Source organism: Streptomyces sp. NPDC126497 (genome assembly GCF_040302425.1).
Taxonomy (GTDB): Bacteria; Actinomycetota; Actinomycetes; order Streptomycetales; family Streptomycetaceae; genus Streptomyces.
Map to the genome: position 1 here is coordinate 1 of NZ_JBEORT010000042.1, position 52,431 is coordinate 52,431.

General features: G+C 70.5%; 78 protein-coding genes and 1 tRNA gene (1 of these 79 only partly in view). 52 read left to right on the forward strand and 27 right to left on the reverse strand.

Annotated elements, in window-relative coordinates; translation table 11 throughout:
* From ABTY20_RS18825 to ABTY20_RS18950, 26 genes are all read right to left on the reverse strand, one after another.
* The coding region (locus tag ABTY20_RS18825; protein ID WP_351998124.1) for a transglycosylase family protein at positions 1–376 on the reverse strand (376 nt) is incomplete at its 3' end.
* 56 nt (positions 377–432) lie between these two features.
* Complete coding sequence (locus tag ABTY20_RS18830; RefSeq protein WP_351998125.1) at positions 433–1,251, reverse strand: LuxR C-terminal-related transcriptional regulator; 819 nt, start codon at positions 1,249–1,251, stop codon at positions 433–435.
* 143 nt (positions 1,252–1,394) lie between these two features.
* Positions 1,395–1,685 (reverse strand): hypothetical protein, encoded by a 291-nt coding sequence (locus tag ABTY20_RS18835; protein ID WP_351998126.1) that lies wholly within the window; start codon positions 1,683–1,685, stop codon positions 1,395–1,397.
* Positions 1,670–2,752 (reverse strand): dTDP-glucose 4,6-dehydratase, encoded by a 1,083-nt coding sequence (locus ABTY20_RS18840; protein ID WP_351998127.1) that lies wholly within the window; start codon positions 2,750–2,752, stop codon positions 1,670–1,672. Before ABTY20_RS18840 ends, ABTY20_RS18835 begins: the two co-directional genes overlap by 16 nt.
* Positions 2,753–2,929: 177 nt before the next feature.
* Entirely contained in the window at positions 2,930–3,175 is a 246-nt protein-coding gene (locus ABTY20_RS18845; RefSeq protein ID WP_351998128.1) for a hypothetical protein, read from the reverse strand.
* A 69-nt stretch (positions 3,176–3,244) separates the two neighbouring features.
* Positions 3,245–3,877, reverse strand: a complete 633-nt coding sequence (locus ABTY20_RS18850) for a hypothetical protein (RefSeq protein ID WP_351998129.1) — start codon at positions 3,875–3,877, stop codon at positions 3,245–3,247.
* A gap of 31 nt (positions 3,878–3,908) precedes the next feature.
* Positions 3,909–4,505, reverse strand: a complete 597-nt coding sequence (folE, locus tag ABTY20_RS18855; RefSeq protein ID WP_351998130.1) for a GTP cyclohydrolase I — start codon at positions 4,503–4,505, stop codon at positions 3,909–3,911.
* Positions 4,502–5,215 carry a 7-carboxy-7-deazaguanine synthase QueE gene (locus tag ABTY20_RS18860; protein WP_351998131.1) on the reverse strand — a complete coding sequence of 238 codons (714 nt, stop codon included), beginning with the start codon at positions 5,213–5,215 and terminating at the stop codon, positions 4,502–4,504. The genes folE and ABTY20_RS18860 overlap by 4 nt, the downstream gene beginning before the upstream one ends.
* Positions 5,212–5,649, reverse strand: coding sequence for a 6-pyruvoyl trahydropterin synthase family protein (locus ABTY20_RS18865; RefSeq protein ID WP_351998132.1), 438 nt, complete (start codon positions 5,647–5,649; stop codon positions 5,212–5,214). Before ABTY20_RS18865 ends, ABTY20_RS18860 begins: the two co-directional genes overlap by 4 nt.
* Positions 5,646–6,320 (reverse strand): 7-cyano-7-deazaguanine synthase QueC, encoded by a 675-nt coding sequence (gene queC, locus ABTY20_RS18870; RefSeq protein WP_351998133.1) that lies wholly within the window; start codon positions 6,318–6,320, stop codon positions 5,646–5,648. Before queC ends, ABTY20_RS18865 begins: the two co-directional genes overlap by 4 nt.
* Positions 6,317–7,225, reverse strand: a complete 909-nt coding sequence (locus ABTY20_RS18875) for a hypothetical protein (RefSeq protein ID WP_351998134.1) — start codon at positions 7,223–7,225, stop codon at positions 6,317–6,319. Before ABTY20_RS18875 ends, queC begins: the two co-directional genes overlap by 4 nt.
* Positions 7,222–8,127: a hypothetical protein gene (locus tag ABTY20_RS18880; protein ID WP_351998135.1), complete on the reverse strand. Its 906-nt coding sequence runs from the start codon at positions 8,125–8,127 to the stop codon at positions 7,222–7,224. The genes ABTY20_RS18875 and ABTY20_RS18880 overlap by 4 nt, the downstream gene beginning before the upstream one ends.
* The gene (locus tag ABTY20_RS18885) at positions 8,124–8,810 is read right to left on the reverse strand and encodes a ParB/RepB/Spo0J family partition protein (RefSeq protein WP_351998136.1); all 687 of its coding nucleotides are present in this window, start codon (positions 8,808–8,810) and stop codon (positions 8,124–8,126) included. The genes ABTY20_RS18880 and ABTY20_RS18885 overlap by 4 nt, the downstream gene beginning before the upstream one ends.
* A gap of 71 nt (positions 8,811–8,881) precedes the next feature.
* Positions 8,882–9,259, reverse strand: coding sequence for a preQ(1) synthase (gene queF, locus ABTY20_RS18890; protein ID WP_351998137.1), 378 nt, complete (start codon positions 9,257–9,259; stop codon positions 8,882–8,884).
* The gene (locus ABTY20_RS18895) at positions 9,256–10,539 is read right to left on the reverse strand and encodes a DUF6610 family protein (protein WP_351998138.1); all 1,284 of its coding nucleotides are present in this window, start codon (positions 10,537–10,539) and stop codon (positions 9,256–9,258) included. Before ABTY20_RS18895 ends, queF begins: the two co-directional genes overlap by 4 nt.
* A gap of 121 nt (positions 10,540–10,660) precedes the next feature.
* Positions 10,661–10,816: a hypothetical protein gene (locus tag ABTY20_RS18900; protein WP_351998139.1), complete on the reverse strand. Its 156-nt coding sequence runs from the start codon at positions 10,814–10,816 to the stop codon at positions 10,661–10,663.
* An 82-nt stretch (positions 10,817–10,898) separates the two neighbouring features.
* Positions 10,899–11,159, reverse strand: a complete 261-nt coding sequence (locus ABTY20_RS18905) for a hypothetical protein (protein ID WP_351998140.1) — start codon at positions 11,157–11,159, stop codon at positions 10,899–10,901.
* Positions 11,156–11,779: a hypothetical protein gene (locus ABTY20_RS18910; RefSeq protein WP_351998141.1), complete on the reverse strand. Its 624-nt coding sequence runs from the start codon at positions 11,777–11,779 to the stop codon at positions 11,156–11,158. The genes ABTY20_RS18905 and ABTY20_RS18910 overlap by 4 nt, the downstream gene beginning before the upstream one ends.
* Positions 11,776–12,177 (reverse strand): hypothetical protein, encoded by a 402-nt coding sequence (locus ABTY20_RS18915; RefSeq protein ID WP_351998142.1) that lies wholly within the window; start codon positions 12,175–12,177, stop codon positions 11,776–11,778. The genes ABTY20_RS18910 and ABTY20_RS18915 overlap by 4 nt, the downstream gene beginning before the upstream one ends.
* 135 nt (positions 12,178–12,312) lie before the next feature.
* Positions 12,313–12,498 carry a hypothetical protein gene (locus ABTY20_RS18920; RefSeq protein WP_351998143.1) on the reverse strand — a complete coding sequence of 62 codons (186 nt, stop codon included), beginning with the start codon at positions 12,496–12,498 and terminating at the stop codon, positions 12,313–12,315.
* Positions 12,495–13,253: a hypothetical protein gene (locus tag ABTY20_RS18925; RefSeq protein ID WP_351998144.1), complete on the reverse strand. Its 759-nt coding sequence runs from the start codon at positions 13,251–13,253 to the stop codon at positions 12,495–12,497. The genes ABTY20_RS18920 and ABTY20_RS18925 overlap by 4 nt, the downstream gene beginning before the upstream one ends.
* An 84-nt stretch (positions 13,254–13,337) precedes the next feature.
* Positions 13,338–13,532 carry a hypothetical protein gene (locus ABTY20_RS18930; protein ID WP_351998145.1) on the reverse strand — a complete coding sequence of 65 codons (195 nt, stop codon included), beginning with the start codon at positions 13,530–13,532 and terminating at the stop codon, positions 13,338–13,340.
* A gap of 92 nt (positions 13,533–13,624) precedes the next feature.
* Positions 13,625–13,831 carry a hypothetical protein gene (locus ABTY20_RS18935; protein ID WP_351998146.1) on the reverse strand — a complete coding sequence of 69 codons (207 nt, stop codon included), beginning with the start codon at positions 13,829–13,831 and terminating at the stop codon, positions 13,625–13,627.
* 5 nt (positions 13,832–13,836) lie between these two features.
* A complete protein-coding gene (locus tag ABTY20_RS18940; protein ID WP_351998147.1) occupies positions 13,837–18,159 on the reverse strand; it encodes a phage/plasmid primase, P4 family in 4,323 nt (1,440 codons plus the stop codon).
* 56 nt (positions 18,160–18,215) lie between these two features.
* Positions 18,216–18,701: a PDDEXK family nuclease gene (locus ABTY20_RS18945; protein ID WP_351998148.1), complete on the reverse strand. Its 486-nt coding sequence runs from the start codon at positions 18,699–18,701 to the stop codon at positions 18,216–18,218.
* Complete coding sequence (locus ABTY20_RS18950; protein ID WP_351998149.1) at positions 18,698–18,928, reverse strand: helix-turn-helix domain-containing protein; 231 nt, start codon at positions 18,926–18,928, stop codon at positions 18,698–18,700. Before ABTY20_RS18950 ends, ABTY20_RS18945 begins: the two co-directional genes overlap by 4 nt.
* Positions 18,929–19,146: 218 nt before the next feature.
* On the opposite strand from ABTY20_RS18950, the gene ABTY20_RS18955 reads away from it, so the two are divergent.
* The 7 genes from ABTY20_RS18955 (at position 19,147) to ABTY20_RS18985 (ending at position 27,051) form a co-directional block, all read left to right on the forward strand.
* Positions 19,147–19,482, forward strand: coding sequence for a hypothetical protein (locus ABTY20_RS18955; RefSeq protein ID WP_351998150.1), 336 nt, complete (start codon positions 19,147–19,149; stop codon positions 19,480–19,482).
* Positions 19,479–19,904: a hypothetical protein gene (locus ABTY20_RS18960; protein ID WP_351998151.1), complete on the forward strand. Its 426-nt coding sequence runs from the start codon at positions 19,479–19,481 to the stop codon at positions 19,902–19,904. Before ABTY20_RS18955 ends, ABTY20_RS18960 begins: the two co-directional genes overlap by 4 nt.
* Positions 19,901–22,594: a DEAD/DEAH box helicase family protein gene (locus ABTY20_RS18965; RefSeq protein WP_351998152.1), complete on the forward strand. Its 2,694-nt coding sequence runs from the start codon at positions 19,901–19,903 to the stop codon at positions 22,592–22,594. Before ABTY20_RS18960 ends, ABTY20_RS18965 begins: the two co-directional genes overlap by 4 nt.
* A 33-nt stretch (positions 22,595–22,627) precedes the next feature.
* The gene (locus ABTY20_RS18970; protein WP_351998153.1) at positions 22,628–23,113 is read left to right on the forward strand and encodes a hypothetical protein; all 486 of its coding nucleotides are present in this window, start codon (positions 22,628–22,630) and stop codon (positions 23,111–23,113) included.
* A gap of 76 nt (positions 23,114–23,189) precedes the next feature.
* On the forward strand, positions 23,190–25,982 hold the full coding sequence (locus tag ABTY20_RS18975; protein WP_351998154.1) for a hypothetical protein: 2,793 nt from the start codon (positions 23,190–23,192) through the stop codon (positions 25,980–25,982).
* A 281-nt stretch (positions 25,983–26,263) separates the two neighbouring features.
* Positions 26,264–26,357: transfer RNA gene (locus ABTY20_RS18980), tRNA-OTHER, on the forward strand.
* A 79-nt stretch (positions 26,358–26,436) separates the two neighbouring features.
* Complete coding sequence (locus ABTY20_RS18985) at positions 26,437–27,051, forward strand: hypothetical protein (RefSeq protein ID WP_351998155.1); 615 nt, start codon at positions 26,437–26,439, stop codon at positions 27,049–27,051.
* Between the two features lie 91 nt (positions 27,052–27,142).
* Here the strand turns inward: ABTY20_RS18985 and ABTY20_RS18990 are convergent, their stop codons facing one another.
* Entirely contained in the window at positions 27,143–27,709 is a 567-nt protein-coding gene (locus ABTY20_RS18990) for a hypothetical protein (protein ID WP_351998156.1), read from the reverse strand.
* Positions 27,710–27,886: 177 nt separating this feature from the next.
* Between ABTY20_RS18990 and ABTY20_RS18995 the strand changes: the two genes are divergently transcribed.
* The 45 genes from ABTY20_RS18995 to ABTY20_RS19215 all read left to right on the forward strand — a co-directional run.
* Positions 27,887–28,357, forward strand: coding sequence for a hypothetical protein (locus ABTY20_RS18995; protein WP_351998157.1), 471 nt, complete (start codon positions 27,887–27,889; stop codon positions 28,355–28,357).
* Between the two features lie 229 nt (positions 28,358–28,586).
* Entirely contained in the window at positions 28,587–28,850 is a 264-nt protein-coding gene (locus ABTY20_RS19000; protein WP_351998158.1) for a helix-turn-helix domain-containing protein, read from the forward strand.
* Between the two features lie 68 nt (positions 28,851–28,918).
* Entirely contained in the window at positions 28,919–29,206 is a 288-nt protein-coding gene (locus ABTY20_RS19005; protein WP_351998159.1) for a hypothetical protein, read from the forward strand.
* Entirely contained in the window at positions 29,194–29,841 is a 648-nt protein-coding gene (locus ABTY20_RS19010; RefSeq protein ID WP_351998160.1) for a glycosyltransferase family 2 protein, read from the forward strand. The genes ABTY20_RS19005 and ABTY20_RS19010 overlap by 13 nt, the downstream gene beginning before the upstream one ends.
* A 19-nt stretch (positions 29,842–29,860) precedes the next feature.
* Entirely contained in the window at positions 29,861–30,121 is a 261-nt protein-coding gene (locus ABTY20_RS19015; protein ID WP_351998161.1) for a hypothetical protein, read from the forward strand.
* The gene (locus ABTY20_RS19020) at positions 30,118–30,465 is read left to right on the forward strand and encodes a hypothetical protein (RefSeq protein WP_351998162.1); all 348 of its coding nucleotides are present in this window, start codon (positions 30,118–30,120) and stop codon (positions 30,463–30,465) included. Before ABTY20_RS19015 ends, ABTY20_RS19020 begins: the two co-directional genes overlap by 4 nt.
* Before the next feature lie 284 nt (positions 30,466–30,749).
* Positions 30,750–31,946 (forward strand): hypothetical protein, encoded by a 1,197-nt coding sequence (locus ABTY20_RS19025; RefSeq protein ID WP_351998163.1) that lies wholly within the window; start codon positions 30,750–30,752, stop codon positions 31,944–31,946.
* A 102-nt stretch (positions 31,947–32,048) separates the two neighbouring features.
* Positions 32,049–32,615: a hypothetical protein gene (locus ABTY20_RS19030; RefSeq protein WP_351998164.1), complete on the forward strand. Its 567-nt coding sequence runs from the start codon at positions 32,049–32,051 to the stop codon at positions 32,613–32,615.
* A 14-nt stretch (positions 32,616–32,629) separates the two neighbouring features.
* Entirely contained in the window at positions 32,630–34,624 is a 1,995-nt protein-coding gene (locus ABTY20_RS19035) for a hypothetical protein (protein WP_351998165.1), read from the forward strand.
* A 248-nt stretch (positions 34,625–34,872) separates the two neighbouring features.
* The gene (locus ABTY20_RS19040; protein WP_351998166.1) at positions 34,873–35,265 is read left to right on the forward strand and encodes a hypothetical protein; all 393 of its coding nucleotides are present in this window, start codon (positions 34,873–34,875) and stop codon (positions 35,263–35,265) included.
* 87 nt (positions 35,266–35,352) lie between these two features.
* A complete protein-coding gene (locus ABTY20_RS19045) occupies positions 35,353–35,547 on the forward strand; it encodes a hypothetical protein (RefSeq protein ID WP_351998167.1) in 195 nt (64 codons plus the stop codon).
* A 115-nt stretch (positions 35,548–35,662) separates the two neighbouring features.
* Positions 35,663–35,788, forward strand: a complete 126-nt coding sequence (locus tag ABTY20_RS19050; RefSeq protein WP_351998168.1) for a hypothetical protein — start codon at positions 35,663–35,665, stop codon at positions 35,786–35,788.
* Positions 35,789–35,928: 140 nt separating this feature from the next.
* Positions 35,929–36,339: a hypothetical protein gene (locus ABTY20_RS19055; RefSeq protein WP_351998169.1), complete on the forward strand. Its 411-nt coding sequence runs from the start codon at positions 35,929–35,931 to the stop codon at positions 36,337–36,339.
* A 136-nt stretch (positions 36,340–36,475) separates the two neighbouring features.
* Positions 36,476–36,706 (forward strand): hypothetical protein, encoded by a 231-nt coding sequence (locus ABTY20_RS19060; protein WP_351998170.1) that lies wholly within the window; start codon positions 36,476–36,478, stop codon positions 36,704–36,706.
* A gap of 2 nt (positions 36,707–36,708) precedes the next feature.
* Positions 36,709–37,104, forward strand: a complete 396-nt coding sequence (locus tag ABTY20_RS19065) for a RapZ C-terminal domain-containing protein (RefSeq protein WP_351998171.1) — start codon at positions 36,709–36,711, stop codon at positions 37,102–37,104.
* 43 nt (positions 37,105–37,147) lie between these two features.
* Entirely contained in the window at positions 37,148–37,450 is a 303-nt protein-coding gene (locus tag ABTY20_RS19070; protein WP_351998172.1) for a hypothetical protein, read from the forward strand.
* Positions 37,451–37,531: 81 nt separating this feature from the next.
* Positions 37,532–38,008, forward strand: coding sequence for a transcriptional regulator (locus ABTY20_RS19075; RefSeq protein ID WP_351998173.1), 477 nt, complete (start codon positions 37,532–37,534; stop codon positions 38,006–38,008).
* A gap of 125 nt (positions 38,009–38,133) precedes the next feature.
* Positions 38,134–38,859 carry a hypothetical protein gene (locus ABTY20_RS19080; protein WP_351998174.1) on the forward strand — a complete coding sequence of 242 codons (726 nt, stop codon included), beginning with the start codon at positions 38,134–38,136 and terminating at the stop codon, positions 38,857–38,859.
* 27 nt (positions 38,860–38,886) lie between these two features.
* Entirely contained in the window at positions 38,887–39,129 is a 243-nt protein-coding gene (locus tag ABTY20_RS19085; RefSeq protein ID WP_351998175.1) for a hypothetical protein, read from the forward strand.
* Positions 39,130–39,238: 109 nt separating this feature from the next.
* On the forward strand, positions 39,239–39,958 hold the full coding sequence (locus ABTY20_RS19090; RefSeq protein WP_351998176.1) for a glycosyltransferase family 2 protein: 720 nt from the start codon (positions 39,239–39,241) through the stop codon (positions 39,956–39,958).
* Positions 39,955–40,857 (forward strand): NAD-dependent epimerase/dehydratase family protein, encoded by a 903-nt coding sequence (locus ABTY20_RS19095; protein ID WP_351998177.1) that lies wholly within the window; start codon positions 39,955–39,957, stop codon positions 40,855–40,857. The genes ABTY20_RS19090 and ABTY20_RS19095 overlap by 4 nt, the downstream gene beginning before the upstream one ends.
* Positions 40,858–40,934: 77 nt before the next feature.
* On the forward strand, positions 40,935–41,381 hold the full coding sequence (locus ABTY20_RS19100; protein WP_351998178.1) for a hypothetical protein: 447 nt from the start codon (positions 40,935–40,937) through the stop codon (positions 41,379–41,381).
* A gap of 57 nt (positions 41,382–41,438) precedes the next feature.
* The gene (locus tag ABTY20_RS19105; protein ID WP_351998179.1) at positions 41,439–41,894 is read left to right on the forward strand and encodes a hypothetical protein; all 456 of its coding nucleotides are present in this window, start codon (positions 41,439–41,441) and stop codon (positions 41,892–41,894) included.
* A 125-nt stretch (positions 41,895–42,019) separates the two neighbouring features.
* On the forward strand, positions 42,020–42,352 hold the full coding sequence (locus tag ABTY20_RS19110; RefSeq protein WP_351998180.1) for a hypothetical protein: 333 nt from the start codon (positions 42,020–42,022) through the stop codon (positions 42,350–42,352).
* A gap of 60 nt (positions 42,353–42,412) precedes the next feature.
* Positions 42,413–42,760 (forward strand): hypothetical protein, encoded by a 348-nt coding sequence (locus ABTY20_RS19115; protein WP_351998181.1) that lies wholly within the window; start codon positions 42,413–42,415, stop codon positions 42,758–42,760.
* The gene (locus ABTY20_RS19120) at positions 42,757–43,089 is read left to right on the forward strand and encodes a hypothetical protein (protein ID WP_351998182.1); all 333 of its coding nucleotides are present in this window, start codon (positions 42,757–42,759) and stop codon (positions 43,087–43,089) included. The genes ABTY20_RS19115 and ABTY20_RS19120 overlap by 4 nt, the downstream gene beginning before the upstream one ends.
* Before the next feature lie 4 nt (positions 43,090–43,093).
* Positions 43,094–43,300 (forward strand): hypothetical protein, encoded by a 207-nt coding sequence (locus ABTY20_RS19125; protein ID WP_351998183.1) that lies wholly within the window; start codon positions 43,094–43,096, stop codon positions 43,298–43,300.
* 27 nt (positions 43,301–43,327) lie between these two features.
* Entirely contained in the window at positions 43,328–43,561 is a 234-nt protein-coding gene (locus ABTY20_RS19130) for a hypothetical protein (protein WP_351998184.1), read from the forward strand.
* A 148-nt stretch (positions 43,562–43,709) separates the two neighbouring features.
* Positions 43,710–44,321 carry a hypothetical protein gene (locus tag ABTY20_RS19135; RefSeq protein ID WP_351998185.1) on the forward strand — a complete coding sequence of 204 codons (612 nt, stop codon included), beginning with the start codon at positions 43,710–43,712 and terminating at the stop codon, positions 44,319–44,321.
* 83 nt (positions 44,322–44,404) lie between these two features.
* Complete coding sequence (locus ABTY20_RS19140) at positions 44,405–45,010, forward strand: DUF6919 domain-containing protein (protein ID WP_351998186.1); 606 nt, start codon at positions 44,405–44,407, stop codon at positions 45,008–45,010.
* Positions 45,007–45,408 (forward strand): hypothetical protein, encoded by a 402-nt coding sequence (locus ABTY20_RS19145; RefSeq protein WP_351998187.1) that lies wholly within the window; start codon positions 45,007–45,009, stop codon positions 45,406–45,408. The genes ABTY20_RS19140 and ABTY20_RS19145 overlap by 4 nt, the downstream gene beginning before the upstream one ends.
* Positions 45,409–45,811: 403 nt before the next feature.
* Complete coding sequence (locus tag ABTY20_RS19150; protein ID WP_351998188.1) at positions 45,812–46,228, forward strand: hypothetical protein; 417 nt, start codon at positions 45,812–45,814, stop codon at positions 46,226–46,228.
* A 64-nt stretch (positions 46,229–46,292) separates the two neighbouring features.
* Positions 46,293–46,574 carry a hypothetical protein gene (locus ABTY20_RS19155; RefSeq protein WP_351998189.1) on the forward strand — a complete coding sequence of 94 codons (282 nt, stop codon included), beginning with the start codon at positions 46,293–46,295 and terminating at the stop codon, positions 46,572–46,574.
* A 95-nt stretch (positions 46,575–46,669) separates the two neighbouring features.
* Positions 46,670–46,825: a DUF8839 family protein gene (locus ABTY20_RS19160; RefSeq protein WP_351998190.1), complete on the forward strand. Its 156-nt coding sequence runs from the start codon at positions 46,670–46,672 to the stop codon at positions 46,823–46,825.
* Between the two features lie 10 nt (positions 46,826–46,835).
* Positions 46,836–47,054: a hypothetical protein gene (locus ABTY20_RS19165; protein ID WP_351998191.1), complete on the forward strand. Its 219-nt coding sequence runs from the start codon at positions 46,836–46,838 to the stop codon at positions 47,052–47,054.
* 110 nt (positions 47,055–47,164) lie between these two features.
* A complete protein-coding gene (locus ABTY20_RS19170; protein ID WP_351998192.1) occupies positions 47,165–47,662 on the forward strand; it encodes a hypothetical protein in 498 nt (165 codons plus the stop codon).
* Positions 47,663–47,771: 109 nt separating this feature from the next.
* A complete protein-coding gene (locus tag ABTY20_RS19175; protein ID WP_351998193.1) occupies positions 47,772–48,305 on the forward strand; it encodes a hypothetical protein in 534 nt (177 codons plus the stop codon).
* The gene (locus tag ABTY20_RS19180; RefSeq protein WP_351998194.1) at positions 48,302–48,559 is read left to right on the forward strand and encodes a hypothetical protein; all 258 of its coding nucleotides are present in this window, start codon (positions 48,302–48,304) and stop codon (positions 48,557–48,559) included. Before ABTY20_RS19175 ends, ABTY20_RS19180 begins: the two co-directional genes overlap by 4 nt.
* On the forward strand, positions 48,556–49,581 hold the full coding sequence (locus tag ABTY20_RS19185; RefSeq protein WP_351998195.1) for a DNA cytosine methyltransferase: 1,026 nt from the start codon (positions 48,556–48,558) through the stop codon (positions 49,579–49,581). The genes ABTY20_RS19180 and ABTY20_RS19185 overlap by 4 nt, the downstream gene beginning before the upstream one ends.
* A 23-nt stretch (positions 49,582–49,604) precedes the next feature.
* Entirely contained in the window at positions 49,605–49,952 is a 348-nt protein-coding gene (locus tag ABTY20_RS19190; protein WP_351998196.1) for a hypothetical protein, read from the forward strand.
* A gap of 42 nt (positions 49,953–49,994) precedes the next feature.
* Positions 49,995–50,243, forward strand: a complete 249-nt coding sequence (locus tag ABTY20_RS19195; RefSeq protein ID WP_351998197.1) for a hypothetical protein — start codon at positions 49,995–49,997, stop codon at positions 50,241–50,243.
* Between the two features lie 145 nt (positions 50,244–50,388).
* Positions 50,389–50,628 carry a hypothetical protein gene (locus ABTY20_RS19200; protein WP_351998198.1) on the forward strand — a complete coding sequence of 80 codons (240 nt, stop codon included), beginning with the start codon at positions 50,389–50,391 and terminating at the stop codon, positions 50,626–50,628.
* A gap of 92 nt (positions 50,629–50,720) precedes the next feature.
* Entirely contained in the window at positions 50,721–50,927 is a 207-nt protein-coding gene (locus ABTY20_RS19205; protein ID WP_351998199.1) for a hypothetical protein, read from the forward strand.
* A 32-nt stretch (positions 50,928–50,959) separates the two neighbouring features.
* Positions 50,960–51,841: a hypothetical protein gene (locus tag ABTY20_RS19210; RefSeq protein WP_351998200.1), complete on the forward strand. Its 882-nt coding sequence runs from the start codon at positions 50,960–50,962 to the stop codon at positions 51,839–51,841.
* A 116-nt stretch (positions 51,842–51,957) separates the two neighbouring features.
* Positions 51,958–52,431, forward strand: the 5' portion of a protein-coding gene (locus ABTY20_RS19215; RefSeq protein WP_351998201.1) for a DUF262 domain-containing protein. Its footprint extends 120 nt past the window's final position; 474 of the gene's 594 nt are visible here — the first part of the coding sequence; the start codon lies at positions 51,958–51,960; its stop codon lies beyond the right edge, outside the window.

Below are 52,431 nucleotides of genomic sequence, written 5' to 3' on the forward strand. Positions count from 1 at the left end.
CCTGCGCGGCGACGTCCGGCGACGGGCCGCCCCGGGAGAGTCCCGCGCGGGCGCCGCACACCGGCCAGGCGCCGGGGCCCTGGACGGAGAGCACCTTCTCCGCCACGGCGATCTGCTGCGCCTTGGTGGCGAGGTCGGCTCGCGCGGCGTAGCGCGTGCCGCCGAAGCCGGCCCACGTGGACGGACTGAACTGGAGCCCGCCGTAGTAGCCGTTCCCGGTGCTGATGGACCAGTTGCCTCCGGACTCGCACTGTGCGACCCGGTCCCACGTCGATGTGCCCGCCGCCGAGGCGGGGGCGCCGGACAGTAACGAGACGACCGCGCCGGCCGCTACCGCCACCACGGCGCCGACAGACATGCTGCGGTGCTTGGTCATAGGTGACCACCTCCGGCCGGGCACGGTACGGCCGGGTCCCGAAACGGCCAAACGGCTCAGGCGGTGGCGGGTTCGGGGAGCAGGCCGTGCTCACGGGCTTTGCGCAGGGCTGCGGTCCGGCGGTCGCCCTTGTCCATCCACGCCACGTCCAGGCGCCGGTATGCCTCGGACAGACGCGTGGAAAGGGTGCCCGGGTGCATACCCAACTCCCGGGACGCCTCGGACAGGGTCGCCCCGCCCTCCAGCGCCGCGAGGATCTTCACCTGCGTGTCCGTGAGGGTGACCGGGTTGGAACGGGCGGGGCGCTGTTCCGGCAGTCTCATGCGGAGCAAGCCCCGGACGGCTGCCTCGCGCAGCGCGGCCTCGCGGCGCACCGACTGCGGCAGGTGGCTCACGCCGAGGGCCGCATAGGCGGACGCGGTGAGTTCCTTGACGACCTTCTGGGGGACGTTCCAGCGGGCGCAGATCTGCGCCACGGTGCGGCCGGCATCGAACGCCCGCAGCAGCCGCGTCTCGGCCTCGGACAGGGTCACTCGTCGATTGCGCAGCGCGGCCTCCGTCTCGGCCCGCTCACGGTTGCCGCGCTTGCACGCCGCGCATATGGGCTCGTCCCGCTTGATGTGGCGGCGGTAGGCGGCGAGGGACCCGCAGTCCTCATACGGGCCGATGTGTCCGGCCAGCAGTCCGTTGCGTACGGCCTGCGCGGCCGTGGCAGCCCCGAGCTGGCGGTAGATGCGGTTACAGGAACTCTTGACCCCGACGGTTGTCACACCCGTCTCCCGGGCGATCTCCTCGCGGGGGCGGCCCACAGACAACAGCCACAGCACCCGGCGCTGGCGCTCTGTCAGGACGACGGGCTGAAGTGCGGCATCCATCCGGGCTGTCCTTTCCGTAGATTTGGGTGGACCCCGGGTCACGTCCACTGACCCGGGGTCCTTGTCGACCGGCGACGGCCCGGGATCGCTCCGCCGGGTCTGCCGGGACACTCATTTAGTTAAATCCCCGATCCATGGTTTTGCTAAACCATCCGGCGGGCCAGGGCGCGCAACCGTTGGACCAGCGACGGCGGTTTTGAAGGCAGCCGCAGCTCTGCGACCGAGGGCGGCTCCACAGCACGGCACGCGGCCACGGCGATGCCCCGGGCCTCGGCCGAAGGCCACGACCGTGTGCCCCCGTCGACCGCCGCCACGGTGGCGTCGAAGATGCAGGCCTGGACGGACACGCCCCCGGCCCTGGCCTCGGCCACGACTCGCCGGACCTCGGCGAGCAGACGTTCGGTCTCCGGAGCCCGCATCACACCCCCAGCCATTCGGGGTGCTCCAGCGTCCAGCGCACCGTGGTCTCCAGCGACTTCTCCAGCGACACCGGCGGCGTCCAGCCGAGACCGGCGAGCCGCGCCCCGTCCAGGGCGTACCGCAGATCGTGGCCGGGCCGTGAGGCGTGGAAGGACACTGGCTCAATCAGGTCGTCCACGGCCGACGCGTCCAGGCCCATGACGGAGCCGACGAGATGCACCAGCTCGGCGTTGTCCACCTCGCGCTCGCCGACGACGTGATACCGCTCGGGCCGGGTGAACGCGCCGTCGCGGTACTGCGCCGGACCGGCGGCGATACGGTAGACCTCGCCGCTCAGCGTGGTCACGTCCGGGGTGTCCTCGGTGTACCGCCGCGTCAGGTACAGCCAGGCGTCGGCGAGGTTGCGCGCGTGCAGGTAGAACCGGCTCCCCGGCGTGCCGTCGGGCGCGGTGTGCACGAGGACCCGCCGGCCCCGGTGCAGCCGGCCGATGACGGTGGGCAGGAATTTCTCGGCGTCCTGCATCTCGCCGACAATGTTCATCGCGTTGGTGATGACGACCGGCACGCCGTAGGTGCGCCAGTAGCTGACCGCGATGGCCTCCTGCGCCGCCTTGGACGCCGAGTACGGATTGGACGGCACGGCCGGTTCCCACTCGGTGTGCCGGTGCTCGCCGTAGGCGGGCCCGTAGACCTCGTCGGTGGACATCTGGAGGAACAGCCGGGGCGCGACCGCCCGCGCGACCTCCAGGATGTTGCACATCAGCGCCACGTTGTTCTGCACGAAGTCGACGGGGTGCGCGATGGAACGGTCCACGTGGCTCTCGGAGGCGACGTTCATCACGACGTCGCAGCCCTCGAACCGGTACAGGGTCAGCGGGTCGGCCGGGGCACGCATGTCCCAGTGCACGACGTCCACGCGCTCGGACCAGTCGGTGTCGCACACCGCTGAGGCGATGCGGGCGGGTAGGCCCTTGTGCCGGAAGGACACCGGGCAGACGACGTCCCAGTCCGTCATGGTGAGCAGGTGGCGCAGAACGTGGCTTCCGACGAAGCCGGACGCACCGGTGAGCAGGACGCGCATGGACGCCTCATTCCGTGGTCTGTGATCGTGGCGGCAGGGTAGCCACGGACCCGGGAATCACCGAACGGCCTGGAAAACGAGGGAACCGCCCGGTGCGGCGCCGGGCGGTTCCAGGGACGGGGACGGCGTGAAGCTCGCCGTCCGCTGTGTCGTACCCGACGGCGGGCGTGGCTACTCCTAGATGCTGCCGCGCATGTCGCCGCTGTAGGTGCGCTCGATGTAGAGCACCGTCTGCTGCGTGCCGTTCTGGTAGTCGTCCCGGAGGGCGGCCAGGGCGGTCTCCAGGTACGGCAGGAACTCCTCGGCGGCCTCGCGCTGTGTCGCGGTGTTCGCGCCGACCGTCACCGTCACCGTCAGGTTGTTGCCGGTGCCGATCATGTAGGTGACGGACGTGGGGGCGTAGCCGTCGGTGGGCAGGGCCATGTGGTTTCCTCCTGGTCGTCGTGGGCCCCGGATGATGCCACCGAACTGCCCCCGCGCCTACGACGCAGGTCAGCCGGGCTCCTCGTCCTCGCCGACGACCTCGCCCTCCAGCACGCGCAGGTGTGCGCCGGCCGCCTCCAGCATCCGTTGCCGCTGCGCCGGCTCCATCTCCACAGCGTTGGCGCCGGCCAGGATCGCCTCCACGACCACGGTCGTCTCCTCCTCCACCCGGCGGTCGAGCGCGATGGTCAGCTTCTCGGACGCGTCCGTGCCGTCGATTTTCGCCTGGCGTTCCTCGATGCGCTGGAGCCGGTCGATGCACGCGAGGATCACGCCGTCGTCCCGTAGAGGCTGGCCGTCGTCGTCACGGACGATCTGCCCCGCGTGCAGCACGTAGTGGGGGCGGGCGAGGACCGCGTGGACCTGGCGGCGCAGGCCGTCCAGCCGCATCCGCGCCGCCTCGCGGTACTCCTCCAGCCCCATGGCCAGGTCCTTGTTGGCCTGCTTCAGCGCGCGGGAGACGTCCACGCACGCCGCCGCCGCCGATGGTTGGCCGTCGCCGTCCAGGTAGTGCGGGGCCATCTGTTCGGCGACCTGCTGCCAGGACAGGCCACGGTTCTTCAGCTCGATGGCCCGGGCCCGGCGCTGAGCCACCATCGCCCGATGGCTCGGCTGGTGGCTCGGCGGATCACCCTTCGCCATATTCCTTAGCCTCCCTAACGGTTAACGCCGCTCACCAGCCGCGCCGGGCACCCCGCGACGGCGTCCCGATGAGGTCGAACAGGTCCGCTCGTGCCTGCGGGTCTTCTAGGTACACCCCGGTATACGACGCGGTGACCATCACGGCGCCTGGCTTCCTCGCGCCCCGGTGGGCCAGGCACCCGTGCTCGGAGCGGATGACACAGGCGGAGCCGAGGACGTCCAGATGCTTGGTCAGCGCGTCGGTGACCTGCCGTGTGAGCTGTTCCTGCGTCTGGAGCCGCCGGGCGTACACGTCCAGGACGCGGGGCAGTTTGGACAGGCCCGCCACCCGCGCGCCCGGAGCGGGCAGGTAGGCGATGTCCGCCGTGCCAGTGAACGGCAACAGGTGATGCTCGCAGACGGATGTGAACTCCACCCCGGTCACCGCGATGGGGCCTGGGCCTCGGTCCACGTCGAACGTCCGCTCCAGTAGTGCGCCGGCGTCCTGCGCGTACCCGCCGGTGAACTCCTCCAGCGCCCGCAGCATCCGGTCCGGCGTGCCGGTCAACGCCTCGGAATCGGGGTCCAGGCCCCGGCCGGCGAACCAGGTCCGCAGACCGCTGACGAACATCTCATGTGCGGTACTCATCGGCCCCTCGCATCTCCCCACGCGTGCACGTGCAGACGCGTGGTCACGTTGAATCCGGCCGCCACCGCCGGGTCGGCGATGACGGACAGCCGGCCGGCCAGGGTGGCGGAGTCGGTGCCCTCGGGCATGACCCACACCCGGCGGGCCGGGATGCCGTGCGCGGCGGTCAGGGCCGCGACCTCGGCGACGTCGTCCGCGTCCCGGCAGACGAACTTGAACGCCGCCTTCCCCGTGGCGGCGAGTGCCTTGAGCGCAGGACCGTTGATCCTGCGGTCCTCAGCGACCCCGGAGTGCGCGAGCTTCGGCGAGACGACGAACCGGCTCAGCAGCCGCGCCGTCTCCTCGGTCGGCTCCACCGTGCCGTTCGTCTCCGCCTCCACCCGCACCCCGGCGCCGGTCAGGCCGCGCAGGACGGCGCCCCAGCCGTCGTAGCGTTGCTGGAGCAGGGGTTCGCCCCCGGAGACGATGACGAACCGCACGCCGGTGGCCAGCAGCCGGTCCACGACGTCATCCGCGTCCATGCGGTGCAGCTCCGCCCGCAGGTCGAACCGCGAGGCGTCCCACGTCCAGGCCGAGTCGCACCACGTGCACGTCAGATTGCAGCCGCCCAGGCGCAGGAAGGAACACCGCTGGCCCAGCGTCGGGCCCTCCCCTGACACCGTCGGACCGAAGATCTCCGAGACGACCAGGGACGGCGCCGGGCCGTTCACACCGGCTCCCCGGTCCACGACGCCTCGTTGACGGCCGTCTCCCGCACGCCCACGCTCACCACGCGGGCCCCCTCGGCGTGCTCCACCGTGGCGAGGATCCCCGAAGCAACGGACGCCAGCAGTTCCGCCGTCGCCTCCACGGTGGGCCAGGCGTCCTCGAACTCGAACGTCTTGGAGCCTGCCGAGCGCAGCACCGGCAGCAGCGGGTCGCGGGTGCCGAGCATCGCGCCATGGTCCAGGTGGTGGTCGATCCACTCGCGCACGGCGCGCTTGAACGCACCGAACTCCACGACAATGCCCGCGTCGTTGAGCGCAGGCGCCGCCACGGTGATCTCAGCCCACCAGGAGTGGCCGTGCAGGTTGAAGCACTTGCCGCCCAGCTCGGGCAGCCGGTGCGCCGTCTCGAAGTTGTGCCGTACTGTCACACTGTTCACGCCGCGTACTCCGTCGGGTCGGTGAGTTGGGCGTCCGCGAACGCCTCTTTCCTTTCGGTGCACGTCCCGCAAGTGCCGCAGTGCACGGCTCCGCCCTTGTAGCAGGACCAGGACATGGCCACCGGGGCGCCGATGCGGTCCGCGAGGGCCGCTATCTCCATCTTCGTCATGCCGACGAACGGGGTGCCGATCTGCGGGACGTGCATCCCCTTGAGCGCGACGGCCGCCAGCTCCCGCAGCGCGTCCACGAACTCGGGACGGCAGTCCGGGTAGACGGCGTGGTCGCCGGCATGGACGCCGAGGCCGACCAGCTCCGCGCCCCGGGCCGAGGCGGCGCCGAGGGCGATGGACGCCATAATCGCGTTGCGGTTGGGCACGACGGTCGACTTCATTGACTCCTCGGCGTAGTGCCCGTCCGGCACGTCCACGTCCGGGTCGGTCAGAGCGGTGCCGGGCAGCAGCGGAGCGACGGACGACAGGTCCACGACGTGGTGCTCCGCACCCAGGTACCCGGCGATCCCTGCCGCCGCTTCCAGCTCGCGCCGCCGGTGGCGCTGACCGTAGTCGAACGACAACAGCAGCAGGTCGTAGCCCTTGGCCGCGTAGTGTGCGGCGAGGGTGGTCGAGTCCATGCCTCCGGAGAACGAGAGCACGGCGAGAGGTTTGGTCACGGAGTGTCCTTCCGTAGGTCGGTGGCGATGGCCTCGGCCGCCGGGGTGAAGTTGGCCGTGGACGTATCGGCGAGGAACAGGCAGGTGCCCCGGGAGGTCCAGCCGGGCGGCGGGGCGACGTCGTGCCGGTGCTGGAGCCACTGCCCGAGCCGGTGGAAGGTGACGGCGGGAGTGCCACGCAACGTTCGATCCTCGCGGTAGAACTGCTCGGACGTCTTGCCCGCCTTGAGCGCGAAGCCTGGTCGGGCGATGTCGTCCGGGTCTACGCCGTATGCGCGCAGCAGCCGAGCGTTCTTGCGAGCCTCGGATGGTCGGCCCACATAGAGCTGCCGGATACAGGCTGACCGCTCGTCCCACAGACGCAGGGACCCGAACCGGGCACCTAGGGACCAGGTGGACGAGTCGACGGAGTAGAACGGTAGCGACGCCATGGCGGTGACATTGGTCTGTCCGAACCCGTGGAAGACGGTCCCGTGCTCGGCCCCGATGCGGAAGCACCGCACCAGCCACCTCATGACCTCTCCGTACATCCGGGCATACGGCACCATGCCACCCAGGGCGACGTACGGGTACCGAGCGCACAGCTTCTCCAGCCGGTCCCACGGGGACCCGGTGTGAAAGACCGGCAGGACCCGCAGGCCCATATCCTCCAGCGCGAGCGTGTTGCGGTGTGTGGCGTCCGGGTCGCCGATGACGTCCAGGGTGGCCGCCGTGGTGATGAGCCCCTGCCAGTCTTTGAGCCAGGCCGCGTAGTCGGCGAGACGGATCGTCGTGCCGAGGGTGGCGGCGGAGAAGGCACCCGAGTCGGCGAACACCTCCACCGGCAACCCGCTGGCCGCGTCCGCGATGGTCTGGAGATCCTTGCCCCGGCCGTAGTGGAACGACATCAGGAAGCGGAACGTCACGCGGCACCCCCAAGGGTCCGGGCGGCAAGGTCCAACTGATTCCGTGTCGCGTAGGCCAGGTACAGGCAGGTACCGGTGGACGCCCAGCCAGGCGGGGCCGGTACGGCGTGACGCTGCCCCAGCCACGCACCGAGCCGATGGAAGGCGCGCATGGACGTCGCACGCATCATGGCGTACTCGCGCTCATGCTCCTCAGCAGTGCGGTGACTGGTGTGGGCGAAGCCTGGACGACCGACGACGGCGGGGTCCGCGCCGTGCTCGCGCAGCAAGGCCGCGAACCTACGAGCCTCCACGGGCACGCCTGTCTGAAGGCGCATCATGACGACGCGCCGGGGATCCCACAGAGCCATTGATCCGTACCGGCCACCTACGATCCAGGTGGATGAGTCGGCGCTGTAGAACGGCAGGGACGCGAGGGTCGCCGCCCGGGTCTGCCCGAAGCCGTGGAAGACGGTTCCGTGTTCGCCCCCGATGCGGAACGCCTTGACCAGCCACCGCATGACCTCGTCCGGATATTTCGTGTGCGGGACCATGCCGCCGAGGGCGAGGTACGGATACGCCTTGCACAGACGCTCCAGCACCGGCCACGGGGTGCCGACGTGGAACGCGGGCAGGACGCGCAGGCCGGCACCCAGCAGCGCCTCCGTGTTGCGGTGCGTGGCGTCCGGGTCGCCGATGACGTCCAGGGTCGCCGCCGTGGTGATGACCGGGGACCACTCCTCCAGCCATGCAGCGTAGTCCTTCAGCCGCACCGTGGCTCCGGTGCTGGCGACGGAGAAGGCGCCCGAGTCAGCGAAAATCTCCACCGGCCCGCCGTACAGGGTGTGCAGCTCTGCCACCAGTTCCGCAAGATCCGCATTGCGAAAGAAGGCGTAGGACAGCAGGCAGCGCAACGGGGTCACGCGGCACCCTTCGCCCGCTGCACGAGGAACATGAAGCGGACGGAGTCGTCGCGCGGGTCCTCGCAGTCCTCGGTGAGCTGCATGAAGTCGTCCCGGACCGCAGGTGGGACCCGTACCCGGATGACCGGCCACAGGTCTGTCTCCTGCGGTTCGCCGTACTCCTCGGCGAGGTCGTCCAGGGACGGCGGAGGTTCGACGGCCTGGGGCAGTCCGGTGAACAGCTCGGCGTCGCTCAGCGTGTAGCCGGTGCCCACGAGGTCGCCGTCCAGAGAGGCGACCAATGCGTCCACAGCCTCCTGGTCATAGTCGCCGTCGTCGGCCGACTTGTTGTCCACCAGGTTGATGCGCGTGGCGGTGGCGTCGTCGCACTCGATGAGATGGGCGAGCGCCGTCGGGTCGTCTGCCTCCACGTCCACGCAGATCTGGCACGGACGGTCGTTGGCCAGCTCCCAGTCCCGGCAGTCCTCGCGCCCGGACTCCTCGTGCCGCAGCAGCGCCAGGTACGTGTGGTTCCCGGCGAGGATGGTCAGCGTCTCGCCCTGGCGCCGGACGGTGAGCGGCCGGTACTGGCCGTTCGCGCGCAGGGACTCCAGGATCGTCTCCACGTTGCCGCGCCGGGCGTTGCCGGGGAACGGGGTGAGGTCTTCCAGTGGGACCCGCTCGGTCCCGACGGTCGTGGTCATCGCAGCCCCTTCGCCTGGTCGTCGGACGCGGCGATGTTAAGACCGGATCACACCATGATCGTTCCGGAGTGTCAGGCAGGTGGGTTGATCAGAGCGGATGCGGTGAGGGTCAAGCCGCCGCGCGGACGCTGCACGGCGCGCACCTGCACGGCCCGGTCGAGGACGGCTGCGAGATCCCGGGCGACGGTGGCCGCGATGTCTTCGGCGTACATGCCTCGGTCCCTGAACGACCAGAGGTAGAGCTTCAGCGATTTGGACTCCAGGGACCGGCCGTCGGGGACGAACCGGATCGTCAGGTCGTAGACGTCCGGCTGCCCGGTTACCGGGCACACGGCCTGAAACTCCTTAGTGGTGAACTCCACCTCGCCGGTCTCCGGGGCGACGTCCACGACGTCCACGTCTGCGGCGGCGATGGGGGTGTTGTGGGTCCGACCCAGGTACGTGGTCATGCGGCAGACTCCTCGGGGCGCTGCGGTGTGGGTTCGGGTGCTCCGTCGCCGACCAGGGGTTCCAGGCGGGTGGCGAAGGTGGCGTTCAGATCGTCACGCATCGACGCGAGCGACAGAATGGATGCGGCTTCCCAGGTGCGGGGCATGTCCGGGTGCAGGTCCGGCAGACGTGCCACCTGGCCACTGGGCAGGTAGAACGACCCGAACTCGGCGATGCGGCCCAGATGGTTGTTGTCCAGAGACACCACATCGTCGCCGAGGAGTGCGAGGTACCTGCGCTGGTTGGCCCACGACCCGCCCAGTAGGTGCACGCGCCGGCCGGCCAAGGCTTCCGCAGGCATCGGTGTGCCCCCGTAGGACGTGGGCACGGAGAACCCGATCACGTACTCATCGGGGATCTTGTCCAGGCAGTCGTACTTGGGGATGACGATGACGTGGTCCGCGTGCTCGGCAACCTCGGCCGCCATGTCCAGGATCTGCTCCAGCGGGTAGAACTCGATGCCTGCGGTCTCGCACTGCGCCTTCGTCATCACGTCGCGCACGGTCGCGTATTTCGGCTTCGTCTCCGCCACGGCCTTCACGTGCTTGGCATGGTTGTAGTCGTGCCACTCGTTGTCCATGAATCCCAGACGTAGCTCAGGCATCCTCCGGAGGATTTTTTGTGCGGCGCCCAGGGCGGTGGAGATGACGCCAGGCTGGAACCCCATTTCATAGCCTGCCATCGTCACGGAGAAGAACCGGGAGTTCGAGAAGATGGCGTCCAGCGGGACGTGCCGGGCGAGGGTACGTCCGGACGGCGCCTCCTGTGGATCGGCGGACAGCGTCTCTTTCGCCCGCTCCAGCTCCTGCGTCTGGCCCGCTTCCCAGGCCGGGCCGGCCGCGTCGGCGGCCACCGAATCGACGTCGTACGGATCGTACCCGGTGCCAGCCAGGTCGTCGTCGAAGGAAGCGAGCAGGGCTTCGAGGGCTTCGGCGTCATAGTCGCCGTCGTCGGCCGATTTGTTGTCCACCAGGTTGATGCGCGTGGCGGTGGCGTCGTCGCACTCGATGATCTCGCAGCGTGCCTGTCCGTGCCCGAGACGCTGGAGTGCCTGGAGCGTGTGATTCCCGGCGAGGACGACCAGGGCGCCGCCGGTGCGCCGGACGACCAGGGAGCGGTACTGGCCGTTCCGCTCGACGGATTCGGCGATGCGCCCGACGTCGCCCCGTCGCGCGTTGCCGGGAAACGGCGTCAGATCTCCCAGCGGAACATCCCGCGTCTCCAGATAGCTTGCCGCCATGTCGGCCCCTTCACTCGGTCCGAGGTCGCGGTGAGGGTATGGCCAACACCGTCCATGATCGTTCCGGGGACGCAGCGAAGCCCCGGGCCGCGAAGGTCCCGGGGCTTCGTCGGTACGTACGTCAGGCGGTCGCCGTGGGTCCGTTGTGGACCAGCCATGCCGCGTCACGGGCCATCGAGCCACAGGAGCACCACGACTCCTCGCACTCGTCGGCCTGCATCCCGTTCTCGACGCCGTGGGCCGCGTGCTCGCACTCGGGGCATTCGTTCTGCTGCATGGTCTCCTCGTTCCTTGGTCGGTTCCCCAGCCGCCCGGCTGATGACTTAATTAAATCACGTGTCGAGTGGCGGGGCAACCCGTCAGCCGTCGCGCGACGCCACCGGCCGGACGTCGACGACCGGTGCCCCTGTCATGAACCGCAGCAGGTCCGCCTTGCAGCCGGGGCACAGCTCCCGTTCGTCCGCCGATCCGTCCTCGTTGGGCAGCCGGGGGCGGGTCCACCCGTCCGGCAGCTCGGGCCGCACCGTCGGGATACCGGGGCCGGTGAGGCCGGCGAGCAGCATCACACTGGACGTCTGCTCCTGGAACCCGCAGCGGTCGCACTCCAGATGGACGCTCACGCCGCCCTCCCCGCTTCCTGGGCTCGTCGGCCGACCGCGATGTCCGCCTCACGCCGGGCCGGCTGCGAGTCCTCGCCGGTGACGCGCAGCCCGTTGTCGTCCACCGTCACGGTGCTGCCCATGCACAGCGCGACGTCCCCCGGCTTCAGCCGCGTGCGCCCGATGGACGTGATGCCCAGTGCCGTGGCCACGTCGTCGCCGTAGAGCACGACGAACGTCCCGCCCCGCTTCATCGCCCGGTCGTAGTACATGGCCGGCTTGCGTCCCAGCGCACGCTCCAGCCGCTCGGAAGCCCGGTGGGATTTGACCACCAGGACGGTGCCGACCGGCTCGGGCGGGGCGACGACCAGCACCCGGGCGCGCTCGGAGAGTTCCTGCGTCACCTCGATGCCGTCGTGACTGCGAGCCGTGACGAGGCCCCCGTCCCGGGCCGTCACGGTCCACGCGGTGCCCCGGGGACCCTCCCACCCGAACATGCAGAACACCCGGCCGGTGGTCCCGTCCACGCCGTACGCCGAGAACGCCGCCGGGCTCACGAACGTGTCCCCGACGGCCAGGTCCCGAGCGGGTCGCTCGCGCAGGTCGTCCCAGCCGTAGCCGTGGTCCTTGTCCTCGCTCATGTCTCGTCCCCCGCTCCCTCGGTCTCGTCCAGCAGCCGCTTGGCTCGGCCGTGCGGGCACGCGGGGTCCGTTTCGAACCAGCCGTGCGCCTGGCAGTAGCCGTGGTGGTCGAACGTGCACGGGTCCGGGTCGATGAGGTCCCGGACCAGCTTCAGCAGCTCAGCCTCGCGGCACGGGGTGATGGGCGGCGGCTGGGGCTTGCGCCGCGCCGGCTGCGGGGCCGGTGCCGGTTCCGTCGCCCTCCGGTAGGGCGCCAGCACGCAGACCTCGGTCCGCCCGTACCGGCCGTGCCAGCTACGCGACATGCTGATCCGCTCAGCCCGGAAGGACCCGCCCAGGTAGTGCTTCAACCGGTCCAGTGCCGCGCGGTCCTCGCCGGGCGGCACCGAATCATCCATGGTGCCGTGCACGTAGGCGGTCCCGTCGTCCCGGACGGTGACTCTCCACGTGCACGGTGGCACCCACGGCTGATGCGACAGCGTGTGCGCGGCCTCCCGCGCCTCGTCCTCCGTGGCGCCTCGTCGCCCCACTGCTCATCCCTCCACGGGGTTGGCCGTGATGACGGCCCGGATCGTCTTGAGTGACGGGGTGTCGTGCGGCGCCCGGTGGTCCGGCGTGACGGACAGCCCGAACGACGTCTTCCGTGCGACGCCCATGACGGACTCCAGGATGAGACCAGCCCGGAAGTTGGCCTCCCGCCGGATCTCCCGCTTGTTCACGCCGCTGCCTCCGTCTCGCGGTCGTCGTCCATGGAACGGATCAGCTCGCAGCCGGGGCACTCGCACCGTCCAGACGCACGGCCCGCCCGCTCGCCGTGCTCGTCGTGCAGTCGACGGCCCTGCATGGTGATGGACTCCCGCAGGCGGGAGATCTCGGCGGCCTGCGCGTCGACCAGCTTCACGCCCTCGTCGGTCCGGGCGACCTCGTCCAGCACCGGACGCGTGACCACGCCGTCCAGCATCCACTTCACCCGCTGCGCCGCCGTCTTCAGTTCCTCCACGACCTTCGGGCCGGGGCGCTCGGGCAGTTCCGTGACGCGGTGGACGAGCCCGGTCAACGGCAGGGCCGACCGGCGGACGATGGCCTCCAGGTACATGCCGCCCCGGGCGTCCACGGCCTCACGGGCCTGACGGTGGGCGGCGGCGTACACCGACCGGTCGTGCTTCACCTGGTCCTGGAGCAGCAGCATGAAGGCGCTGCGGTGGTGGTTGGATTCGGCGTTCGCCCGGCTCAGTTCCCGGTTCAGCAGCTCCAGGTCGCTCACATCCGACACGTCCTCACCGGCGCGCTCGTAGTCCTCGCGCAGGGCTGCGACGCGGCCGGACGCGTCCTTGGCGGCCCACGCGGGAACCGTGCGGGCTCCGCGCCCGAGGGCCTGCGCCAGCAGTTCGTCGTCGCTCAAGTGGCGGGTGTCCTGGCCGAGGTTGCCCAGTGCCTCACGCAATGCCTTCAGCCGCTCGTCGGTAGTCGTCATGTCGTCTTCCTGCCTTCCTGAGTTCCTTGGTCAGTGAACCGGGCCGCCGGTGAATCACCGAACGGCCCGGTCCGGGAGGGGGCGTCAGCCCTCGTGGATCTGCACGCTGTCCGGCTCGACCCGGACGCGTCCGCCGCCGAACGTCTTCACGGTCACCGTGCCCGGCGTGGAGCCGAGGGGCGCGGTGTGGCCGGGGTGCACCTGCTCCACCGTGCCCTCCTTCCAGTCCCCGTCGGTGTACACGGAGGCCAGGGCGCCCTCTACGATCCGCTCGTCCATCGGTCTTCCCCCTCATCTCGTGAAGTCGATGATTTGATTAAACCATGCCGGGGGCGCCGGGACAACCCCTTGGGACCGTCCCGACGCCCACCCTACGGATGGGCCGCCAGACGCAGCCGCTCGCCGCCACGCTCCCGGATCCGGCGCACCGCCTCGGCGTCGCCGGCCCGGACGAACGACTCGCCGAGGCACAGGCTGTCCCCGTACGCGCCGTGGAAGTACGCGGGTCCGGCGGGCAGCCGGACCAGCCACACCACCCGGCCGCACGCCGGACAGATCTCCGTCCCGATCGTGGTCACGGCACTCAGTCCTTCGCGTAGCAGGCGTCCCACGACCGGGCCGCCTTGCTCGCGCCGGCCGTGACCGGCACGCCCTTGAACTCGAAGCTGAACGCCTCCAGCACCGTCTCCTTGACGCCCTCCACCATGTGCTCGGGGACGCTCAGGACGACCTCGTCGTGGACGACGCAGCGCAGCCACTCCAGGGCCTCGGGCAGCATGTCGGTGAGCCGCAGCAGGGCCTCACACATGATGTCCCGAGCACCGCCCTGACCCATGAGCGCCGGGGCCTGCGTCCACGCGCGGTCGGGATTGCAGCGCATGAGCCGGCCGAAGCCGTTGTCCAGCAGCTCGCCGGCCTTCGCCCGCTCCCGGACCTCGTTGCGCCAGGCGCACAGCACCGGGTACTGAGCGTTCATCTGGTCGTCGAACTTCTGCGCCAGCTCCAGCTCGACACCGGAGTTGGCGATGCCCTTGACGCTCATGCCGTAGTTCCAGCCGTGGCCGATGCGCTTGGCGTTGTCACGCCACTCGCCGTCGTGCCGGCCGAACACCGCGTCGGCGATGCGCGAGTGGGCGTCCTCGCCGGGGGCGAAGTTGGCCATGTACGCCGGGTCCTGGCAGTGGCCGGCGATGGCGCGCATGTCGACCTGGTCGAGGTCGAACGCGATGAGCAGGTGGCCGTCGTCGGCGATGAGCGGACGGCGCTGATAGACCTTGCCGCCGCGCTTGCCGATGTTGGTCACGCTGGGGCGCACGTACGCCCACCGGCCCGAGCCCTGGAGGTCGCCGACCTGCGGGTGGACCCGGTCGCCAACAAGGTGGTCGGCGATCTCCTGGAACTTCTGCACGGACGAGGTCACGGTGACGATGTGGCCGCACATCTCGCGCAGCGCGTCCACGTCGGCCCCGCGCTCGGCGAAGAACTTCAGCACGTTGGGGTTGAGCATGGCCGGGATCGTCTCGGCCCCGGCGCCCTTACCGCGCATGTAGCTCGCCTCGCCGAGCGCGTCCTTGTTGAGGCTGATCATCCCGGACGCCGTCTTGGGGTACGACGTGGCGCCACGGTCCGCGAAGGCCCTGATGATGGCCTCACGGCCCTCGGTGGTGGACAGCGGGGCCTTGACCGGCTCGTCGGTGAAGACGCGGTTCTTTCCCCGGCCCTTGCCCACCGAGCGGGTCAGCGGGACGCCGCAGTGCTCGTGCAGCCACTCCAGCGACTCTCGCCGCTTGTCGGCTTCCGCCTTCACCATCTCGTGCAGGACGGGGACGTCGACCTTCCAGCCGGTCAGGGTCGGACGGTGCTGGATGTGGGCCACGCGCATCTCGCGCCGCACGTAGTCAGACGGCTCGCCCAGAGCGCGCCGCACGCCCCGGGTGGCCTTCAGGTCGCCGCTGAAGTACGCGCGGTACTCGGGGTCGTCCTCGGGGATCCGGCCGAACCCGATCTCCAGCCGCTCCTCCGTGGTGAGCTTGCGGCCGTCGATCTCCTCCGGGGCATGCTTGAGGGCGAGGCCCTTGAGGTCGTCGGTCTTGCCCTCCATGCCGAGCCGGGCCGCCAGCGCGTCCAGGCCGTAGTACCCCTTGGTCGCCCAGGGCTTCTCGTGCGCGGCGCCGGGCGGGTCGATAGTCTGCGCCCACCGCAGGGTGTCGACCGTCTTGGCGGCCAGAGCGTCGTAGTCGGCGCCGTGGTGGAGGGCGAGAGCCATCAGGTCGTATCCGAGCAGGTTGTGGCCGTACAGCTCGTCGGCGTCCTCCAGGCGCTTGATCAGCTCCTCCGGGGAGTTGACCACCACCTCGGTGCCGTCCTCGGTGATGTAGCCGGACAGGCGGACGTACGGGTCCCCGCCGATGTCCTTGTGGGTGAACAGTCGCTTGACGGAGTGGCCCTCCAGGTCGAACCCGACGGACCCGCCGGCAGCGGGCGCCGGGGACGGGGCGGGGACGACGGCCGCAGGCACGTGATCGGCTTCCGCTTCCGCGAACGGATCACGTCCGAAGGGGTCCACCGGCAGGGGTGGTTCAGAGGCTGTACCGCCTGTACCGTGTGCTCCGGTAACTCCTATAGGAGAGCCAATTTCACCGTCATAGGGAGAAGAGGGTACAGGCGGTACACCCTCGTCGCCCCCCGGGTTGACCTCGTCTTTTCCGTTCGGGTCCTGGAAGCGCACACCCAGCCACGCGTAGTAATTGACTCCCGTGGCGATCTCCGGGGACAGTGTCGACCGTCCGTCCTTCGCCCGGATCTTCTTCCGCTGCACGCCGTTCCGCGTGCACTCGTCGTGGCCTCCGAATCGGGAGACGAACGTGCGGTCCGTCCACTCCCGGTGGCCCTTGTCGGCGAGGTACTTGTTGAAGACCTCGTGCAGTTCCCGGGCGGTGATGTGGGAATTCCAGTCGAACGTCAGCACGTCGCTGATGAAGGACAGGATCAGATCCGATTCCTTGCGCCACTCCCTGGTGTCGTCCTCCACCCGCTTCGGCACGGGCGGCATGATGCGGCCGGCCGCGTACCACTTGCGTGCGCCCTCCACGACCCACGCCAGGACGGCCGCAGGCACCCGCTCGTCCGTGGCCAGGCGCTGCCGCAGCGTCATGTCGGCCGGCTTGTCGTTCGGCCCCGTGCAGGGCTCCCCCGGCTTCCTGAACGTGTACGGGAAGCGCAGCAGGGCGAGCCGGCGCCATGTGCCGTGGTCCGTCTCCTCCACCAGCGGCTTGTGGTTCGTGTTGATGATCAGCGTGTGCGAGGTGGTGAACGTGACGGGGTCCTGCCTCATCCGGCGGGCCTTGATGGCTTTGGTTCCGGCGAGCTGCTTGGCCCGGTTGACGTCCAGCTTCTTCGCCTCGGGGGTCTCCTCCAGCACGGCGAGCCGGGCGCCCATGAAGTCCATCATCTCGGTCGGGTGGTTGTCGGAGGCGTTGCCGAGCAGGGCCCGGTGGGCGACCACCGTGTGATACCCGTCCTTCTCCCCGACCGCCCGCGCGATGGCGTCCATGACCGTGGACTTCGCGTTCGACCCGCCGCCCTGGAGCAACAGGATCAAGTCGTCCGGCGGGATGTGACCGGTGCCGGCCTGGCCGATGCGGAGCTGGAACCAGTCCTGCACGTCCCCGGGTACAGCCTCCAGGGCCTTGTCCCAGTCAGGGTGCCGGGCGCCGGGGACGTAGTCGCATCCGGTGATCTTGGTCATCAGCCGGTCGGGGTCGTGCGGGGTGAGCACGCCGGTGCGCAGGTCCACGATCCCGTTCTGGCAGTTGAGCGCGTCCGGGTCGGCGTCCATCTCGTCCGCATGCGTGACCAGGGTGCCCCGGGACAGCTTGAGCAGGTTGCCCAGCTTGGACGCGGAGAGCGCGCTGCGCCAGCCGTCCATCTCCAGACGGTAGTCCTTGTTCGGCTCGGCGCGCTGCTTGTCGAGCGCCCGCTGGAACCCGGCCAGCGCCCACTGCCGGATCTCCTCCAGCACAACCGGCTCAGGGCATTCACGCCAGACCTTGCCGTCCCAGCGAAGCCACCCCAGTCCGTACGCCCAGCGGTAGGAGCCGTCCAGTGCCTCGGAGCACACCGTGTCGGCGAGGACAGCGTCGCTGAAGGCCGCGTCCCGCGTGTTGTCGGACGGCATCTCGGTGGTGGCCGCGTCGCGCAAGCCCTCCAGCGTGCCGCCGGCGTGGAAGTAGTCGTCCACGCCTTTGACTTCCTGCTCACCCACCTTCTCGGGGACGATCAGGTACCGGATGTCGGCGGCGCCCTTGGACTCCAGCCACATACCGAGCCGGCGCATGGCGCCCAGGACGTTGCGGTTGTGCTTGGCGTCGGCGTCGAAGCAGATGACGACGGTGCGGCCTTTGAGCGGGATGTCCTCCCAGTCGCCGAGGGTGCCCAGCCGGGAGCGCCAGTTGTAGACACCGGACAGGGCGACGACGGCGAGGCCCTTGCTCGCCAGAGAGTCCGCTTTCTTCACACCCTCCGTGATCCACAACGGGGCCACGCCACCGCGTACCGAGGTCGCCACCAGCGGCGGGACGTCCAGTCGCGGCTTGGTGCCGACAGGGGTCGCGTACTTCACTTTCTTCTCACCGCACGGCTGCGGCTGGCCGGGCTTGAATTGCGCGCCGATGCGCTCGCCGGTCACCCGGTACATCGGGATGAGCAGGCCGGGGAACGCGGTCTCCTCGCGCCAGGCCCACACCGGGATGGACTCCTCGCGCAGGCGTGCGCGGTCCTCGTCGGTGCCGTACAGGGTCTCGTAGCCGCGTGCGTCGCGGTGTTCGGGGGCGATCTCGCTGGCGTCCAGCTCCGCCAGGTGGTGCGGTGACACCTGCCCCGGGTTCGTGTCCACGTAGGTGGTCATCGTGGCTTCCTCGATTCCTTGGTCCGTGCTTCCTTGGTCTGCTGGGGCGTGGGCACTTACGTTCTCCTCCCCTTCCGGCCGGCAGGTGCGCGGCGGCGGTCGAACCGGGCGGTGTTGGCCGCCTCCCACGCCGTCCGGAACTCCGGGCCGGTCCACATGCGGTGGACGTCGGCGACCATGCCGCTCGGGTGCCAGACGCGGACGGTGTGGTCCCGCCCGCAGACGTCGCCCAGGCGGTGCAGGCCGCGCACCGTGAACAGCATCCGGCCGGTCAAGGCGACGAGCCCCTTCCAGCGTGGGTCGTCAAAGCTATCCGCAAGCGGCTTTATCTCCATCCACGCCTGGTCAGCGCCCCGGCGGGGCCGGATGCGGAAGTCGGGGAGGTACCCGCGAGAGCCGACGCGGTACGCCTGCGGCTCGTACTCCCACGGGATGCCGGCGCGCTCGAAGAACACGATCCACCGGGCCTCCAGCCGCGAGCGGGTGGTGACCCCGTGCACGGTGGTCGGTATCGGCTTGACGGTCTGGTACAGGCCGGTCATGACGGTGCGCCGGTGAGCACCGGCGAGGCGGCCGACACCTCGACGACGACCGGTGTGCTGCGCGCGGCCAGCCACGCCTCGGACTCGGCCTCGGAGATCCAGACGCGGCCGTTGCGCGTCTTGTGCTTGGTCAGCGGCACCTCCGGGTCGTCCAGCCACCGGTAGACCGAGCCGGTGTGGACCCCGTGCCGGGCGGCCACCTGTGCGACGGTCAGAAACCCTTCCACTGTTCCTCCTTGACGATGTGTAAGCGTGCGGACCGAGGATACCCACGTTTACACACGATTACACGAGGGGTACGATAGCGGACAGCGGGGCCCGACGGGACCCCGGCGACCACAGACCAAGGAACCCCGGGACGCCGGGCGACGATGGGGGCAACGCGGCCCGCCCCGTGAGGTGCGGGTTCGGTGATTGTGCACCCCGCTGGGAGGATCACGGACCCATGACCAAGGAAGAGGCCGCCTACGCGGCAACCCTGAACCTGCTCGGCTCCGACGTGCTCGACCCGCGTCCCGAGGGCCCGGACGCGGAACTGGTCGCCACCCTCGCCGAGGCGCGCCGGCGGGCCGCCCACTCCACCGGCCCGCACGTCGACTGCCCGTACTGCTTCTGGACGGTGCGCTGCGACGGCACGGACGAGGACCAGGGCGAGCACTTCGCCGACCTGTGGGAGCACCTGATCGCACGCCACGGCGCCGACCCCAGGTTCGCCGACGACACGGCCCGCAAGGCGTGGAGCCGCGCCGTGGCCGAACACGAAGGAGCGAAGGCCGCATGAGCGAGACGAAGTACCAGGTGCTGTTCCAGGGCGGCGACGGCCGGGAACAACTGTCGGACCCGGAGTCCAAGGACGACGCCCGGCACACCGCGCGGGAGCTGGAGCGCAAGGGCTACTCCGTCGGCTCTGTCATGGACGTGGACTCCGCCCGGGAGTACGTGGAGTACCGCTACGCGCCGACGTACCGGGGCGTGACGATCCCCGACGACGTGCGCAACGACGGCGTCCCGCGCAGCGTGTACGACGCCTGGCGCCGTGGCGTGGACTCCATGTTGGAAACGGCCGCGCCGCTGCTGACCGCCTTGGCCGACGCCGAGCACTGCGAGTTCGACGCGTCGGGCGCCTGCCTGACCCACGACTACCCGCCGCCGCTGTGCGCGGACGGCGAGGCGCAGAAGCTGCTGAAGGGGATGAACCGGTGAGCCCCGCGAGCGAGACCCTGCAACTCCGCCCGTACCAGCGCGAATGCATCGACGCGATTCAAGCCGCGTGGGCCGACGGGATGCAGCGGCCGGCCGTCGTTCTGGCCACCGGCATGGGCAAGGCGCAGCCGGTGGACGAGCCGGTTCTCACCCCGCACGGGTGGGCCAAGATGGGGGAACTTGCCGTCGGGGATGAGGTGATCGGGTCCGACGGCCGGCCGGTACGGGTGATCGGGGTCTTCCCGCAGGGTGTCCGGCCCACGGTTGTGGTCGGGTTCGCCGACGGGACGTCTGTCCGGTGCGACACCGATCACTTGTGGACCGTGCAGACCCGGTTCATGAAACACGACGCGAAGCGCCGGGGCTCCGCAGCCTGGAAGACGCTCACGGCGTCGGAGCTGGCCGAAGCTCCAGGCGTCTGGTACGTGCCGGTGGTCCACCCCGTGGAATACCGCGCCGGCGGGGAACTGCCGCTCGATCCGTACACCCTTGGCGTGTTGCTCGGCGACGGCGGCCTGAGCGTGCCGACGGACCTGCGCTTGCACACCCGGCACGATGTCGTCCCGTTGCTCACCCTGCCCGCCGGTCACCGGGTCACGCTGTACCGGGACCAAGGTGTCATGGGCAACTACCGCATAGCGTCCGGCGTAGGCCGGTCCGCCAACCTGGTGAAGAACGCGCTCCGGGACCTCGGACTACTCGGCCACACCGCGCCCGGCAAGTTCGTCCCGGAGCTGTACCTGCGCGCCGGGTCGGCTGACCGTCTGGCCATCCTCCAGGGGCTGCTCGACACGGATGGCTGCGCCGCCGGCAACGGCGTGGAGTACACGTCCGTCAGTGAGGCCCTGGCGAACGGTGTCGCAGAGTTGGTGCGCTCCCTCGGCGGGTACTGCCGGATTACGGAGAAGCGGACGTCTTGGACGCACCTGGGCGAGAAGCGGCACGGCACCGCGTACCGGGCGTACATCAAGCTGCCCCGGGACGTTGCTCCGTTTCGCGTCCCACGCAAGGCTGAAGCACTGTCGGGCGGCCAGCAATTCGACCCTGTGAAGAAGATCAAGTCCATTACCCCGGGGCCGGACCTGGAGTGCGTGTGCATCAGCGTGGACGCCCCGGACCGCCTGTACGTGACCACCGGGTACGCGCTCACGCACAACACTGTCGTCTTCTCCCGCATGGCGGCCGAGCACGTCGCGGCCGAGGGCACGCGCGTCGTCGTCCTCGTGCACCGCGACGAGCTGGCCGACCAGACGCTGAACAAGCTGAAGCAGACCGAGCCGGGCCTGTTCACCGGCAAGGTGAAGGCGTCGGCGGACAACGTCGCCGCCGACGTCATGGTCTGCTCCGTGCAGACCCTCGCCCGGGAGAAGCGGCTGCACCGGCTGATCGACAGCCAGGAGAAGTGCGGGAAGATCGGCCTGGTGATCGTTGACGAATGCCACCACGCAGCGAGTGTGAGCTACCGCAACATCCTCGCCGCGCTCGGCTGCTACAGCGGGATGCCCGGCACGCGGGCCGTCGGCTTCACCGCGACGCTGGCGCGCGGTGACGGGCAGGGCCTCGGCGACGTATGGGAGGACGCCGTCTTCACCCGCTCCCCGCTGTGGGCCATGAGCCGGGGTTACCTCACCGACGTGCGCTCCAAGCTCATCGACGTGGACACCCTGCACCTCGGGGACGTCAAGCGGTCCCGAGGCGACTACACGTCCAGTTCCCTCGGCGACGCGATGATGGAGGCCGGCGGTCCGCAGATCATCGCCAAGGTGCTGGAGGAGCACGCCGCAGACAGGCGCAGCCCGATCGTGTTCACGCCGACGGTGGAGGTCGCGCGGGCGACGGCCGAGGCGCTGCCGGACGCGGCGTACGTGCACGGGGGCACGCCCCGGGACGAGCGGCTGAGCATCTACCGCCGGTTCCGTACCGGTGATGTGCGCACGCTGGTCAACTGCATGGTGTTGACCGAGGGCGCGGATTTCCCGTTCTCCGACTGCGCGGTCATCGCCCGGCCGACCAAGTCCGAACCTCTGTTCATTCAGATGGTGGGCCGGGTGTTGCGGCCGTCGCCGGCGACCGGGAAGACGGATGCGCTGGTGCTCATCCTGGCCGGCGAGGGCGGGTCGTTGTGCACGCTGGTCGACCTGGAGCCGGGGGCGCAGATCCGGGAGGTGGCCGACGGCGAGACGCTGGCCGAAGCCTACGAGCGCGGGGAGGCGGAGAAGGACGCGAAGGTGCCGGCCGGTTCGCTGCGGTTCGAGCTGAAGCACCGGGACGTCGACCTGTTCAAGGCGTCGGCCGCCTACTCGTGGCTGCGCACCCACGCCGGGATTCAGTTCATCCCGCTCGGCGACAACGGCGAGATCGTGCTGTGGCCGAACCGGGACGAGGCGGAGAAGTGGGACGTCGCCTACGCGCCGCCGCGCGGGAAGTGGGAGCGGCTGCACGAGGGCCTGGACCTCGGCATCGCCATGGCGTGGGCGGAGACGGAGGCCACCGACCGCAGCGCGCTGAACATGACCAAGTCGGCGGCGTGGAGGAAGAAGCCGGCGTCCCCGAAGCTGATCGGCCTGCTGCGGTACGCCGGACACACCGTGCCCGACGGCATCCGGGCCGGCCTCGCCTCGGACCTGTTCGCCGTCACCGTCGCCTCCCGCAAGCTGGACCCTTTCATGCCGCGCGACAACCAGGTATGATTTAGCTAAATCGACAGGAACGAGGACCACGGAATGAGCGACGAGACGAGGCTGCGGGCGGCCGTCCGCGAGGAGATCGCCCTGGCGTTGAAGACGCTGAGCGAGGCGGCCGAGTGGACCGAGGCCGACGAGGATGCGCTGACGGCGATCCGACGGACGGTGGAGACCTTCGGGCGCCACTACTCCGGAGCCTGCACCGAGGCCGACGGGAAGCAGGCGCAGGAGCCGAAGAACCCGTTCGCCGAGCCCGCCGAGCAGCCGCACATCCACCGATTCGAGTACGCGGACGACGGGATGTTCGGGCACAGCGGGTCGTTCTGCGACTGTGGCGCGGAGGAGCTGGCCGTCGAGAACGAGCGGCGGCGCATCGCCCACGCGGCGGCGTACCTGCCCGCCGTTGACCTGAACGCACTCGACGCCGGGGCGTACAAGCTGCTGGGCAACCTCGCCCGGACCGACGCCTACACCAACGCCGTGATCCGCCTGGTGCAGCACGGCGGCCCGCGCATCGGCCGCTGACCCACCCGGGAGGGCTGCGGCGGCCCTCCCCACCTGGCCGTTAGGCCATTGACCAAGGAACCAGGAAGGTACGCCCATGACTCAGTCGACCCCCGAGCGCGCACCGTGCGCCGTGTGCGGCAAGGAGTGCAGCGTCAACGCGGACGGCACGGTCCGCCACCACACCACCAACAACCCCGACTGGCAGGCCAATCCGGAGCCGCACACGTCCAACAAGTGCAAGGGCGCCGGGGAGAAGCCGGCCGGCGCGGCCGAGGCCCTGACGACCGGAGGGAGTCAGTGCCGCCTGTGCAAGCACCCGGTGGAGCTGACCGGCAACGGACGGGTGCGCAGCCACCTCACCCCCGAGCAGACGCCCCGGCCCTGTCCCGGCGGCAGCGACTTCCCGCTCGGCACGTACCCGGACATGGTCGGTACGACGGACGGCCTCGTCGCCTCGCTGGCCGTCGACTGCGGGCACGTTCCGGCCGGCCAGTGTTACGGCTGTTACGGCGCGGCCGGGAACCCGGTCTCCGACGGCGAGCTGGACGCGATGGCCGAGGCGCAGGGCCGGGGCGAAGCCCCGTGGGGCGTGTCCCCGGAGTCCGTGACGCAGCCGACGATGGCCGACCAGTTCACGGCCGCGCCGCTGACGGAGGCCCTGGCCCGGGAGACGTCCGGCGTCGGAACCGTCCTGGACGTGATGGACGACGACATGCGCGCCGAGGCGGAGCGGTTCATGGCAGCCGCGAAGGGCCCCGACGACACCCCCCGAACCGACCGCCCCAAGGGGTTCGATCCGGCGTGCGGCAAGTGCGGCACCGACGACCACCGGTGCCCCGGCTGCGGTACGGACGTCCGGCACGGTGTCGTCGCGTGTGACGACTGCGAGCGGGAGCTGCTGGCGCGCAAGCTTCCTGCGGGCCGGACCGAGGACGGCCGGCGCTGCGAGCACCACGACGCCGTGTTCGGCGTGGAGGACGACCGGCTGGTGTGCGTCGCCTGCGGGACGCCGTGTACACACCCCGACGGGTTCACTGAGAACGATCCTGTGGAGGACGACGGGGAAGGGCTGGTTTTCCGGTGCGCGCTCTGCGGCGCCGTGGACTCCGGAGGTGACGAGGCGGCCGGCCCCGACCTGGACCCCCGGGACGTGATGGGTCAGGTGCGCCGCGATGCGGCGGCCGTCCGAGCAGCTACCGGCTCCGTGCGCGTCGGCGACCTGGAGCACGGCGACGTCTTCGCCCGGCGCGGCACCGCCATGCGCGTGACCAGCGCGGGCTACGGCGTGGTGGAGGCCATCGTCGTGGACAACGGCCCGCACGCCGGGCGTACAGGTGAGCTGAAGAACCCCGACGAGGTGGTGGAGCGGATCGCCGCCGGACCCAAGGAACAGGAGACCACGGAATGCGCGGACGAGACGATGCCGCAGCAGCGGCCCGCTTCCTCAGCAACGAGTTCGACGAGGACGACTACGCCGACAGCCCTGGCCCCTGGTTCCCCGCAGCGTACGGGGGCGAGTGCACCTGTTTCGCCCCAATCGGAATCGGTGACATCATCCGCGCCGACGGCTCGGGCGGCTGGCAGGGGCGGGAGTGCTGCGGTGGCGACTGACCAGGCAACGGCAGCGGCGGCGTTCCTCAGCGGCGGCAGGCCGGCGACCCCGGCGTCGACCGGGGCGCAGGGCGACCAGGCGGCAGCCGCCGCGCAGTTCCTCGCGGGCGGGTCCGGCGCGCACGGGGAGAAGGAGACCAAGCGCGACCGGTACGGCCGCTACCTGATCCCGCACCCGGACACCGGCAAGGAGCAGGCGTGGACCCGGGCGACGACGTTCGCCAAGTCGATCAGCGACACGTACGCCCTGTCCCAGTGGGGCCTGCGCATGGCGCTGATCGGGGCGACGATGCGCCCGGACATCGTCAAGCGGGCTCACGGCAAGCACGTGCGCGCCGATAAGAAGCTGCTGGACGAGCTGACGGCGGAGCTGAAGACGGCGGCCGGGGACAAGGTTGCGGCCAACCTGGGCACGTCGATGCACTCCTTCACGGAGATGGCCGACCGGGCCTGGCACTCGCCGGGCGGGCCGCGCAGCATCCTGGACCAGGTGCCGCCGGACTGCCGGGACGACGTCGAGACGTACATCAGGCTGCTGGAGGAGACGGGCCTGGAGCCGGTCCCGCACCTCATCGAGTTCACGACGGTCGTCAAGCAGTACGGCGTCGCCGGGACCTCGGACAACTGCTACAAGGTCACCAAGCCGCTCACGCTGAAGATCGGCCGAGCCGAGGTCCGGCTGGCGCCCGGTGAGTACGTCATTGGCGACAAGAAGACCGGGCGGGATCTCGACTACGGGTGGCAGGAGATCGCCATCCAGCTCGGAACGTACGCGCAGGGCATCAACACGTCCGGTGTGTGGGACCGGCACGACGAGGTGTGGCACCCGGACCCGTTGAGCAGGTTCGACAAGCCGGGCACGAAGGTCCGCACGGACGCGGGCATCGTCGTGCACCTGCCGGTGGACAAGTCGGTGGACGAGTCGGAGAAGAAGGAGCCGGCGGTCTACGGCATCGACCTGGAGTCCGGCTGGAACGCGGCCGTGCTGTGCGAGCGGGTGCGGGCCTGGCGCAACGTACGCACCCTCGCCTCCCCGGTCATGGTCTCCGAGGCGGACACGTTCGCGCCGTCGCGCTCGCAGCCCGAGGCCGTCGTGTCCCGGACGGCGGTCCGGCCTCCGACCTTGCGGGAGAAGGCGAACGCGGTCACGTCCAAGGGCGACGCGTCGGCCGTCTGGCAGGAGGCGACGGCGGCCGGCCTGTCCCGGGCGGAGGTGGACGAGCTGGTCACCGTCATGCAGGCCAGGCTGCGGGAACTCGCCGAACCCGGCGGGTGAAGAGGGTTTAATTAAATCCTCTCCCGGGGTATCATAAAAGCGTACGGAGCACAGCAACTCCGGGCGGGACGGGTGTAGTTCACGAACCGTCACAGACCCGCCCGGACCAACTCCACAGAGACCGCCCCGACCAGGGACCGGGTGCCGTAGGGATACGGCTGATACCTGGTCGGGGCCCTGAGAGACCCAACGACGAACCAGCCGTGCGGCAAGTAGCCCGAGGGCGAAACACCAACACCGGCGGTCGGCTCGGGGTCTGGCGGCGGCCGTAAAACGCTGGTCGCGCGGTAGCTCAACTGGCTCAGAGCACAAGGGCCCCGGTCACCCCGTACCGGCAATCCCTCGAAGATCCGGGTTCGAGACCCGGCCGCGCACCGGAGCCGGATGCCACTGGCTCCCCTCCCCGCAACCGGCGGGGCACCCAGTCACCCAAGAAACCAAAGGACCCACAGACATGACGACCCAGGTAGACCCGTTCACCGCCGAAGCGGCCAAGGCCGTCGCGTTCCTCAGCGGCCAGGGCGGGGACAAGGTCCCCGCCGCCAAGTTCCCCAAGGTCGGGTTCGAGATCGACGGCACCATCCTGAGCTGGCGGATGACGCAGCAGTCCGACAACGTCTCCAAGGAGCTGCTGTTCTGGGAGAACAAGCGCCCCACCCCGATGTCCAAGGTCCGGTTCCCGGACTCCGCCCGCCCGGTCGAGATGATGGTGATCGAGTACCAGGGCGACCCGACCGGCGTCACCTGGGAGGGCAAGGACTACGAGGAGGTGGAGGTCCCCGACGACTCGGGCCGGCGGGTCCTCTACGTCACCGGCGGGAAGATTAACGCGCTGTACCAGGCGCTCCAGGCCGTCGGTCTCCAGCTTCCGGAGCAGCAGGGCGGCCGGATCCAGATGCGCCGGGAGCGCAGCGTCAAGGCGCCGGGTGCGCAGTTCGCCAGCCACGCGTTCACGGCCAAGTACACCAAGGCCGACGACAACCCGCGCCGGGCGAAGGACATGCCGGTGCACAGCTCCACCGCCTCCAGCGGCGGGGACGGCCAGCCGGTGGACCCGTTCGGCAACTGAGCGGATCTACGGCACCATGAAGAAGACCCCCGGGAAGGGCACTCCCGGGGGTCTTCCCTTGTTCGCGGCCGGTGGCCGCGCCTGCATCATGTCAGGCCGCTACACGTCGGCGCCGCTTCGGTTTCGCCGGGCGCGGCGTGAGCACGGGTGTCCCGTTCGGGAGGCGCGGCCAGGCCACAGCTCGCAGGGCGTCCAGGTGGAGCTGCGGCACCCGCACCACCGGCTCGCCGTATGCGGCGTGGCCGGCCGCGCGCAGCCACCAGGCGTCGCACATGTCGCCGCCGCGATCGCCGGGGAACGTCCGGCCGGCGTACGTCAGCGCGGCCAGCGCCATGTTGTCCTTGTCGGCCCCGCCGTGGCCGGTGGCGTACAACTTCAGCGTGGACGCGTTGACGAGGACGTACGGCACGCCGGCCCGGCCGAGTGCGAGGATGGCGACCGCGTGCACCATCGGGACGACCTTGGCGGCGTCGCCTTTCAGGCCGGCGCGGATGTCCTCGATGACGGCGAGGTCGGGGCGGGCGACGCGCACCGCCGCGCACAGTCGTTCCTCTATGCCGAGCAGCCGGCCGTAGCCTTTGCCGCGCGGCTTGACGACGGCTGTCGAGTTGTCGGGGAAGGCCACCCCCGTGCACGTCATCGACAGATCCAACCCCATGATCCGCATTCCTTGGTCCTCCGCCCCTTGAGTCATTTTGTTAAATCAGGTATGCCCGCTACGCTGGGCCGCCACGCCCCGCCGGACCTGCGAAGAGACGGCCGGAACCCGGGCGGTGGACCAAGTGCCTTGACGGGTACGCTCGGGGACAGGACCACGGACTGAGGAGACGAGACCATGTCAAGCCCCACACCCCTGCCCGGAATGGGGTCCGTCGGCAAGCCGGGCACCTGGACGATCACCGATCAGCACGGCCGGTCGATCACCATCACCGGAGATCTGCTGGGCCTCGGCTCCAGCTTCCGCCCTCACCACCAGAACCACCCGGGGACCGAGTTCGCCCCGCCGCGCACCCACTGCTCGACCTGCCGGTGGACGGAGATCCGCATTTTCGCCGTCGACACCGAAGAGGGCAACCCCGAGCCGCTGCCGTACCTGGTCGTCAAGCGCGGCGCCTCCGCCGTCCCCGGTGAGCAGGACTTCATCGACTGGGAGGGCCTGGTCACCGGGGACGAGGTGCTGGAGAAGCTGACCACCCGCCGGGGCGACCGCGCGTCGCTCACCATGCCGGCGTCACGCGCCATGTCGCAGGCCGCATCGTTCGACCCGGGGATGCGCGATGCGTGGACGCACCGTGCGGTGAAGTAGCCGCTCGGCGCGGGAGCACCTGGAACTGAGGAACGGCACTGCCGGCCTGTCGGACAACCCGTCCGGCGGGCCGTTGTCGTCGGCGCCGGACCGATGGACGGGACGCGGCGTGCGCGCTGGCCGCTCCACCGGTCTGATGACCTCCTCGGGGGTTGGAGCGTGACAGGGCCGGGAATACCGATTAAGGTAAATCATCCAACCCCGTGCAGTGACCGAGGAGGAAGGAATCATGACCATGACCGCGCAGCGCCCCCAGCGGGGACGCCCGAGGCCGCAGGAGACCATCGAGCGGGACGCCGCCGTCCTGCGGATGCTCAAGGAGAACCCGAACGGACTGGCCCGCAACGACATCGCCGAAGCGATGGGCCTGAACAAGTCCCGCGCCTACCTGTCCCTGGACCGGCTGCGCCGGGACGGACTGGCGGAGATGGTCCGCTCCGAGACGTCGCAGGCCGACAAGGACGCCCTGTGGGTGGCCACCAAGGAGGCTTGATGCCATCGGACCGGACACCCGCTGACCGGGAGCCCGCGCTTGACCACGAGGGTCAGGGAGCGGGCTCCGTGGTTGTCGGGCTCGATCCTGCGACACCGGCGGGCATCGCCTTCGCCCGTGTCCACGTGGACCCCGAACTACTGCGCGCACACCTGGACGAGGTCTCCCGCAACTTCCAGCGGATCCGGGAGAACGCGGCCCGGATGACCCCGATCGTCCAGCGGGCCGGGCGGGAGATGAGCCGGTCCCTGGCGAACATGCAGGTGGACCCGCCCATATCCGGGTACGACGCCGACGGCGCCATGCGCTGGAGCCCGCCGGCCGACGGAGAGGAGACACCACCGTGCCCCGCCTGACCGTCGCCGTCGTCGTCCCCACGATCCCCGGCCGCGAGGCCATGATGGAACGCGCGCTCGCCTCCGTGCGGGCACAGCGGCGCCGGCCGGACCAGGTCGTCGTCGAACGCGACAGCCTGCGCACCGGGGCCGACCAGGCGCGCAACCGGGCGCTGGAGCGGGTCACCACGGACGTCGTGGCCTGGCTCGACGACGACGACGAGCTGAAACCCAACCACCTCATGGCGTGCATGAGGGTGATGGAGCAGTCCCGCGAGCGACCGGACCTCGTCTACCCGGCGCCGGTGGTGCGCGGCGGCACGGACCCGACGGCCGTGTCCGTCCAGGGTCAGTGGCGCTTGCCGTGGGGCGTGCGTTTCGGGCCCGAACAGGAGGCGCACCTGCGCCGGTTCGGATCGTTCATCCCGATGACCCACCTGGTGCGCACCGAGCAGGTTCGCGCCATAGGCGGCTTTCGTCCAGGTCAGGAAGTGATGACGGAGGGGGTCGGCCGCCGCTACCGTGGCGAGGACGAGGATTATCTGGTGCGACTACTGGACCACGGGGCCACATTCGAGCACATCAACGCTCGGACGTGGATATGGAACGTCCACGGGTCGCACACCGCCGGCAAGGGCCTGACCCTTCACACCTGAACACGGAAACGGAGACGTCGTGCCGACCACCACAGCCACGACAAGACCAGCTCCCGCGCTCGCCGACGCCGTACGGCAGCGCATCCGGGACCTGCACGACGGGGGCGTGCGGGAGTTCACCGCTGACCGATTCACAGACCTCGCCTCGGCGGCCGACCGCCCGGCCGCATGGGTGACGGACCACCTGATCGTTCTCCAGGGGGTCGGCGACCTGCGGGCCGTCGCCCGTGCGGGCGTCCGCACCTGGACCGTCGCGCCCGGATCGGAGATTCTGCGATGACCGGGCGACTGAAGTTCGGATACGTCTACGGCGGGACAGCCGTCCTCCGGGGAAAGACGCGGGTGCTGGACGGAACGGCGTGGTCGCTCGGCCGGTGCGACGAGGTGCGGCTGCGCGCGGCGGCCGTCCGCGACCTGTCCCGGGACCACGGCGTCGAGCTGCGGGACATCGAGATCACCGACTTCTGGTTCAGCGAGGTCGTCACGGAGGCCGAGGCGCGGGACCTGGCGGCGGGAAGCACCGACCCCTTCCGCCCGCAGCACCCGTGCGCCGGCCCGGACCCGTTCCGCCCGTGCCGGGACGTCCCGGACGGGGACGCGTGGCGGGACAGCGGCGACACCTGACGACAGGACAGGGACAAGGGACATCGGGCCCCTGCGGTTGTCCCGCAGGGGCTTCGTCGTGTCCCGGCTGTCCCTTGTCCCCGAGGGGACAGCGGGCCGGTGTCCCGCCCGGGACACGGGACACGGGACAGGGACAGCCATCACTGTCCCCTCGGGGACACGTCCCGGGACAAAAGTCCGCCGGGACAGGGGACACGGGGACAGATAGCGTGTACGATGATTTAGAGAAATCAGCACCGACCAAGGAACTGTGACCAAGGAAGAGAGGACAGACCATGTCCCGCATGTCCCGTACCCGGGCAGCCACCTGCGGCCTGCTTGTCCCGGCCGCGTTGTCCCTGGCCATGTCGGCCGACACCTCGTACCGCTTCCTGGAGACGGCGCTCCAGATCACCAACGAGACGGAGCGCATGATCCTGTGCGGGGTCGCCGAGGCGGCCATCATCGCGCTCACGGTGTACGCGTGGGCCACCCGCACCAAGGGCCCGGCGTACCTGGCCTACGCGGCCGTCCTCGTGCAGGCCATCCCCGCCTTCCAGGTGTCCGGCAGCGTCGGCGGCCCGGTCCGTGTCGTCCTCGGACCCGTCCTCCTGGCCGTGCTGCTGCACCTGCTCCTGGGCCTTGAGCTGCGGATGTCCGGCGAGAAGTCCACCGGCCTGCTGGCGTCCGCCCTGCGGGAGCTGAGGGAGCGGCTGACCGCGTTCCTGGGCATCGGCCGGCGCGGCGCCGACTCCGCTGCCATCGCCCGCAGCCGGGCCGCCGACCGCGCGGTGGACCTCGCCGACGCCGTGGCCGCCGCCAAGCCCGACAGCATCCGGCACCGCCGCCGGGCCGCGAAGCTCGCCGCCGCCATCGACGCCGCCCGCCACGGGCTGGACGCGGACGAGGCCGCGAAGGCGGAGGCGGCCATCGTCGCCCGGGTCGTCCGGCGCAAGTCGGTCGGATCGCTGGCGGACATCGAGGCGCGGCACGACTGGGCGCTGTCCCTCGTGTCCCGGGACAAGGAGCACGAGGATGTTCCGCCGGCCGTGTCCCCGGCGCCGGTTGTCCCGGTGTCCCTTGTCCCGCAGGATGTCCCCGCCGTCGTGTCCCGGGACGAGGGACAGATCGCCGTGTCCCCGGCGCCGGTTGTCCCCGAGCCTGTCCCCGCCGTCGTGTCCCGCACCCGCGCCGTTGTCCCCGCCGTGTCCCAGCCGCGTCCCTCGGTCCGCATCCGGCTGGACAAGACGGCCGAGGAAATCAAGGCCGAAGGGGACACCGTGTCCCCGGTCGTGTCCCCCGCGCGGGACAGCAAGGTCGATGTCCCGGAGGACAAGCTGAGCAGCGTGTCGGCCGCCGTCCGGTTCCTGATGGAGACGGGACACAGCCGGGACGAGGTCCGCGCGATCGTCCCCACCCTGCCGGGGCACGAGGGCGTCAAGGCCGAGGCGTTGAAGAAGGCGATCCAGCGGGCCGAGAAGGCACTTGCGGCGCAGGACTGACCGCGAGACGCTTGATTTAGGTAAAGCCCTACCGGGGATGACCCTGGTGGGGCTTTCGCCCTTTCGGACCCAGGAACCAGGAAGAGGAACGAGGAATCGGTGATGAGCCGTATCGGAGAGAACCACCCGGACAACGTCTTCAGCGCGCGGGGCCGGGTCAACGGACAGAGTGACGCACAGCTCCGCAGCCGGGGCCTGGACTCCCAGGGGCATCCGGCACCGGCGGAGAAGACGAGCAAGTCCGCAGGTCAGCAGCCGTCCCGGCCCGGCGGATCGCGCGGCCAGGGCATCGCGCAGCTCGCGCAGTCCATCGGCTCCATGGAGCTGAGCAACCAGGACGACCTGCACGCCTTCTGCGAGGCGTACCGGACGCTGCTGAACTACCTCGCCGTGTCCGCGAAGATGGCGGAAGGCCAGCTCAAGGCGGCTGCACGTGCGCAGGCGAGGCAGGCCAAGGACGGGTGGATGACGCCGGGGCAGATGGTCAAGACGGCCGCCACGCTGAAGCTTGTCGGCCGCGACCTGGACCACCTCGCCAGCTCCTGCGTCGCCGGCGCGGCTGACGTCGTCAAGGCGTGGCGCCGGTTTGAGGGCCTGCTGGACGAGCTGGAGTCGGACCGCACGGTGAACCGTCCCGGGGGCCGCCGTGGCGGCTTCTCCGTGGTGTAGGGGCGGTGGAAGACATGTCGAACTCCAGCCCCCGCATGAGGGGATACGCCCTGTTCAGGGTGCCCGAACGGGTCACGTCGTACGTCCTGCCATGGGTCATCGCGGCCGCCGCCTGGCCGCTGGCCCTCGTGCTGCACTTCGTCGTCGGGCGCAGCCCGCTGTGGATGGCGTTCCTCGCCATCGGGTTCGCGTACGTGGCGTACGTGACCTGGACGACGTGGGCGGTGCGCCGCCAGGAGACCCGCGTCATGGTCACCGTGTTCGTCGCGGCCGTCCTGACCTGGGAAGTCTTCGCCGTCACCGTCCGGCCGTGGCAGGCCGACGTCGCCAAGGCGTGGGCGCTCGGCGGCCTCGTCCTGTCGGTCGCCTGGTGCGTGCGGCACGCGGCCCTCTCCGGCGTCCGCGACGCCGACAAGTCGCCCGAGACCAGCGGAAACGACGGCCTGCTGGCCAAGGTCCGGGCGTTCAAGGACGCCCGGGTCGGCAAGGTCACCGAGTCACCGGACGAGCTGCGCGCCCGCGTCCACCTGGACGCCCCGACCACGGCGCGAACGGCGCAGGACGCCCGCGAGGAGATCGCGGCCGTCGCCGGTGTCGGCGCTGACCAGGTGAAAGTCCTCAAGGTCAAGGGCGACGAGGGCAAGGTGGACGTCGCGTTCACCCGAGCGCAGGGCGCTCTCAAGCCGGCCGTGTGGACCGGTCCGCGTCACCTCGGGACGTCCATCGCGGACTACCCGCTCTGGCTCGGCCGGCGCACCGACGGAAGCGACATCGACTGGTGGATCGTCGGGTCCGAGGACGACGAAAACCCCAGGCCACTGGCCCACACGAAGTGCACCGGCGTGTCCGGCGCGGGCAAGACGGAGACCATCTGCACGGCGATCCTCCAGATGCGCGAGCGCATCGACGTGGTGCCGGTGGTCGGCGACCCGGCGAAATTCCAGCAGAGCTTCGGAGACATCGAGGAGGTGCTGGGCCTGGCCGCGAAGACCCGTGAGGCCACGGAGCAACTGGTGCGCAACCTCATCCCGCTCATCGAGTACCGCGCGGGCCTGCTCGGCTCGCTGACCAGGGCGGACGGCGGCAAGGGCTACAAGCAGTGGGTGCCCGAGCTGTACACCCTGCACGGCGTCCCGGCCATCTTCCTGGACATCGAGGAGGCCACCGACGTGCTGACGGTCGTGGACGAGGAGGCCGACGAGGCGCTGCGCAAGCTGCGCAGCGTCGGCGTGCACTTCTGCGCGTCCGCGCAGACCATGCCGCACGACAACGTCCCCCGCAAAACCCGAGGTCAGCTCGTGCAGTCCCTGGCCCACGGCCAGAAGGAGTACCAGGACGCCAAGTACGCGCTGGAGGCGGAGACGCTGGAGGCCGGGGCCGACCCGACCAAGTGGGCCAACGACGCCCCCGGATCGCTGTATGCCGAGGTCACGGGCACGGACAAGGCCCATTGGCCGGTGGAGGGCCGGGTGCCGCGCATGAAGGCGGCCGACCGCGCGGAGATGATCGAGGCCACCCGGCCGTACTGGGCCACGCTGGACGAGGGCTCGTACCGGATCCTCGCGGAAGGCGTCGTGGACGAGCAGGACGAGGCCGCGCCGGCGACCGTCGCGCAGCCTGTGGAGAGCACGGTGGACGACGACTTCAAGGAGGCGGTGAGCATGTCTCTGACCAGCGACGACGACATCGACACGGGCGTGCCGCTGGCCGCCCCGCGCGGGGCGGTGGACGTCGCCCTGTGCGAGCCGGTGCGCGAACGGATGAGCGAGGAAGACTCCCGCGCGGAGCTGCTGAACCGGCTGCACATCCTGGCGTCCGGCGAGCGGTCGGACGTCACGTTCGAGGCGCTGGCGGACCTGCCTGACCTGACCGGCCGGCCCCGCTGGTGGGTGTACGACGAGCTGGAGCGCCTGGCCGACGACGGGGTGCTGCGGCGCATCAACCCGCCCAACACCAAGGCCGTTTACGAGGTCGCCGGCAACGTCCTCGCCGAGGCGGCGGCCATGTGACGGGCCCGGATTGGAGCGGCCCCGGGGCGGGCATCCCATGTCAGGGATGCCCGCCCTGACGTATGTCTGACGGCCCGCCGTGACGCCTCTGGCGCGTCAGCAGACGCGGCCTGGCAGTCAGCGACACCGGCCGGTTACACGGGCCTTACAGGGCCGCTGACGGGTTCGGCAACGCGGCGGCCTCATGTTCTCTCCCGGCCGGCCCGGCCGGTGCGGACAACGCAGCGTGACACGAGGAGGAGTGACAGATGACCAAGGAACAGAACTGCACCGGCTGCGGCGCCCCGGCGACGCTGACGAGGACGCTGCCGCTGTGCTCGCGGTGCGCGCTGGCCGTCGCCGAGGAGGCGCTGGGGTTCGTGTGGTCCGGGCTGCGCGGCGGCGCCGGGGTGATCGAACTGCCCGCCGTTCCGGAGGACCGGATGAGCCCGGCGGCGGCCGACGACGTGGCGCACCAGAAGCTGGCCGCGCTGCGCCGGCGGGGCGTGAAGCGCGTGACCTTCGCCGATCTCAAGGAGCTGACGGAGATCACCGGGCGGTCCCGGCCGTGGGTGTACCAGTGGCTGGACTCCCGGGTGCGGGACGGCGACCTGGTCAAGGACGCGACCCCGGAGGGCGTCGGGTACGTCTTCGCCGAGTAGCGGCGGCGGGGTTGTGCGGCCGGCCCCACCTATGGTTTAATTAAATCAGTCGGGAGGACCGGCACACCACCCCACCAGGAGGAACACATGAACGCTCGCATCGGTCACATCGTGGACGCCCGGGACACCCGCCCCGCCTTCGGCATCTCGTACCGTCGGTTCCAGGACGTCCGCCCCAGCTTCGTGCGGGTGCAGGCCGGCAACGCCGAGCAGGCGGTCGCCGCCCTGACCGGGCACGTCGGCAGCAACCAGTACGCGGTGCTGTCGATCCGCTCCCTGTGAGCCTCCTGAATCGATCAACAAACAAAGGAAGGAACCGACCGTGGCCGCTCGGGCCGTCCGTGCGAACAAACTCCGCCCGGGCGATGTGGCTCGTCTCGCCACACGCCCTGAGACCGTGGACAGGATCGTGAAGTCCGACGACGGAAGCTGGCTGTACGTCTACACCGAGGAAGTCGGGGACGAGGTCGCCCACGTCATCCGCCCTCATCACCTGGTCGACGTGGGGTCCCGCGAAAACTGACCCCCTGCTCGACACCCGGCAGCCCCGGCGCCCTTGCGGCCCGGGGCTTCGTCGTCTGATTGGGCCGCTCGTCGCCGTGGTACAACTAATTCGGGGTCGTCGCTGCGGCCCCGTGACCCAGGAATCAAGGAATGATGACCATGGAGATAGAGCGGAGGCATTCCCCCGTCCCCGACGAGCTGCTGGGCTACCTGCGGGCCAACCCGTCGGCGGCGCAGGCGGCGGCCGACGGCGGGGTTCACGTTCACGTCCACCACCACTACGCGGCCCCGCCGACCGTCCCCGCAGGGGCGGCCGTGCACCAGGGTCCGGAGAAAACGGTGGCGGAGCGGGTCATTCCGTGGCTGTACACCGCGCTGCTCGCCTGCGTCGTCCTGACGCTGTGCGCGCTGGTGTTCGCCATGGTGGCCGTCGTGGTCGTGGCGGTCCTGGCGGCGGTGATCCTGCTCGGCCTGGTGGCCGCGCACGTCATCAACTCCCACGCCGGCGCCGTCGAGGCGAAGGCCAAGGCGGAGGCGCTGGCCGCGAGGAGCAAGCACCGGAGGCGGTGAAGACGATGACGCCGCCTGCGGCTGAACCCCGGAGACTCCGAGTCTCCGGGGTTCTTCGCGTTCGGGGGTTGTGCGGCAACAGGCGACTATGGTTTAGTTAATTCATTGGAACCGCCGACCACGGAACGAGGAACCCATGACCACGAAGCACAACCACGCGCCGCGCTTCGGCCGGAAATTCAACGGCTGTCCGCGCTGCGACGAGCTGAAAGCCGGCGCCGAGCCGGTCACCTGGAGCAGCGGCCGGACGGAGAGGGGGCGTGTCGGCAGTTGCCCGACCAACACCGAGGTCTCGAACCACTTCGCTCCGGGAGGACCGCACGAGCGCGGTGTGTGCGGCCCGGTCTGCACCTTCGGGGACTGGTGACCATGACCAAGTCCCGCCCCGGCGCCGTGCGCATCATCTCCTTCGGCTACGGCCACGGCGACGCCCCGGACGCCCACCTGACCCTGGACCTGCGCGCCCACTTCCGCGACCCGCACGTGAGCCCGGCCACGCGTGAGCTGACCGCCGCACACCGCCTGGTCCGCCGGACCGTGCTGGGCACACCGGGCGTCAAGGCGCTGCTGACCGCGACGGTGCGTGCCGTCCAGGCGTATGACGCAGACCCGTCCGCCCGGGACACCATCGTCGCGGTCGGCTGCGCCGGCGGACGTCACCGCAGTGCCGTCGCCGCCAACGTACTCGCCCGGCGCCTGCGCCGGCGAGGCCACGAGGTCGTCGTGGAGCACCGTGATCTGCACCGCCCCGTCATCGCCCGCTGACCCGTCAAACCCGAAGCACAACCGATCAAGGAATGAGGAAGCCATGAGCACTGCCGCGCTCACCGTCGAAGACGTCGTCCGCCGCTACGCGGAAGACATCGCCTACGTCGCCGAGGGATCCCCGGCCGCCGACCCGGGCACGTTCACCGGCCAGCTCGGCACGGCAGCCGAGCGGTTCGAGGAGGCGGGCGTCAACGGGCACGAGGACGTGGAGACCGCCGCCGTCATCCTGAACGAGGTCCGCAACACCGACGACGAGGCCGCGCGTACCGCTCTCCTGGGGCGGGCAGCCGAGCTGCTGCGCGACGTCCCGGACATGGCCGACGAATACCGGACCATGGTCTGAGACTGACGTGCCTGACCACGAAGCCCCGGAGCCGCACGGCCCGGGGCTTCGTCCATCCGAGAACGAGGGGATCAAGGAACCATGGACAACTCCGCAGGCACCTTCGCCGCCGTCTTCGTCGCGCTGCTCGTCGCCCATTCCGTCGGGGACCACTGGATCCAGACGGGCTGGCAGGCCGCCCGCAAGGGCGAGCCGAACCGCACAGGGCGCATCGCCTGCGGCCGGCACGTCGTCACCCTGACCGTCACCAAAGCCGTCCTGCTGCTCATCGCTGTGGCCGTCCTCGGCCTGGACGTCGGTGCGGTAGGCGTGGTCCTCGGCCTCGGCGTGGACGCGGCGAGCCACTACTGGGCCGACCGCCGTTCCACGCTCGCCCGCCTCGCCATGGCTTGCCGGAAGCGGGAGTTCTACAACATGGGCACCCCGGCCGACCCGTTGCACCCGGCGACCGCGCACGGCGGGTACGCTCCGACGCTCGGGACCGGCGCCTATGCGCTCGACCAGTCCTGGCACCACCTGTGGCTGTTCGTCGCGGCGCTCATCATCGCCGCCGTCTGAGCCGGTTGGAGCGAAAGCCCCGGAGCCGTATGGTTCCGGGGCTTTCGTCGTCCCCGGGGTTGTCCGGTCGGCACGCCTATGATTTAATCAATTCATCGGCAGTACCGACCAAGGAACGAGGAACCATGGACCGTCGCAACGTCATCGGCCTGGACGGCACCGTCCACCAGGGTCTGCTCAACTCGCACACCGGCGACTTCATCGGCCCCGCCTGCGACGCCGGCCGCCACGCGGTCGTGCGCCCCTACGAGAAGCTGGACCCGGCCCGCCTCACCGAGGACGTGCTGACCTGCATCGGCTGCACGGCCGCCGTCACCGGCGAGACGGCCCACCCGGCCGACGTGGCCCGGACGGTCGCCGACGCGGTGCTGGCCGACGCCGACCGCCGGGGCCACCTGCCGCCGCTCGACAACGAGGCGCTGCGCCTGGCCTTCGTGCGTATCGCCGGCGACGCCGGGGAGCTGCGCCCGGTCTTCGAGCGCCTGGCCCGGGGCGTGTACGACCCGGAGAACAACTACCGCGCCGAGCCGCTGTACCCGCTGATCAAGGAGCACCTGGCCGACGACCTCACCGCGCGGGCGCTGACCGTCCCGGAGGGCACGCCCGATATCCGGGTCCGGTACACGCGCTGGACCGGCGGCAACGTCCAGGTCCCGGTCGGCGTCGGTGACCGGCTGGTGTGGGACGGCATCGCCTCCGGACACTGGGACCGCTTCACGGTCCTCGTGGTCGAGCGCGGCGGCATCATCGCCCAGTCCGACGACGGGTGGACGAACCGCTTCAGCCGGGACGAGGTGCGCCGGTTCTTCGCCTACAAGGCGGACCGCGCGCCGCAGCCGGTCGCCGTCTGACCCGCCCCGACCAGGGAACGAGGAACCGTGAACAAGCCCGGCAGGTACTTCTACGTCATCGCAGTCTCCGTTGCGAACGCGGAGAACTCCCCGATCGGTCTGTCGTCGTACTCCGGAACGGTCGAGTGGGGCCCCGGCGAGACCCGCTCCGACCAGTACCGGAAGGCGCTCCGATCCGTGCAACACGATCTGGAGAGCAAGGGCCGTCTCTGCAACTTCATCACCACGTTCTGGTCTCTGGAACCCGACGAGCCCGGCACGGACGACTGACCCACCACCCGGAGCCCCGGAGCCGCTACGGCCCGGGGCTTCGTCGTACCTGACCTGGGGCGCAGCGAGCCGTGCGGTGATTTTGCGAATCGCCGCTACGGTCCCGCGCATGACGCAGACCACCAAGCCCCTGGCGGTCATCGTCCCCACGCGGGGACGGCCGCAGAATGCCTCCCGGCTCCAGCAGGCGTTCACCGACACCGACTCCCTCAACGCCGTGCCGGTGTTCGTCCTGGATGCCGACGACCCCGAGCTGCCCGGCTATCTCGCCCGCGTCGGCGTCGGAGAGATCACGCACGTGATGATCCACGACGGGGACGGCGGCACCGGTATGACGGCCGCCTTGAACTACGCGGCGAACGTCCTCGCCGACGAGTACGCGGCGCTGGGGTTCATGGGCGACGACCACCTGCCGCGCACCGCCGGGTGGGACGCGCACGTCCTCGGCGCGCTCGCCGGGCCGGGGCCGGCCGTCGTCTACGGCAACGACCTGCTCCAGGGTGAGGCGTTGCCGACGGCCGCGTTCATGCCGTCCCGCCTCGTGCGCGCGCTCGGTTTCATGGCGCCGCCGGTTCTGCGGCACCTGTACGTCGACAACTTCTGGCTGGAGCTGGGGCGCACCCTCGGGGCGCTGCGCTACCTCCCCGACGTCGTCATCGAGCATCTACACCCGGCGGCGGGCAAGGCGGCCATGGACGAGCGGTACGCGGCCGTCAACGCCACCGAGGCCGATACGGCCGACCGGGCCGCCTGGCTGGCGTGGCGGGAGACACGGCTGCCCGCCGCGCTGTACCGCGTGCTGGACGAGTACGCGCGGGCGGCGGCATGAGGGCGCTGGTCACCGGCGACAGGGGATTCCTCGGCCGGCACTTCGCGGCGGAGCTGAAGCGGCGCGGGTACGAGGTGCACGGCCTGGACGTGAAGGCGTCGCCGGCGCAGGACTGCCGGGCGTACTTCCGTGACTGCCTGAGCAAGGGTGCGGTGCCGGGGCTGTGGGACCTGGTGGTGCACTGCGCGGCGATCGTCGGCGGCCGGGAGACCATCGACGGCGACCCGCTCGCCACGGCCGAGTCGCTGTCGATCGACGCCGAGATGTTCCGGTGGGCGGCCGTCGCGCGGCCGGGCCGGGTGCTGTACTTCAGCTCCAGCGCGGCGTACCCGATGGGGTATCAGACGCTGTGGTCGGCCCGCCGTGGCTACCGGCTGCGCGAGGACGACGTGGACCTGGCGGTCGTGCAGCAGCCGGATCACGTGTACGGCTGGTCCAAGGTGACCGGGGAGATGCTGGCCGCCCAGCTCCGCCGGACAGGCGTCCCGGTGACCGTCGTCCGGCCGTTCTCCGGGTACGGCGAGGACCAGGACGACACCTACCCGTTCCGGGCGATCCTGGAGCGGGTGCGGCGCCGCGAGGACCCGCTGGAGGTGTGGGGCAGTGGCGACCAGGTGCGCGACTGGATCCACGTGGACGACGTCGTCGCCGGGGCGCTCGCCGTCGCCGAGGCGGGCACGGCGGAGCCGGTGAATCTGTGCACCGGCCGGCCAACCACGTTCCGGGAACTGGCGCGGATGATGGCGACGGCCGCCGGGTACGACCCGCAGATCAAGCCGCTGCCGGGCCGGCCGGCCGGCGTCATGTACCGGGTGGGCGACCCGGCGCTGATGACCCGCTTCTACCGGCCCCGCGTGCGGCTGGAGGACGGCATCCGTCGCGCGCTGAACGTGGCCTGACGTCCGGGGTTGCCCTTCCCGGGGCCCCATGATTTAATTAAGTCATCGAGAGGGACCGACCAAGGAACGAGGAAGCCATGACCGAGCAGACCGCCCCCGCCGGCAAGGTCTACGAGCGGACCGAGAACGGCACCGTCACCCACGTGTCCATCCGCGAGGGCCTGGGCGAGATCAACCACGCGATGATGGGCGGCCGGCGCGAGGTCGAGACCATGTCGAGCATCAGCCGCACGGACTACGCGATCGAGTACAAGGACGGCCGCAAGGTCCGCCTGGTCCGCGTGGACGCCCCGGCCGAGCAGTCGGCCGGGACCGACGAGCGGCCCGACGTGTGGACCGTGGCCAGCCACAGGACCCTGCTGCACCGCTTCACGCAGGCCGACAAGGACGGCCGAGCCCTGTGCAACAAGAGCTTCCGCCCGTGGCGCTACGGCAACGGCTACGACTTCAAGACGAAGGCCGAGCAGCAGGCGGACAAGTACGCGCACCTGTACACCTTCTGCCCCCGCTGCGAGGCGAAGTAGAGATCCCGCCCAGGAGCCCCACAGGCTCCCGGCCCTGACCACGGAAGCGAGGAAAGCATGAGCGGCGGTACATCCTGCAAGGACCGCGCGGCGCACCGGCCGTCGTGGCGGGTGCTGGTCCGGAAGGCCAATTACTCCGCCTTCAACGGCGGTCGACGCACCCCGTCGGACTACTCCGAACTCTGCTGCCGCGCGTGCGGGGCGGTGTGGCGAACCAGGGCCGCATACGTCGACCAGACCCCTGACGTCGAACCCGAGAGCAGGGCGCCCACGATCCAGAACGACGAAGACCGGTGCGGCGCGGACCCCTGCTGCGGCCAGCGGAACACTCCGCAGGGCTGCATTTTCGCCCCGAAGATCCTCGGCAAGGTACGGGACCCGCGCGGCGGGGTGTCCACGTCCGTTGCACGGCTCCCGCGCTACGCGGGCGACCCTGAGCCGTGGATCGACGTGGCCGACACCGAGTACGGAGGCCGGTACGAGGAGAGCGAGGTGGACGCCGGCCGCTCCTGACGGTTGGACAGAACGCCCCGGAGCCGTACGGTTCCGGGGCTTCGTCGTCCCCGAGGGGTTGTCCAGCCGGTCAGGTGATGGTTTAATTAAGTCATCGAAAGGCCGACCAAGGAATCGAGGAACCCATGCGCGATACCGACACCCGTTCGCTGCTGGCCGAGGCCCGTCGGGCCGCCGACGACTACCTGATGCGCAAGGCGATGGACGGGGTCCTGGAGCCCGACGTCGCCGAGAACATGGCCGGCCTCGGATTCACCGTCGCCACCCGCACCCTGTCCACCATGCGCACGCAGGACGGGCTCAGCGAGGACGCCATCGAGCGCGGGTTCCAGCGCAAGCTGGACGCGGCCCGCGCGGCCGGCGACACCCAGCGCGTCATCGCGGCCGAGTTCACCCTGGCCGTCTGGGGCGGGATGCGGCGCGACCTCGCCGCCTACCTGGCACGCGTCGGCGAGTGACCCGCCAGCCTCGGGCCGTCGGGCCCGGGGCTCCCCTGCGACCACGGAAGAGAGGAACCGATGAGCCAGACCACCGACGTGACCGCGAGCGTCCGGGAAATCGACCACGAGGTCCGCGTGGACCTCACCGACGCGCCGCCGGTGAAGACCGCCACCGGCCGGCGACGCAAGCCGATGGGCCTGCGGATCCGCTACGGCGCCCGCCGGGACGTCTCCCGCGTGGACATCACCTTGGAGTTCCGCAGCTCCGCCGAACACTTCCCGCCGGTCGGCGAGATGCCCGGGTGGATGCGCCGGATCGTGGAGGCCAACCGGCCGCGTGACGTCGACCACCCCGACGACGACCGCCGCACCGGCATGGGCGGCTGGCCGCTCCCTGTGACCACGGAAGAGAGGAACCCGCGATGACGAAGTTCGACCCGCCGCGCTACACCTGGAGCGCAGCCACCGCACGTGAGGCCCTGACCGTGTTGGAGGCGGCGCGGGACCTGGTGGAGTCACATCTGTCGTCCCTGGAACCGCAGGACCCGGGCAAGCGCCTGGCCGAGTCCCGGCGGGCGCCGGTCGCGCTGACCGTGACGCTCGACCTGTCCGGGCTCGTCCAGCTCATCAACGACCGCGCGGCCGTTCAGCACCTGGAGGAGAAGGAGGGCCTGGCGGCGGACACCATCTGCTGGTGCGGCCGTGAGGTGAAGGCCATGGACGATCACGCGCTGTGCTACCCCGGGATGGAGTGACGCCATGACGCGGCGTCCGGCCGTCGCCTGGAACCCCGAGGTGGATCCGTTCGGCCCGTGGGAGTTCGTGGAGATCTGGAACCAGTGCGCGGGCCACGGCAACGGATGCATGTGGAACCGCTGCACCGGGCGGGAGTCCACATGCCGGTGCATGTGCCCGGTCTGCGTCGGCGAGACGCCCGAGGACTATGGCTACGACGGCGACTACTGACCGGCCCGACCAAGGAACGAGGAACCCATGACCCGGTTCACCCTGACCCGCACCCTGCCGGACGGCACGGTGAAGACGAACTCGACGGCGCTGCGCACGCTGCGCGAGGTGGAGTTCGCCGTGGCGTACTGCCTGATGGACAACTCCCGCGTGCCGCGCGGCGAGGCCCGCATCTTCGCCGCCGACTTCGCCCGTCGTCCGGCCGGCGAGCAGGTGAAGCACAACGGCAGCGGCTACGCGTTCCGCGTGGACCGCGCCTGACGCCCGTGTAGAAAATTTTCGACAAGGAGACCCCGAGGCCCGATGGCTTCGGGGTCTCGCCGCGTCCGGGGTTGTCCCGTCGGCAGACCTATGATTTAATTAAGTCATCGGCGGGGTTACCGCCGACGGACCAAGGAACGAGGACATCATGGACGCGAAGACGGCGAAGAAGATCAAGCTCCTCCAGACGCTCATCGACCACCCGCGCACCGGGGACAACGAGCGCGAGGCCGCCCGGCTCATGCTCGGCAGGCTGATCGCCAAGGCGGGCGAGGTCCACGGGATCACCCCCGCGCAGGCGGCCGGCGGCTGGACGGACCGCCGAGCCTACGGCGCCAAGTACGACCGCAACCTGTCCACCGTCCAGATTGCCGCCCTGGTCCGGACGCAGATCAAGCTCGCGCGCAAGCTGGCCAAGCAGACGGCCGGCGAGGATGGGGCCGTCAAGCTGCCGGACCCGATCGGCGACGCCCCGGCGGAGATCAAGTTCAGCGTGCGTAGCGCGCGGTTCTCGGGCGGCACGTCCATCGACATCAGCATCCTGAACGAGCCGAAGGACTGGGCGTGGGAGATGCGCGAGGACCGCTTCGGCATCGTGATGGAGACGGCCACGCCCGCGATGCGTGCCCTCGCCGACGAGCTGGCCGACCTGCTGCGCGCCTACAACTTCGACGGCAGCGACATCACGACGGACTACTTCGACGTCAACTTCTACGGGTCCGTGTACGCCAAGGGCGGCCGGGTCATGGCCTGCGCCTGACACCCCGCAGGGCCCCGGACACCGGTTGGTGATTCCGGGGCCCGGCCTCACCCTGACCACGGAACCGAGGAAGCGGGGAACCCATGGACCGGATCTGGCGGGACGCGCGCCGCATCGACGAGGTGGGCGCGGCGATGGCCGACTGGCTGGAGGGCCGTATCGACGAGCGGCCCGGGTACGGCGCCGCACGGCCGGACGAGGAGACAACGCATCTCATCCCCGTGCTGGCCCGGCTGAACCGACGCGGCTGGATCACCACCGACTCGCAGCCGGGCCTGGACACCGTGGCGTTCGACGGTCGGCGGTGGGAGCAGCGCGCGGCCGTACAGGGCTGGATCGCCGGCGGAGACCCGCTGCTGCGGCGCGTCATCCGGACCGCGCGGGCGGTCGGGCTCATCGTCTCCGCCCACGGCCCCGGGCGCGCGGTAGGGCCGTCTCGCGGCCTGCTGGCGACCCGCTGGGGTGGTGAGCCGCACACCGGCTTCGGGGGCCGCCCAGGGCGCCTCCAGCTCGATGCGGAGCTGTCCGGCGTCGGCCGCCAGGCGCGGCGGGAGCTGGCCCGCCATGGCGTGCTGCTCGCCGTCATCGACCCCGTGTGGGGTCGGGACACCGTGCTCTGGTCCGCCCTGGACCGGGCCATCGACTTCGTGCACGACGACCAAGGAACTGAGGGAGCGAGGACGCCATGACCACTGCCGCACAACACCCCGCCAACCTGCGCCGTCGGGTGCACGACAGGATGGATGCCGCCAGGCTGGACGGTGACCGCGCCGCGTACGAGGCTGCGCAGACCGAACTCGTGCGTGTGAACGCCTACGAGGCTAAGTACCTCGGCATCCCGGAGCGCTACGTCGACCCGGAGACGGGCCGATGGAACGTACCTGACACCGTGTGCCGCGCCTGCTGGCAGGACATCGACGGACCGGTGTTCGCCCTCGGGGTCGACGGCTCATGTCTGCACTACCACCCCGACTGTCGGCCACGGTACGCCGACCTGCCGCCGCGTCCGCTGGACATCCTTTACCCAGCCGGCAGGCAGCACCCGCGCCGCTCGTGCGGGTCGCAGCTCCCGTACTACATCGGCTGACGGCGGGCCGAAGCCCCGTGGCAGTGATGCTGCGGGGCTTTGTCGTGCGCGCAGACGGACAAGCGGAACATGACCCGCCGTGGGGGCGGCCGACCGGCGGAAGGCGAGCGGGGGCGGTCGCAGGGGCTCGGGCGCGGACTCCGCCGGTCCGACGCGGTTCGCAAAACCGCAGGTCAAGGCAGAGCGTGTAAAGCTGTACCGCCTGTACCGTCTCCCGCCTATAACCGTGAGATTTGACCCTCCTATGTGTAATGGGGAGCACACGGTACAGGCGGTACAGGCCCGCGAGCGCCCTCCATCCGGAACCCTCGCGCGGTGCGGGGTTGCCCCGTCGGCCTGTCTATGATTTAATTAAGTCATCGCCGGGAGGACCGGCGATGGACCAAGGAAGAAGGAACCGACCATGATGAAGACCTCCCGCCTCCGCCGCCGGACCGTCCGCGAGCGCGCAGCCGCCACCCGCTTCGCCCGCTCGCTGCGCCGGGGCCGCTCGCTCGCCACGCACGCCGTCGCCGCCGGTGTGGACGCCGAGACGGCGGCCGGTGTGGCGAACGGCCTGCGCTCGGTCGCCAAGCGCCTCGGTGTGCAGCCCGTCAAGGTCGCCCGCACGCACCGCACCACCGACGGCAGGGCCGACCGGCTGCGCAAGGTGAACCACTTCACCGCCGCGCAGGTGCAGGAGCTGCTGCGGGCGTACAAGCCGCGCAAGGCGGAGTTCAAGGCGGCCGTGGTGCTCATGGTCCTGGCCCACGGCGAGCCGGTGACCGTCCGCCAGGCCGTCCGCGTCCCGGAGAAGGCCCGCGAGCTGGTCAGCGCCTGATCTACCGTCCACTCCGGGGCCGTCGACCGGCGGCCCCGGCCCACCGCAGAGAGGAACCGACACGGTGACCGACACTTCCCGCGCCGAGGGCTACGCCTGGGGCTCCCTCGGCCACGGCTACCGCAACGACTACGGCGACGCCTGGCTGACCATTCTCGGCTCGGCCCTCCGCGACGCGCCGCTCACCGAACGGCCGGAAGACGCCGAGATCCCGGCAACCGTCCTCCTGCGGGACGGAAAGCCTCAGCCCTACACGCTGGCCAAGGTCCGGCGGCTGGGCCGTACGTTCGCCGTCATCGACACGGTGGGCACCCACACCCCGGCCCTTCCCGGCGCAAGCGCCTGAGCACCGCCCGGGAGCACGGCCCGGCGAGCGTATGCGAGCCGTGCTCCCTGCGAGGCAGCTCAGCCCGAGCGCCCGACCAAGGAATGAGGAAGATCATGGCTGTTGTGTTCACGTCGCCGGCGGGCCACCCGCGCGGCAGCAAGCCGGCCGAGCAGGCGGCGCAGGAGATCCGGGACAACGGCGGCCGGGCCGAGGTGAAGATGGACATGTCCACCGACACCTTCCGCGTGCACGTCCCGGACGAGGACTGAGGAGCGACCGATGGCCGACGACACGACCCGGCAGTGGTGCGAGGCACGCGAGCACCCGTGGCTGACGTACAACCCGTGGCTGGACCGGAGCTTCTGCCGGTGCGGTGCGCGGCAGGCCGACGGTGACCAGCCGCAGGACATGCGGGCGAAGCACGAGCTGTTCCACGACCACGCCCCGGATGAGCCGTGCCGGTGCTACGTCTCCGCCGGCCAGCGGGTCGGCGTCTGAGCGGAACCGTCCTACAGTGCCCCGGGGTTGTCCTCTCCGGGGCACTGTGATTTAATTAAGTCATCGGGACGAAACACCGGACCGACAGACCAAGGAACGAGGGACCGACCATGACCGACACCGCCGCATGGCCGTTCGGCACCGACGCCGACCGGGACGACCCGCTCACCGCGCTACGCATCGCCGTCACCGGCTCGCACCCGATGTGGTGCTACCTCGTCGCGTTCGACCGCGAGAGCGCGGCCCGGCCCACCGACCGCGAGGCCGCCATGCTCGCCGCGTACCTGGAGGAGTACAAGACGTACTTCTACGGGCCCGACGACTCGTCGGGGTATCGGTACAAGATGGCCCGGCGCCTGCTGGACGTAGACGGCGGCGCCAACGGCGTGACCTTCCACAAGTACGGCGAGGACGACTGGGGTTACCGCCGGCGGACCTGGTCCGTCGGGCCGATGTTCGTGCCGCCGTCGCCGACGTACAGGAAGGCGTTCCCGAGCGAGGCGGTCGGCCCGCTGACGCTGGAGCAGGTCATGGACCAAGCCCACGACACGTGGCCGAAGCGCTGGCAGGACTGGAAGACCGCGCACCCGGAGGTGTTCGGCGCCTGAGCGGAACCGTCCTACAGCGCCCCGGGGTTGTCCGCCCCGGGGCTTCATGGTTTAATTAAGTCATCGAGACCGTTAGGTCAGAGACCAAGGAATCAGGAAAGTGGGGGTCATGTCCGTCGACACACTCTCGCGCCGCGCCCTGCTGGAGATGCAGCAGGACGGCGACTTCGCGCCCCGGCACAAGGTCTGGCCGCCCGAGGGCTACGTCGCCCCGACCGCCGAGGAGTTCGCCGGCCTGCTGCGGGCGGCCGAGCACCACCAGAGTCGCTACCTGTACCCGTCCCACTGGGACCGGCTGACCGGAGACGAGGTGCTGCGCCGAGCCCAGCTCTGCGAGCTGGCCGGGCCGTCGCTGCGCGGTCAGCTCGCCACGGCCGTCCACGGCTACGTGAGGGCCCTGCGGGACGAGCTGCGCCGGCGCGGCATCGTCTACCGGTCGCTCGCCGTCCTGCGGTGCGAGGCGTGCAGCCACGCCGCCGAGCGGCTGTTCGAGGCGACGCAGGCCACGCACCCGGGCCTGGAAAACCGGTCCGGCACGCGGATCGCCTCCGCCTGGTTCTGCGCGCGGTGCTGGAGCGGATACACCCTCGGCGACCTCGCCGACGGCCCGGCCGACGAGGACGGGACGGGGGACGAGGCGTGAACGCGACCCGCGTCGGCGCAGACGCCGGCGAGTACATCCGCGTCGTCCACGCGGGCACCTGCGCCCGGGGCGGCATCGACCTGGTCGCCGTGGAGCGCGCCGTCAACGGCGAGCACACGCCGCTGAGCGGGGCGGAGAAGGTCTACGCGGCCCGGCTGCTGCGCGACCGGGGCCTGGTGGTCCGGGCCATCGGCGCTCGCCTCGGCGTGTCCCACCCGACCGTGCTGGTCTGGCTGAACGGAGGCAAGCGATGATCCTGCACCTGTTCGCCGGCCCCGGCGGCATGGACGCAGGGGCCGGCGAGCCGGGCGTCGGCGTCGAGTTCGACGACGGCACGGTGGCCACCCGGCGCGCGGCGGGGTTGGCCACCGTGCACGGCGACGTGCGCGACCACGGCCCGGCCGACTTCCCCGAGGCGGACACCCTGGCGGGAGGGCCGCCGTGCCAGACGTTCTCCGTGGGTGGCCGGGGCGAGGGCCGTCGGCTTCTCGTCCACCTCCAGCAACGCGCCAAGGCGATGGCCGCACGTCAGGCCGTGCCGTCGGCGCCGCCCGGGACGGACGAGCGTTCGCTGCTCGTCCTGGAGCCGCTGCGGTACGCCCTGGCCGCCGCCGACGTCGGGCACCCGTACCGGGCCGTCGTGCTGGAGCAGGTGCCGCAGGCGCTGCAGGTGTGGGAGACGTACGTGGAGATCCTGCGCGCCGAGGGCTACAGCGCCGCGTGCGGCGTCGTGAACGCGGTGGAGTACGGCGTGCCGCAGACCCGGCGCCGCGCGGTGCTGTTGGCCCGTCGGGACGGGCCCGTCGGCATCCCGGCGCCGACACACCGGCCGTGGCGCCGGGGCTGGGCGCTGTCCGAGGTCGAGTCGCACCGGCGCCCCGTGGTGTCCATGGGCGATGTGCTGGACCGGCCGGGCCCGTTCACCGTGGTCCCCAACTACGGCACCGGCGGGGACTCGGCCCGGCGCGGCCGGCGGGCGAGCACCGAGCCCGCGTTCACCGTGACGGGGAAGATCAGTCGCAACCGAGTCGTCGGGCCGGACGGCGAGGAGTTGCCCCGGTTCACGTGGTCGGAGGCCGGACGACTCCAAGGGTTCCCGGCCGACTGGCCGTGGTCGGGGCAGGACATCAGCCAGCAGATCGGCAACGCCTGCCCGACGCAGCTCGCCGCAGCGCTGTTCCGTGCGGTGCGCGGCCCGGCGTACGACGGCGAGCCGGTGCGTGCCTACGCGCCCGGCGACATGACGGAAATCAGCACGTGCGGCTGGACCGCGTGAGCGATCGAGGAGGCGAGGAAACGATGACCGAACAGGTGCACGAGCTGATCACACCGGAGCGGCACGAGGTGCTCAAGCGGGCCGCGCTGCGCCACGCGGCCGGGATGCTTCACGTCGCGCTGACCGGATGGGACCCGGACCACTACTTCCCGGACGAGGCCGAGCGCGACCTGGTCCAGGAGGAGGTCCAGAAGATCGCCGACGAGCTGCGTGCCCGCGCGGCAGTCGGCGCCCGGCGACCGTGCTCCGTGTGCGGGTTCCCCTACCTCGTCCGCAAGGGCGGGGTGCTCGGACGGCACGTCGGGACCGACGCGGCCGGCTTCTCCACCGGCGAGCGGTGTCCCGGCGTCGGCCGACCGCCGCGTGCCTGACCGGTACCGTACGACGCACACGACCACGGAAGCGAGGAACCGATGAACAGCCTGAAGACGTTCGCCTGGACACTGGAAGGCGTGGTGCGTGCGGGCACCCTGAGCGAGTACGCCAGAGACCGGCAGCAGGCCGAACTCGCCGACCTGACCGTCTCGGACGAGCTGTGGGACGGGACGAGGACGCAGACGGTCCGGATCCTCGCGGACCCTGTCGGCGCGGATGGCGTGCGGCGGTACGAAGTGCTGTACGGCGTCCTGTCGGCGAGCTGTTCGGTCGACGGCCGGTCCTGACCACACCGCAGCGACGAAGCCCCGGAGCCCTCGCGGTCCGGGGCTTCGTCGCGTCCGGGGTTGTCCTCCCCGGCGAGTCATGGTTTAATTAAGTCATCGGGACGCCGGCCGGGCGGACCGCAGACCAGGGAACGAGGAACCGACCATGACCGAGACGTTCGAGCCCGTCGACTTCAGCAACGTCCGCGAGGGCGACCGCGTCCAGTTCGCCACAGCCGACAACGGGTTCGGTGGCAGCGGTGATCCGGTGTGGCGCACCGGCACGGTCGTGAAGGTCACCGAGAAGACGGCGCGGGTCGACTGCTCCGTGGGGAACGAGCGGGACATCGCGGTCCTGCGCCGGGCCGACTGGCACTCACGCGCCGTGAGCAAGTCCGCCCGCTGATCCCGCACCACCGACCAAGGAACTCAGGAACGCGATTCCCGCCCCCGGCCGTATGATCCGGCGCCAGGGGCGGGACAGGAGGGACAACGACCGTGACGACCAGCGTGCAGACCCGGGACGAGCGCATCACCGATCCCGGCTTCACCGAGGCGATGAGCGCGACCGACGCGGCGATAGCCGAGCTGCGCGCCCTCGGCGTGCCGGCGGACCAGGCCGTCGTCGTAGTGCAGCGCGTCTACAGCGCCGGCCGCGACCGGGGTCTGTACCTCGGGCTGCGCCGTCCGGCCGCCACGTCCTGACCACCATCGACCAAGGAAACGAGGAACCGACCGTGAACATCTACGCGCTGAAGCACCCCGACGGCCGTTGGTTGTACCACCTGCCGGTGCCGGACGCGTTCGGCCGGCCCGGGTTCACCGCCCGCGCCAAGCTGACCGGCGTGTTCGCCGACGGCCGGCCCATGACCGAGCTGCACGGCAACTGGTGGGCGACCGACCGCGAGGCCGCCCGGCTCACCGCCACGGCGCAGCCCCGGCCGAAGACCACCGGCTACCGGCTGATCGACCCGGCGGCGGAGTCCGTCCGCTACCCGGCGACCCTGACCCGCGAGCAGTTCGACGACCGCGTGAGGGGCGACGAGGACACGCTGTGGTCGTTCTACACGGCGGTCACCGAGGAGCAGCCGCCGTTGGAGCACGTCTACGACGGCCCGGTGATGGTCCTGGAGGGCCGGGAGCCGCCGGCACCGGACGAGCCGCAGTGGATCGCACAGCTCCCGTACGTGCTGGCCGAGCGGGCGGAGTATGCGCACCTGTTCCCCGGGCACATCCCGGGCCTGGCCGCCCACATGATGGACGTGTTCCGGGCGATGCCGTGCGTCGACTTCGTCTCGCTGAACTTCCAGAACCGGCCCGGCGTCCACGTGAGCCTGTACGTCCCGTACGACGAGCCGCGCACCGAGTGGCGCGCCAACACCGGGCGGGACGGCCGGCCGCTGAAGTCGGGCCGGAACGTGCCGGTGAAGGTCAACCGGCGTCTGACTCTGCCGATCCCGGACCGGGTCGCGGCCGACAGCTACGCCGAGGCGCTGGAGCTGTGGGAGCAGCAGGTCGCCCACTGGACGGGCGTGGTGGAGTCCGTGTCGGTCGCCGCGTGCAGCCACTGCGACGGCAAGGGCTACGTTTCGCACGGCGCGGAGCAGTACGGTCGCTGACGGCCGGCCAGGAACTCGCCGGGGCTCCGGGGTTGTGCACTCCGGAGCCTTTTGGTTTAATTAAATCAATGGGCCGGGCGGACCGGCCCTCCGATCACGGAAACGAGGAACCGACCATGACCCGGCAGACCGCCGCTCCGCTGGAGCACATCAGCCTGAACCCGACGTACCGCGTGGCCCAGGGCCTCGTGGACGACGTCCGCCGTGGCGTCCTGTTGCTGGACCCGCCGTACCAGCGCGGCAGCGTGTGGACGTTGGACCAGCGCATCGCCCTCGTGGAGTCGTGGCTGCGCGGCCTGCCCGCCGGCGTCGTCATCCTCGCCGACAGGGGGACCGAGCTGTGGCGCAAGGCCAACGGGGTGGACGTCTACGAGACCGGCAAGGGCATCTGGGCCGTGGTCGACGGCAAGCAGCGGCTCACCACGGCCATCATGTGGCTGGCCGGCGAGTTCGCCGTACCGGCGTCCTGGTTCCCGGCTGAGTTCGTGGAGACCACCGAGGACACGGAGGACGGCCCGTACGTCAGGTACACCGGGCTGACCCTCGTCGGGCAGCGGCGCATCGAGCTGCGGACGTCCCTGCTCGTCGCC

Coding starts and splice junctions, on each gene's coding strand:
- ABTY20_RS18830 (WP_351998125.1), bottom strand. CDS start 1,251: ATGGATGCCGCACTTCAGCCCGTCGTCCTGACAGAGCGCCAGCGCCGG.
- ABTY20_RS18835 (WP_351998126.1), bottom strand. CDS start 1,685: ATGGCTGGGGGTGTGATGCGGGCTCCGGAGACCGAACGTCTGCTCGCC.
- ABTY20_RS18840 (WP_351998127.1), bottom strand. CDS start 2,752: ATGCGCGTCCTGCTCACCGGTGCGTCCGGCTTCGTCGGAAGCCACGTT.
- ABTY20_RS18845 (WP_351998128.1), bottom strand. CDS start 3,175: ATGGCCCTGCCCACCGACGGCTACGCCCCCACGTCCGTCACCTACATG.
- ABTY20_RS18850 (WP_351998129.1), bottom strand. CDS start 3,877: ATGGCGAAGGGTGATCCGCCGAGCCACCAGCCGAGCCATCGGGCGATG.
- folE (WP_351998130.1), bottom strand. CDS start 4,505: ATGAGTACCGCACATGAGATGTTCGTCAGCGGTCTGCGGACCTGGTTC.
- ABTY20_RS18885 (WP_351998136.1), bottom strand. CDS start 8,810: ATGACCACGACCGTCGGGACCGAGCGGGTCCCACTGGAAGACCTCACC.
- queF (WP_351998137.1), bottom strand. CDS start 9,259: ATGACCACGTACCTGGGTCGGACCCACAACACCCCCATCGCCGCCGCA.
- ABTY20_RS18895 (WP_351998138.1), bottom strand. CDS start 10,539: ATGGCGGCAAGCTATCTGGAGACGCGGGATGTTCCGCTGGGAGATCTG.
- ABTY20_RS18900 (WP_351998139.1), bottom strand. CDS start 10,816: ATGCAGCAGAACGAATGCCCCGAGTGCGAGCACGCGGCCCACGGCGTC.
- ABTY20_RS18910 (WP_351998141.1), bottom strand. CDS start 11,779: ATGAGCGAGGACAAGGACCACGGCTACGGCTGGGACGACCTGCGCGAG.
- ABTY20_RS18915 (WP_351998142.1), bottom strand. CDS start 12,177: ATGGATGATTCGGTGCCGCCCGGCGAGGACCGCGCGGCACTGGACCGG.
- ABTY20_RS18925 (WP_351998144.1), bottom strand. CDS start 13,253: ATGACGACTACCGACGAGCGGCTGAAGGCATTGCGTGAGGCACTGGGC.
- ABTY20_RS18930 (WP_351998145.1), bottom strand. CDS start 13,532: ATGGACGAGCGGATCGTAGAGGGCGCCCTGGCCTCCGTGTACACCGAC.
- ABTY20_RS18940 (WP_351998147.1), bottom strand. CDS start 18,159: ATGACCACCTACGTGGACACGAACCCGGGGCAGGTGTCACCGCACCAC.
- ABTY20_RS18945 (WP_351998148.1), bottom strand. CDS start 18,701: ATGACCGGCCTGTACCAGACCGTCAAGCCGATACCGACCACCGTGCAC.
- ABTY20_RS18955 (WP_351998150.1), top strand. CDS start 19,147: ATGACCAAGGAAGAGGCCGCCTACGCGGCAACCCTGAACCTGCTCGGC.
- ABTY20_RS18960 (WP_351998151.1), top strand. CDS start 19,479: ATGAGCGAGACGAAGTACCAGGTGCTGTTCCAGGGCGGCGACGGCCGG.
- ABTY20_RS18970 (WP_351998153.1), top strand. CDS start 22,628: ATGAGCGACGAGACGAGGCTGCGGGCGGCCGTCCGCGAGGAGATCGCC.
- ABTY20_RS18975 (WP_351998154.1), top strand. CDS start 23,190: ATGACTCAGTCGACCCCCGAGCGCGCACCGTGCGCCGTGTGCGGCAAG.
- ABTY20_RS18985 (WP_351998155.1), top strand. CDS start 26,437: ATGACGACCCAGGTAGACCCGTTCACCGCCGAAGCGGCCAAGGCCGTC.
- ABTY20_RS18990 (WP_351998156.1), bottom strand. CDS start 27,709: ATGGGGTTGGATCTGTCGATGACGTGCACGGGGGTGGCCTTCCCCGAC.
- ABTY20_RS18995 (WP_351998157.1), top strand. CDS start 27,887: ATGTCAAGCCCCACACCCCTGCCCGGAATGGGGTCCGTCGGCAAGCCG.
- ABTY20_RS19000 (WP_351998158.1), top strand. CDS start 28,587: ATGACCATGACCGCGCAGCGCCCCCAGCGGGGACGCCCGAGGCCGCAG.
- ABTY20_RS19020 (WP_351998162.1), top strand. CDS start 30,118: ATGACCGGGCGACTGAAGTTCGGATACGTCTACGGCGGGACAGCCGTC.
- ABTY20_RS19025 (WP_351998163.1), top strand. CDS start 30,750: ATGTCCCGTACCCGGGCAGCCACCTGCGGCCTGCTTGTCCCGGCCGCG.
- ABTY20_RS19030 (WP_351998164.1), top strand. CDS start 32,049: ATGAGCCGTATCGGAGAGAACCACCCGGACAACGTCTTCAGCGCGCGG.
- ABTY20_RS19035 (WP_351998165.1), top strand. CDS start 32,630: ATGTCGAACTCCAGCCCCCGCATGAGGGGATACGCCCTGTTCAGGGTG.
- ABTY20_RS19040 (WP_351998166.1), top strand. CDS start 34,873: ATGACCAAGGAACAGAACTGCACCGGCTGCGGCGCCCCGGCGACGCTG.
- ABTY20_RS19045 (WP_351998167.1), top strand. CDS start 35,353: ATGAACGCTCGCATCGGTCACATCGTGGACGCCCGGGACACCCGCCCC.
- ABTY20_RS19055 (WP_351998169.1), top strand. CDS start 35,929: ATGGAGATAGAGCGGAGGCATTCCCCCGTCCCCGACGAGCTGCTGGGC.
- ABTY20_RS19060 (WP_351998170.1), top strand. CDS start 36,476: ATGACCACGAAGCACAACCACGCGCCGCGCTTCGGCCGGAAATTCAAC.
- ABTY20_RS19065 (WP_351998171.1), top strand. CDS start 36,709: ATGACCAAGTCCCGCCCCGGCGCCGTGCGCATCATCTCCTTCGGCTAC.
- ABTY20_RS19070 (WP_351998172.1), top strand. CDS start 37,148: ATGAGCACTGCCGCGCTCACCGTCGAAGACGTCGTCCGCCGCTACGCG.
- ABTY20_RS19075 (WP_351998173.1), top strand. CDS start 37,532: ATGGACAACTCCGCAGGCACCTTCGCCGCCGTCTTCGTCGCGCTGCTC.
- ABTY20_RS19080 (WP_351998174.1), top strand. CDS start 38,134: ATGGACCGTCGCAACGTCATCGGCCTGGACGGCACCGTCCACCAGGGT.
- ABTY20_RS19090 (WP_351998176.1), top strand. CDS start 39,239: ATGACGCAGACCACCAAGCCCCTGGCGGTCATCGTCCCCACGCGGGGA.
- ABTY20_RS19095 (WP_351998177.1), top strand. CDS start 39,955: ATGAGGGCGCTGGTCACCGGCGACAGGGGATTCCTCGGCCGGCACTTC.
- ABTY20_RS19100 (WP_351998178.1), top strand. CDS start 40,935: ATGACCGAGCAGACCGCCCCCGCCGGCAAGGTCTACGAGCGGACCGAG.
- ABTY20_RS19105 (WP_351998179.1), top strand. CDS start 41,439: ATGAGCGGCGGTACATCCTGCAAGGACCGCGCGGCGCACCGGCCGTCG.
- ABTY20_RS19110 (WP_351998180.1), top strand. CDS start 42,020: ATGCGCGATACCGACACCCGTTCGCTGCTGGCCGAGGCCCGTCGGGCC.
- ABTY20_RS19115 (WP_351998181.1), top strand. CDS start 42,413: ATGAGCCAGACCACCGACGTGACCGCGAGCGTCCGGGAAATCGACCAC.
- ABTY20_RS19120 (WP_351998182.1), top strand. CDS start 42,757: ATGACGAAGTTCGACCCGCCGCGCTACACCTGGAGCGCAGCCACCGCA.
- ABTY20_RS19125 (WP_351998183.1), top strand. CDS start 43,094: ATGACGCGGCGTCCGGCCGTCGCCTGGAACCCCGAGGTGGATCCGTTC.
- ABTY20_RS19130 (WP_351998184.1), top strand. CDS start 43,328: ATGACCCGGTTCACCCTGACCCGCACCCTGCCGGACGGCACGGTGAAG.
- ABTY20_RS19135 (WP_351998185.1), top strand. CDS start 43,710: ATGGACGCGAAGACGGCGAAGAAGATCAAGCTCCTCCAGACGCTCATC.
- ABTY20_RS19140 (WP_351998186.1), top strand. CDS start 44,405: ATGGACCGGATCTGGCGGGACGCGCGCCGCATCGACGAGGTGGGCGCG.
- ABTY20_RS19145 (WP_351998187.1), top strand. CDS start 45,007: ATGACCACTGCCGCACAACACCCCGCCAACCTGCGCCGTCGGGTGCAC.
- ABTY20_RS19150 (WP_351998188.1), top strand. CDS start 45,812: ATGATGAAGACCTCCCGCCTCCGCCGCCGGACCGTCCGCGAGCGCGCA.
- ABTY20_RS19160 (WP_351998190.1), top strand. CDS start 46,670: ATGGCTGTTGTGTTCACGTCGCCGGCGGGCCACCCGCGCGGCAGCAAG.
- ABTY20_RS19165 (WP_351998191.1), top strand. CDS start 46,836: ATGGCCGACGACACGACCCGGCAGTGGTGCGAGGCACGCGAGCACCCG.
- ABTY20_RS19170 (WP_351998192.1), top strand. CDS start 47,165: ATGACCGACACCGCCGCATGGCCGTTCGGCACCGACGCCGACCGGGAC.
- ABTY20_RS19175 (WP_351998193.1), top strand. CDS start 47,772: ATGTCCGTCGACACACTCTCGCGCCGCGCCCTGCTGGAGATGCAGCAG.
- ABTY20_RS19185 (WP_351998195.1), top strand. CDS start 48,556: ATGATCCTGCACCTGTTCGCCGGCCCCGGCGGCATGGACGCAGGGGCC.
- ABTY20_RS19190 (WP_351998196.1), top strand. CDS start 49,605: ATGACCGAACAGGTGCACGAGCTGATCACACCGGAGCGGCACGAGGTG.
- ABTY20_RS19195 (WP_351998197.1), top strand. CDS start 49,995: ATGAACAGCCTGAAGACGTTCGCCTGGACACTGGAAGGCGTGGTGCGT.
- ABTY20_RS19200 (WP_351998198.1), top strand. CDS start 50,389: ATGACCGAGACGTTCGAGCCCGTCGACTTCAGCAACGTCCGCGAGGGC.